Source organism: Sphingobacterium sp. UBA2480 (assembly GCF_002341965.1).
GTDB lineage: Bacteria > Bacteroidota > Bacteroidia > Sphingobacteriales > Sphingobacteriaceae > Sphingobacterium > Sphingobacterium multivorum.
Genome location: NZ_DDPA01000008.1, coordinates 346,029 through 403,699, shown reverse-complemented (window position 1 = coordinate 403,699; position 57,671 = coordinate 346,029). Strand labels below are relative to the sequence as shown.

General features: G+C 37.5%; 51 protein-coding genes and 3 tRNA genes (1 of these 54 only partly in view). 27 read left to right on the top strand and 27 right to left on the bottom strand.

Annotation, left to right across the window (positions count from 1 at the left end; translation table 11 throughout):
* Positions 1-177 precede the first annotated feature (177 nt).
* The 4 genes from B3600_RS20525 to B3600_RS20510 all read left to right on the top strand — a co-directional run bounded on the left by B3600_RS20525 (position 178) and on the right by B3600_RS20510 (position 5,078).
* Positions 178-987 carry a hypothetical protein gene (locus B3600_RS20525; RefSeq protein ID WP_070562848.1) on the top strand — a complete coding sequence of 270 codons (810 nt, stop codon included), beginning with the start codon at positions 178-180 and terminating at the stop codon, positions 985-987.
* The gene (locus tag B3600_RS20520; RefSeq protein WP_070562758.1) at positions 987-1,751 is read left to right on the top strand and encodes a methyltransferase domain-containing protein; all 765 of its coding nucleotides are present in this window, start codon (positions 987-989) and stop codon (positions 1,749-1,751) included. The genes B3600_RS20525 and B3600_RS20520 overlap by 1 nt, the downstream gene beginning before the upstream one ends.
* A 9-nt stretch (positions 1,752-1,760) precedes the next feature.
* Complete coding sequence (locus tag B3600_RS20515; RefSeq protein ID WP_070562755.1) at positions 1,761-3,911, top strand: sensor histidine kinase; 2,151 nt, start codon at positions 1,761-1,763, stop codon at positions 3,909-3,911.
* Between the two features lie 81 nt (positions 3,912-3,992).
* Positions 3,993-5,078: a hybrid sensor histidine kinase/response regulator gene (locus B3600_RS20510; RefSeq protein WP_286754239.1), complete on the top strand. Its 1,086-nt coding sequence runs from the start codon at positions 3,993-3,995 to the stop codon at positions 5,076-5,078.
* Between the two features lie 99 nt (positions 5,079-5,177).
* Here the strand turns inward: B3600_RS20510 and B3600_RS20505 are convergent, their stop codons facing one another.
* Both B3600_RS20505 and B3600_RS20500 read right to left on the bottom strand, forming a co-directional pair.
* Positions 5,178-5,642 (bottom strand): response regulator, encoded by a 465-nt coding sequence (locus B3600_RS20505; protein WP_046673283.1) that lies wholly within the window; start codon positions 5,640-5,642, stop codon positions 5,178-5,180.
* Between the two features lie 244 nt (positions 5,643-5,886).
* Positions 5,887-5,959: transfer RNA gene (locus tag B3600_RS20500), tRNA-Lys, on the bottom strand.
* A gap of 221 nt (positions 5,960-6,180) precedes the next feature.
* Between B3600_RS20500 and B3600_RS20495 the strand changes: the two genes are divergently transcribed.
* The 7 genes from B3600_RS20495 (at position 6,181) to B3600_RS20465 (ending at position 14,040) form a co-directional block, all read left to right on the top strand.
* Positions 6,181-7,314, top strand: coding sequence for a tyrosine-type recombinase/integrase (locus tag B3600_RS20495; protein WP_286754238.1), 1,134 nt, complete (start codon positions 6,181-6,183; stop codon positions 7,312-7,314).
* A gap of 172 nt (positions 7,315-7,486) precedes the next feature.
* A complete protein-coding gene (locus B3600_RS20490) occupies positions 7,487-8,479 on the top strand; it encodes a hypothetical protein (protein WP_286754237.1) in 993 nt (330 codons plus the stop codon).
* A gap of 151 nt (positions 8,480-8,630) precedes the next feature.
* The gene (locus B3600_RS20485) at positions 8,631-9,023 is read left to right on the top strand and encodes a hypothetical protein (protein WP_286754236.1); all 393 of its coding nucleotides are present in this window, start codon (positions 8,631-8,633) and stop codon (positions 9,021-9,023) included.
* A 121-nt stretch (positions 9,024-9,144) separates the two neighbouring features.
* Positions 9,145-10,965 carry a hypothetical protein gene (locus B3600_RS20480; RefSeq protein ID WP_286754235.1) on the top strand — a complete coding sequence of 607 codons (1,821 nt, stop codon included), beginning with the start codon at positions 9,145-9,147 and terminating at the stop codon, positions 10,963-10,965.
* A gap of 533 nt (positions 10,966-11,498) precedes the next feature.
* Positions 11,499-11,960: a JAB domain-containing protein gene (locus B3600_RS20475; protein WP_286754234.1), complete on the top strand. Its 462-nt coding sequence runs from the start codon at positions 11,499-11,501 to the stop codon at positions 11,958-11,960.
* Positions 11,961-12,559: 599 nt separating this feature from the next.
* Entirely contained in the window at positions 12,560-13,318 is a 759-nt protein-coding gene (locus B3600_RS20470) for a DUF4595 domain-containing protein (RefSeq protein WP_286754233.1), read from the top strand.
* A 110-nt stretch (positions 13,319-13,428) separates the two neighbouring features.
* Positions 13,429-14,040: a hypothetical protein gene (locus B3600_RS20465; RefSeq protein WP_286754232.1), complete on the top strand. Its 612-nt coding sequence runs from the start codon at positions 13,429-13,431 to the stop codon at positions 14,038-14,040.
* Positions 14,041-14,133: 93 nt separating this feature from the next.
* Here B3600_RS20465 and B3600_RS20460 read toward each other — a convergent pair whose 3' ends face one another.
* Positions 14,134-15,345, bottom strand: a complete 1,212-nt coding sequence (locus B3600_RS20460) for a DUF4062 domain-containing protein (protein ID WP_286754231.1) — start codon at positions 15,343-15,345, stop codon at positions 14,134-14,136.
* Positions 15,346-15,786: 441 nt separating this feature from the next.
* Here B3600_RS20460 and B3600_RS20455 point away from each other — a divergent pair, with 441 nt between their 5' ends.
* A complete protein-coding gene (locus B3600_RS20455; RefSeq protein ID WP_286754230.1) occupies positions 15,787-16,023 on the top strand; it encodes a hypothetical protein in 237 nt (78 codons plus the stop codon).
* Positions 16,024-16,579: 556 nt separating this feature from the next.
* Here the strand turns inward: B3600_RS20455 and B3600_RS20450 are convergent.
* Together B3600_RS20450 and B3600_RS20445 are read right to left on the bottom strand one after the other, a co-directional pair.
* A complete protein-coding gene (locus B3600_RS20450; RefSeq protein WP_139144916.1) occupies positions 16,580-17,314 on the bottom strand; it encodes a carboxypeptidase-like regulatory domain-containing protein in 735 nt (244 codons plus the stop codon).
* Between the two features lie 298 nt (positions 17,315-17,612).
* Complete coding sequence (locus tag B3600_RS20445) at positions 17,613-20,816, bottom strand: S41 family peptidase (RefSeq protein ID WP_286754228.1); 3,204 nt, start codon at positions 20,814-20,816, stop codon at positions 17,613-17,615.
* A gap of 538 nt (positions 20,817-21,354) precedes the next feature.
* Between B3600_RS20445 and B3600_RS20440 the strand changes: the two genes are divergently transcribed.
* Positions 21,355-22,542 (top strand): MFS transporter, encoded by a 1,188-nt coding sequence (locus B3600_RS20440; RefSeq protein WP_286754227.1) that lies wholly within the window; start codon positions 21,355-21,357, stop codon positions 22,540-22,542.
* A gap of 30 nt (positions 22,543-22,572) precedes the next feature.
* Here B3600_RS20440 and B3600_RS20435 read toward each other — a convergent pair whose 3' ends face one another.
* The 3 genes from B3600_RS20435 to B3600_RS20425 form a co-directional block, all read right to left on the bottom strand.
* Positions 22,573-23,247, bottom strand: a complete 675-nt coding sequence (locus B3600_RS20435; RefSeq protein ID WP_286754226.1) for a phosphatase PAP2 family protein — start codon at positions 23,245-23,247, stop codon at positions 22,573-22,575.
* 172 nt (positions 23,248-23,419) lie between these two features.
* Positions 23,420-23,491: transfer RNA gene (locus B3600_RS20430), tRNA-Arg, on the bottom strand.
* A 233-nt stretch (positions 23,492-23,724) separates the two neighbouring features.
* Positions 23,725-23,808 (bottom strand) — tRNA-Tyr (locus tag B3600_RS20425).
* Between the two features lie 288 nt (positions 23,809-24,096).
* Here B3600_RS20425 and B3600_RS20420 point away from each other — a divergent pair.
* The 6 genes from B3600_RS20420 (at position 24,097) to B3600_RS20395 (ending at position 30,503) form a co-directional block, all read left to right on the top strand.
* On the top strand, positions 24,097-24,729 hold the full coding sequence (locus tag B3600_RS20420) for a peroxiredoxin (RefSeq protein ID WP_286754224.1): 633 nt from the start codon (positions 24,097-24,099) through the stop codon (positions 24,727-24,729).
* A gap of 84 nt (positions 24,730-24,813) precedes the next feature.
* On the top strand, positions 24,814-25,128 hold the full coding sequence (locus B3600_RS20415) for a thioredoxin family protein (RefSeq protein ID WP_046673204.1): 315 nt from the start codon (positions 24,814-24,816) through the stop codon (positions 25,126-25,128).
* Entirely contained in the window at positions 25,109-25,363 is a 255-nt protein-coding gene (locus B3600_RS20410) for a DUF6952 family protein (RefSeq protein WP_046673203.1), read from the top strand. Before B3600_RS20415 ends, B3600_RS20410 begins: the two co-directional genes overlap by 20 nt.
* A 659-nt stretch (positions 25,364-26,022) precedes the next feature.
* The gene (locus tag B3600_RS20405; protein WP_286754223.1) at positions 26,023-28,476 is read left to right on the top strand and encodes a PIG-L family deacetylase; all 2,454 of its coding nucleotides are present in this window, start codon (positions 26,023-26,025) and stop codon (positions 28,474-28,476) included.
* A gap of 7 nt (positions 28,477-28,483) precedes the next feature.
* On the top strand, positions 28,484-28,693 hold the full coding sequence (locus tag B3600_RS20400) for a hypothetical protein (protein ID WP_046673201.1): 210 nt from the start codon (positions 28,484-28,486) through the stop codon (positions 28,691-28,693).
* Positions 28,694-28,787: 94 nt separating this feature from the next.
* Positions 28,788-30,503 (top strand): sodium:solute symporter, encoded by a 1,716-nt coding sequence (locus B3600_RS20395; protein WP_286754221.1) that lies wholly within the window; start codon positions 28,788-28,790, stop codon positions 30,501-30,503.
* Positions 30,504-30,525: 22 nt separating this feature from the next.
* Here B3600_RS20395 and B3600_RS20390 read toward each other — a convergent pair whose 3' ends face one another.
* The 8 genes from B3600_RS20390 to B3600_RS20355 form a co-directional block, all read right to left on the bottom strand.
* Positions 30,526-31,380, bottom strand: a complete 855-nt coding sequence (locus B3600_RS20390; RefSeq protein WP_232475646.1) for an N-acetylmuramoyl-L-alanine amidase — start codon at positions 31,378-31,380, stop codon at positions 30,526-30,528.
* 11 nt (positions 31,381-31,391) lie between these two features.
* Positions 31,392-32,429, bottom strand: coding sequence for a DUF3078 domain-containing protein (locus tag B3600_RS20385; RefSeq protein ID WP_286754220.1), 1,038 nt, complete (start codon positions 32,427-32,429; stop codon positions 31,392-31,394).
* A gap of 22 nt (positions 32,430-32,451) precedes the next feature.
* A complete protein-coding gene (locus B3600_RS20380) occupies positions 32,452-33,204 on the bottom strand; it encodes a hypothetical protein (protein WP_232475647.1) in 753 nt (250 codons plus the stop codon).
* A 70-nt stretch (positions 33,205-33,274) separates the two neighbouring features.
* Positions 33,275-34,108 (bottom strand): glucosaminidase domain-containing protein, encoded by an 834-nt coding sequence (locus tag B3600_RS20375; protein WP_286754219.1) that lies wholly within the window; start codon positions 34,106-34,108, stop codon positions 33,275-33,277.
* Between the two features lie 15 nt (positions 34,109-34,123).
* A complete protein-coding gene (locus tag B3600_RS20370; RefSeq protein WP_046673195.1) occupies positions 34,124-34,648 on the bottom strand; it encodes a glucosaminidase domain-containing protein in 525 nt (174 codons plus the stop codon).
* A gap of 22 nt (positions 34,649-34,670) precedes the next feature.
* Entirely contained in the window at positions 34,671-35,306 is a 636-nt protein-coding gene (locus tag B3600_RS20365; protein WP_075994564.1) for an O-methyltransferase, read from the bottom strand.
* A gap of 241 nt (positions 35,307-35,547) precedes the next feature.
* Positions 35,548-36,177 (bottom strand): GTP cyclohydrolase I FolE, encoded by a 630-nt coding sequence (gene folE / locus B3600_RS20360; RefSeq protein ID WP_046673193.1) that lies wholly within the window; start codon positions 36,175-36,177, stop codon positions 35,548-35,550.
* Positions 36,178-36,205: 28 nt separating this feature from the next.
* Entirely contained in the window at positions 36,206-36,619 is a 414-nt protein-coding gene (locus B3600_RS20355) for a 6-pyruvoyl trahydropterin synthase family protein (RefSeq protein WP_070562714.1), read from the bottom strand.
* Positions 36,620-37,219: 600 nt separating this feature from the next.
* Here B3600_RS20355 and mqnB point away from each other — a divergent pair.
* The 3 genes from mqnB (at position 37,220) to B3600_RS20340 (ending at position 39,840) form a co-directional block, all read left to right on the top strand.
* A complete protein-coding gene (mqnB, locus tag B3600_RS20350) occupies positions 37,220-37,861 on the top strand; it encodes a futalosine hydrolase (protein ID WP_286754218.1) in 642 nt (213 codons plus the stop codon).
* A 123-nt stretch (positions 37,862-37,984) separates the two neighbouring features.
* The gene (locus B3600_RS20345; protein WP_046673190.1) at positions 37,985-38,971 is read left to right on the top strand and encodes a pyruvate dehydrogenase complex E1 component subunit beta; all 987 of its coding nucleotides are present in this window, start codon (positions 37,985-37,987) and stop codon (positions 38,969-38,971) included.
* Between the two features lie 113 nt (positions 38,972-39,084).
* Positions 39,085-39,840: a DUF6263 family protein gene (locus B3600_RS20340; RefSeq protein WP_070562709.1), complete on the top strand. Its 756-nt coding sequence runs from the start codon at positions 39,085-39,087 to the stop codon at positions 39,838-39,840.
* A gap of 59 nt (positions 39,841-39,899) precedes the next feature.
* Here the strand turns inward: B3600_RS20340 and gcvH are convergent, their stop codons facing one another.
* On the bottom strand, positions 39,900-40,280 hold the full coding sequence (gene gcvH / locus B3600_RS20335; protein ID WP_286754217.1) for a glycine cleavage system protein GcvH: 381 nt from the start codon (positions 40,278-40,280) through the stop codon (positions 39,900-39,902).
* A 100-nt stretch (positions 40,281-40,380) separates the two neighbouring features.
* Between gcvH and B3600_RS20330 the strand changes: the two genes are divergently transcribed.
* Positions 40,381-41,577, top strand: a complete 1,197-nt coding sequence (locus B3600_RS20330) for an anhydro-N-acetylmuramic acid kinase (RefSeq protein ID WP_286754216.1) — start codon at positions 40,381-40,383, stop codon at positions 41,575-41,577.
* On the opposite strand, the gene B3600_RS20325 is transcribed toward B3600_RS20330, so the two are convergent.
* The 10 genes from B3600_RS20325 to B3600_RS20280 all read right to left on the bottom strand — a co-directional run bounded on the left by B3600_RS20325 (position 41,578) and on the right by B3600_RS20280 (position 51,887).
* Positions 41,578-42,249, bottom strand: a complete 672-nt coding sequence (locus B3600_RS20325) for a DUF2461 domain-containing protein (RefSeq protein ID WP_115046098.1) — start codon at positions 42,247-42,249, stop codon at positions 41,578-41,580.
* 7 nt (positions 42,250-42,256) lie between these two features.
* Positions 42,257-43,057: a phosphatidate cytidylyltransferase gene (locus B3600_RS20320; protein WP_286754215.1), complete on the bottom strand. Its 801-nt coding sequence runs from the start codon at positions 43,055-43,057 to the stop codon at positions 42,257-42,259.
* Between the two features lie 3 nt (positions 43,058-43,060).
* Positions 43,061-43,270, bottom strand: a complete 210-nt coding sequence (locus tag B3600_RS20315; RefSeq protein ID WP_070562697.1) for a DUF2007 domain-containing protein — start codon at positions 43,268-43,270, stop codon at positions 43,061-43,063.
* Complete coding sequence (locus B3600_RS20310; protein ID WP_286754214.1) at positions 43,245-44,168, bottom strand: CPBP family intramembrane glutamic endopeptidase; 924 nt, start codon at positions 44,166-44,168, stop codon at positions 43,245-43,247. The genes B3600_RS20315 and B3600_RS20310 overlap by 26 nt, the downstream gene beginning before the upstream one ends.
* Positions 44,169-44,406: 238 nt before the next feature.
* Positions 44,407-47,724, bottom strand: coding sequence for a S41 family peptidase (locus tag B3600_RS20305; protein WP_286754213.1), 3,318 nt, complete (start codon positions 47,722-47,724; stop codon positions 44,407-44,409).
* Positions 47,725-47,866: 142 nt separating this feature from the next.
* Entirely contained in the window at positions 47,867-48,619 is a 753-nt protein-coding gene (locus tag B3600_RS20300; protein ID WP_070562689.1) for a zinc ribbon domain-containing protein, read from the bottom strand.
* The gene (locus B3600_RS20295; protein WP_286754212.1) at positions 48,619-49,719 is read right to left on the bottom strand and encodes a Nif3-like dinuclear metal center hexameric protein; all 1,101 of its coding nucleotides are present in this window, start codon (positions 49,717-49,719) and stop codon (positions 48,619-48,621) included. Before B3600_RS20295 ends, B3600_RS20300 begins: the two co-directional genes overlap by 1 nt.
* A complete protein-coding gene (locus B3600_RS20290) occupies positions 49,709-50,194 on the bottom strand; it encodes a hypothetical protein (RefSeq protein ID WP_201639951.1) in 486 nt (161 codons plus the stop codon). The genes B3600_RS20295 and B3600_RS20290 overlap by 11 nt, the downstream gene beginning before the upstream one ends.
* Positions 50,195-50,216: 22 nt before the next feature.
* A complete protein-coding gene (locus B3600_RS20285) occupies positions 50,217-50,972 on the bottom strand; it encodes an alpha/beta hydrolase (protein WP_112375164.1) in 756 nt (251 codons plus the stop codon).
* A gap of 204 nt (positions 50,973-51,176) precedes the next feature.
* Positions 51,177-51,887, bottom strand: coding sequence for an SAM-dependent methyltransferase (locus tag B3600_RS20280; RefSeq protein WP_070562678.1), 711 nt, complete (start codon positions 51,885-51,887; stop codon positions 51,177-51,179).
* A gap of 149 nt (positions 51,888-52,036) precedes the next feature.
* Between B3600_RS20280 and apaG the strand changes: the two genes are divergently transcribed.
* The 4 genes from apaG to B3600_RS20260 all read left to right on the top strand — a co-directional run.
* Complete coding sequence (gene apaG / locus B3600_RS20275) at positions 52,037-52,423, top strand: Co2+/Mg2+ efflux protein ApaG (protein ID WP_046673176.1); 387 nt, start codon at positions 52,037-52,039, stop codon at positions 52,421-52,423.
* A 355-nt stretch (positions 52,424-52,778) separates the two neighbouring features.
* On the top strand, positions 52,779-54,644 hold the full coding sequence (locus B3600_RS20270) for an ABC-F family ATP-binding cassette domain-containing protein (protein ID WP_286735531.1): 1,866 nt from the start codon (positions 52,779-52,781) through the stop codon (positions 54,642-54,644).
* 93 nt (positions 54,645-54,737) lie between these two features.
* Positions 54,738-56,597 (top strand): tRNA uridine-5-carboxymethylaminomethyl(34) synthesis enzyme MnmG, encoded by a 1,860-nt coding sequence (gene mnmG / locus B3600_RS20265; RefSeq protein WP_286754211.1) that lies wholly within the window; start codon positions 54,738-54,740, stop codon positions 56,595-56,597.
* 78 nt (positions 56,598-56,675) lie between these two features.
* Positions 56,676-57,671, top strand: partial view of an Ig-like domain-containing protein gene (locus B3600_RS20260; RefSeq protein WP_286754210.1) — the 5' portion only. Its footprint extends 684 nt past the window's final position; the window shows 996 of its 1,680 coding nt (coding positions 1-996); it begins with the start codon at positions 56,676-56,678; the stop codon falls past the right edge of the window.

Here is a 57,671-nt window from a genome sequence, read left to right as displayed (position 1 = left end):
TTTTCGATGACATCAGTTAAAACGGGCTATTTTGGCTCGTCAAGGTGAAAAAGGAATCAAACAATTTTACCATCACATGGTGCAGGCGGTTGCATTACGGTATAATTTATTTGAAGAGTAAACACCTTTGCATTTAATTGATTAGTTTTGCGTTTAAACGATAAATCAAAGCATTCGGTGGCATTATTATTCAACGACGGGCGTCCAGTAGTAAGACTAAGAGCATTTCGGGCTATCGACGATCCCCAAACCTGTGAACGTTTCATAGAAGGACACGCGCATGTGTTAACTGCTATAGGCGTAAAGAAAGTAACTTCTTCCAAAAATGACTGGATGTACAATCCCGCATCATTCGTACTGATCGTAGAATCCCTTGATGGTGATAAAGTCTATGGTGGAGTACGTATACACGTATCTGGAGGGAGTGAACCACTTCCGATTGAACAGGCCACGGGAGCGATGGATGCCAAAATCTTAGACCTTGTTTATGATTATGCGCAACAGGGAACCGGTGAAGGTTGTGGGCTTTGGAATTCCCGGGAGATCGCTGGATATGGTATTGGCAGCATATTTTTGACGAGGGCTGGTGCCGCTATCAGCACACAGGTTGGCATTAAATCGCTCTTTGCTTTATGTGCTCCTTACACGGTGAAATTAGCAGAAAGTGTTGGCTACCGCATTGATACAAGTGTTGGAAATAATGGCACGTTCTATTATCCTAAGCTGGATCTGCTGGCTACGGTAATGATTATGCGTAATCTTGACACCTTGACCGAAGCCGATCAAGAAAACAAAGATGCAATTTTATCACTTCGGAATAATTCCAATATTGTCCGCATAGAAACTTTGCGGAATAAGGAAATTGAAATTCATTATCAAATCGATATTCCGAATCTCAATCAATGGGATTTAAATGAAATTATTAAAAACCTGAAACATACATCATTAGATCACAAACCAGATGATCGTAATTTAAATATCTTATAATGGACACTAAACATTATGGTGCCGGCTATTTAATGGATACCGGTGATTTTCTTAAACAATTAAAAATACATTCATATACTCCTTTTAATACGATTAAAGAGGGCGTTGTCGTCGATCTAGGTTGTGGCACTGGAATGGATGCCATCAATTTAGCTAATATGCTAGGCCATAACGTTCTTGTCGTTGGATTGGATCATGATAAGGCTTTAATCGAACATGCCAAAACAAGCAGTGTGGAGGTAAAGAACGTCGACTTTGTTCAGGGTGAAGTTAATCAACTTAGCTTTACAGATAATTCCATTGCTGGCATCAGAATGGAACGTGTTGTACAACATCTTCCGGAAGCACCGAAAATGTTTGCTGAGGTTCACCGTGTTTTGCGTGAAGGTCAACCCCTAGTCATCGTCGAGACGATCTGGAATAGCCTGACATTTTACAGCAAGCATGTGGGTATTGAGGCTAAGATATGCCATTATTTGACCGAAGAAAAAGTCAACAATGGCTGGGCTGGGAATAAATTAACTTCAGACCTATTGACTCAAGGCTTTAAACAAGTTCAATTGCAAACATTCTGTATGGTAGCCCGCTCGAAAGAAGAAGCCAACCGCTATCTTTTCTTAGATAAAATTCTTTTGGAGATGGTCGAAAAAGGGAAGTTGAGCACAGCTGAAATGGAGGAATTTCAAAACACATTGGACCAAGCTGATGAAGCGGGTTGTTTCCTTGTTTCTATGAATTTAGTTATTGCCGAAGCAAAAAAATAGCATATAGTGATGAAATGCTGGCTTAACTTGATCTTCTTATTTATTTTTACGTGCAGTTCAACTTGTTTTGGAGAGGTTATTATCGATCAACCGACGCAGCGTGTATTGATCGGATATGGTCTCGAGCGTTATATGGGGAAAGGAGAGCCTAACTTTGCGGATACTTCAGCTTCCTCCTTCCAGTCGTTAGAAAGCAAGGTACCCAATTTGGGCATATCACCCACTGACATCTGGTTCCGATTGCCTGTGACAAATAAGGGAAAAGAGAAACTTGAACTCTTGCTCGAAATTGCCTACCCTCTCTTGGATGAGGTCGAACTTTTTGTACCATCATCAAATGGGCATTATAAGTCGATCAAACTGGGCGAGCATCAATCTTTTTCGGCTAGAAAATATAAGGTTCCTAATTACGCATTCGACATCCAATTACCCGGATATGAGAAAACGATCTTTTTTCTTCGTGTAAAAAGTACGGAACAGATTATTCTCCCGATCTATTTAAGTAATGAGCGCAGTTTCTTAAAAGAGATGAATGACGACAGTTTGATAAGCGGGATCTATATTGGTATTGTCGGGATTATGGCGATATACAATTTATTCCTGTTTTTTTCAGTTCGTGAAAGGGGCTATCTGTATTATGTCCTTTATGTTCTTTGTGCAGGAATAACACAAATGGGCATTAAAGGTTATAGTTTTCAGTATCTGTGGCCAAATTGGACATATTTTGCAACAAAAGGTCCTATTATCTTCGGATGTTTATCAGGCTTATGCGCCCTGCTTTTTGCAGATTCATTTCTTCAATTACCGAAAAATGCTCCTCGGTCAAGACGTGTGATTACTGCTTTTATCATCCTTTTTGTCGTTGGTAGCCTTCTTACACTGCTCAACCTTACACAACCAGCGTTCATGGTTATGCAGCTAACAACAGGAGCAGGCTCTTTATTTGTCCTTTACTTATCCTATCGGGTAATGATAAATGGCTATAAACCAGCTAAATATTTTGTTTACGGTTGGACAATTTTACTATTAGGTTCTGTCGTCTTTTTATTGAAAGATTATGGCATTTTAAAATATAACGATTTTACGAGTAACGCCGTACAAATTGCATCTGTTGTGGAGATGGCCTTATTGTCCTTCGGTCTAGCTTATAGTATCAATATCTTAAAAGAAGAAAAAGAAGCATCACAAGTCAGGGAATTAGCGATCTCATTAGAAAACGAAAAGTTGATACGCGAGCAAAATATCGTATTGGAACAAAAAGTAGATGAGCGGACACGTGAATTAACAGAATCTAATGAGTCTCTACAAACCACTCTTACCCACTTGAAGGAAACACAATCTCAACTTGTCGAAGCCGAAAAGATGGCCTCTCTTGGTCAACTGACTGCGGGGGTTGCGCACGAGATCAACAATCCAATCAACTTTGTTACATCCAATGTCGCTCCATTAAAGCGTGATATCAAGATGATCTGGGAAACGCTGGAGGAGGTAGAACGTATAGCTTTTAAAGAGGGGATATCCGAAACGGAAAAGCAATTGCAGATCAAAAAATTCAAGGAGGACCTGGATATTGATTATCTGAAAACAGAGGTAGATTTTCTATTAAAAGGGATGCATGATGGGGCCCATAGGACCGCCGAAATAGTAAAGAGTTTGCGGATCTTCTCGCGCGTAGACGAGGATACATTAAAATTTGCAGATCTAAACGAGGGGTTGGAGTCAACAATGGTTATCCTCAATAGTTTATTAAATAACACGATTGAAGTTGATAAGATCTATGGTGATATGCCAAAGGTCGAATGTCATGCCGGCAAACTCAATCAGGTCTTTTTGAATATTGTGACAAATGCTATTTACGCCGTGAATAAGAAGTTTAATCACGATGTTGGTGGTAAAATATGGATTGAGACCGGAGTTCACGCGGATAATACCTCCGTCTTTATCAAAATCGCAGACAATGGTATAGGTATTCCAAAAGAAATTCATGAACGGATATTCGAACCATTTTTTACAACAAAAGACGTTGGCGAAGGTACTGGTTTGGGAATGTCCATAGCCTATAATACCATTGCGAAACATCATGGTAAAATTATCGTAGATTCAGAAGTGGGACAGGGTACAAGCTTTACACTCCTCATTCCAATTCAACAAAACAATTAATACCACTATAAACTTAAAATAGTTCAATTAACTATTATTTTTTCATATCTTTTGTAAGGGATAAAACCATATAATAAAATTATGCAGAGGGAGCTTGAAATATTATATATCGATGACGAAGTAAACAATTTGGTTAGCTTTAAAGCGAACTTTAGATACGATTACGCTATCCATACAGCATCCAATACGAGTGAGGCCGAAACGATCCTTCATGCTCATCCTGATATCCGTATTATCTTCTGTGACCAACGTATGCCGGATGAGATGGGCATCGATTTTTTGCACCGCATTAAAAAAGATTTTCCAAAACCAATCCGTATTCTTTTAACGGCTTATGCCAATATGGAAACTGTAATTGATGCAGTTAATAAGGGCCATATTTTTAGGTTTGTCCGAAAACCCTGGATGAATGAAGAAATCGTTTCCGCAATAGAAGAAGCTAATAAGTTTTATGTTGCAAACTCCATGCTAGAGGTTAAGAATCAAGAGCTACAAAAAGCTTATGATGAATTAGATAAGTTCGCTTATAGCGTTAGCCATGATCTTCGTGATCCATTGACCGGGGTTCTTTCTGCGGTGAAACTTGGATTAGAGTTTGACAGCATAGATCGTATCCATGAGTTGTTATCACTGATGGATAGTTCCTTGGTCAGCTTAGATGCTTATATTGACAGTCTGCGCGACTATTATCTTTTACGAAGAGGAGAACTCATGTTGTCAGCGATAAATTTCGAAGAGCTCTTTGGCAACATACGCCAGTTTTACAGCATGTATACGCAAAATAAGGATGTGGCTTTTGAAATTTCAGTGGATCAAAAAGAAATCTTTAGCGGAGACAAAGCACTTCTAGAACTGATTTTGCATAATCTTCTTTCTAATGCTTTTAAATATCAACGTAAAGGGCAGGAAAACCAGTACGTCAAACTCTCTGTATCCGTATCAGAACGTAAAGCTAAAATTATGGTGAGTGACAACGGAATAGGCATATCTCCAGAGTATGTTGAAGATATCTTTAAATTATTCTTTAGAGCCAGTGATCAAGCGAAAGGCATGGGATTTGGGCTCTATAATGTTCAGAATGCACTCTTAAAACTACAAGGGAAAATCGAAGTACAATCACAACCCAATCAGGGTACAACCTTTACCGTCGTCATACCGAGCAAATAATCCTTTCACTTTCGGCAATCCGATGCGATGGCAGCGAAGAGCATCACAAAGCAAACAGACATTTTAAATAAAAGTTGACTTTCCTAAAATTATAATCCTTTAGGAAAGTAGCTTTTGCCGAAGCAAAAACTCCAACTGATCATTTGAAGTCTCAAGTTGAGAATTAGTCTCCACAATTTTTTGGCGCTCAGCATAGACATCATAAGCGCGTTGAATCGTTTGATCGAGCTCCTCTTCACTCCAAGGCTTATTGAGGTAATGAAAGATTTTTCCTTTATTGACCGCATCAACGACAGCTGCCATGTCCGTATATCCTGTCAAAAGGATACGCATTGGGGCTGCATTGATCTTAATAATCTCTTCCAAAAACTCTACACCGGTCATTTCCGGCATACGTTGATCAGTAATGATAATATGTATCTGGTTGTTTTTGACAATATCGATTGCATCGGCACCACTAATTGCCGTAAACACTTTATACTTTAGTCGAAATGTCGCTTTAAAAGAAAACAGATTGTTTTCTTCGTCGTCAACGTACAATATCGAAATCTTCTTGTCTTCCATAAGCTTATCGTCTGAAATACAAATTTACGTAATAAATTCGCTGAATTAATAACAGATTAAAGAGTTTTATGTTTTCCTAGCAGAAATAATACGGGATAGCTGATAAAAATAATGGATTCGTTATCCGATGATTATAACATTCAACATTAGAAAAAAGATTTAAAGTTAATAGCTGCCTAGGGAAAATAATCCAACTTGTATTGAAAAAAGCCATCCTACATTTGTAAAACGGCTTTTTTGAAAGTGACCCCGCTGAGGCTCGAACTCAGGACCCACAGATTAAGAGTCTGTTGCTCTACCAACTGAGCTACGAAGTCATTCGATAATCCAAATGTAAGATTCACCAAAGAGAAAGTCAAGTGGAAAAGAATATTTTTTTGACTTTTATGACATTCAAGCAAGATTTTAGCGTTTTATCAAACCTAAAAGAAGCTTCGAATCACCCCATTTGTTACAGCATTATTATAACATTTATTTATTCATACAATAAAGCGTAATAGATAACACCTATTGCGAGAACGGTGCGAGAACAGCACTAATGATAAATACACAAATCACAATATCAAATCACAATGATTTAAAGAAACGTTCGTATATCTATATAAAAATAGGGGACAAAAAATATAAAGAATACACTGGTGTAAAATTGGGCTTGGATATACAGCCGAACTCTTGCTTAACAGTAAAAGACAGGATCGAAAAATTAAAGGTTCTAGAGTATGAATTTAAAAAGGCTATAGAGTTCGGGAAATACCCTTTAGACAAATCCCTAACAAAGATCAAAACCATAGAGAACACCACCTTAAGAGAGTTGTTAGAAATGGCTATTGACAATAAGAAGAAGGCAAATTTGTCAACCAAATATGTCCACCATCTAGAGAAGCTAACCAATAAATTAAAAGCATTTCTAACAAGCGAAGAATTAAATGGGAATATAAACGACTTACAACGGTCGAGAATTCAAGAATTCATGAATCAATTTAATTCAAGTGCTTCCAACTATATGATTTCAAGGCGTCATATTAAGGCTGTATTTGGAGAAATAGATAAAGACTTTGAATTCAACACTTCAATTGTTAATAGGACAGACCGAAGAAAGGCAACCCCTAAGCTTCATAAAATTTATTCAGAAGATCAATTGCCAAAAGTCCTAGAGTTCTTAAAGAGAAATCATACAGATCTATATCTATGTTGTTTAATCAGTTATGGGTGTTTACTACGTCCTCACAATGAAATTAGATTGCTCAAACGTCACCATTTCAAAAATAACATTACAGAAATACACCTGTCGGGTAATGAGAACAAAGGGAAAAAGATTAGAATAGTCCCAATACCAAATTATGTTAGGGTTTTATTGATAACACGATTAGAAAATCTATCTCACGATGATAACCTCTTTACAAGGATGCCTGATGCCAATAATCCATACTATTTTAGTACCGCTTGGACTAGAATGTTCAAATTAATGGAAAAAGAAGGAATCATCGAGAAGAACCAAACGATCTACTCATTCCGTCACACAGCTTCCGTAAACGTCTACAAGAAAACAAAAGATCTTCACATACTCCAACAACTGTTGGGGCATTCCGATATGATTGTAACGCTTAAATATCTTCGGGGCTTAGGTGTTCATAATGCGGATGAGCTAAAGCATGTAATGCCTGAACTCTAGTATTTGAGACAGTCTTATCAGGCTGTCTCTTTTTGCATATAGACGATCGCTCTGAGTTATAATATGCTATTTTTGCTTAAAATTGAAGTAAAAATTAGCAAAAATATAGGACATGATAATTGTTAGGCTTAAGCCTAGATTCGATTGTGTCTTCTTGTAATCATCGTATAATATGCTCGAAATAACCGAAATTCAAAGACACTTGAACATTGATAAGGAACTCTTATTAAAGCATTGCCCACAGTTAAAAAATATATTGATTAACGAGGTGATAACTTGTTTGGACTATAAGAATTTGAATACCAACGAGCAGTATAGATTTAATAATTTCGAGCCATTTGACGAAATCCTCCAACAAAAAATAGACACGTTATTTTACATGGTGTTCCTCAAGGCACAACATGAATATAGAGATTCGTTCCTCTTTGGAATGACTGATATCGTCCCTAAAGAGGATTTTAATGATAATGAGAAGTCACTCCTTAAGAATAAGATCTTCTTCTTAAAGCATGCAAAACAATTTCATCTTCGTTTATTAGCTTTGATGCAATGGAGGAATACCGAGCTGAAAGATGTTTCAGTCACTTTAACCAAGAAACGTAATTTTGGAGATGAAATTCCCGATATCCATATCGAAAATTACGCTCTTGAAAGAGGTATTATTGACAATGAAATTTATAGAACAATAGACCTTTACCTAAATAGTCCATATGCAAATGCACAGTATTATGGAGGGAAAATTGATAATATCAAAGTCGAATCCATTCATGAACGAATATTAGTACTCGATGATGCTATCAACTATAACGAGGCTTTTTTAGCAACCTTAAAAAACATATCTTCTGATATAAATAATAAGAAAAAAAGTAAGTCAACCACCGAGAGACGTAAAACAGATAGGTCATTCAACGCTTTTAGAGGTGAAAGTGCCACTTTAGTTTTCAATGGCTACATTTATAAATGTGTCCAAGAATTCTTCGATGTGGAACAACTGACTTTTGCTAACAGTACAAGAAAAAGCGAAGACAATCTTAGATATAGGAAATTAGTTACATACGAAATCCTTGCTAGGTTAGGACTAATTAGTACAGCGATATTAAATAACCACGATACAATTGCAAAGAAAGAGACATACATTTCAACTCTTCCATTTTGGAACTTTTAAAATAATCTCACTTGTCATCAAATAATAACTGACTCTCAGAAGCAAAAGGTCAGCTATGTATCCCTGTATCAGATTTATATACAGATATTTGCAATAGATAAACGAGGAGGTGCACAGAACCAAATCAATTAACAATTTTAAAATATCTTATATGAGTAAATTAAAAGAATTAAAGAGCAAGACAACAAAGGAAGAGAAGAAAACTTTCACCACGAATGATTTCTTTAACGAGGATCAATCTTTTGCCAACAAGCAGAAATTCGAACAGGAATTTGTTAGGTTATCAGGTTATGACCGAGACAAACTTGAAATCTTCTTTGATCAATTAAGCAGCGGCTTAAAGTTAAATGTGTCAATCGCACCGAATTATAACGAGGAAAAAAAAATTGGATACTACCATGTAAGTGCACAGTCTGCTAAGCTAAATCGTGGCTATAAGTTACCTGACATTGAAGGAGTAACCAAATTGATTAACATCTATGAATTGAATACACATAAAATAGATCTTAATCTCGAAGATGTCTATGACGCTTCTTTAAGCTAAACTTCTCACGAAGCCAAGGGAGGGCCCCCTTTGGATCATCATTCAAGTCCATTTTTATCAATCATTTTTTTAACCCTGACATGGGTAATGGAATTCCTATGTCCAAACTTTAATAATATATATGAACAAAAGATTCGTTATAATCTACAAAAGCCAATTTCTTAAAGATATTATTGGAAGCATTCCATCAAATTGTATTCTATTTAAAACGTTAACCGGCATTGGTGCCACACATCTTGAAATTATAACACCTAGGCACTCTATCATTATAGAGCCGAACGTACCCGTGATCAAAGGCAAAAAGAAATCACACAAAGGCAAGATATTAGGGGTATACGAAGGTATCTATCTTCCACAGATCATAAACTACTTGAAAGACCCAAAGGTGAAATATAAGAAGATTATGACTACGCCCGAATCCTTTCACAAAGTAACGGAAGCGATAGCAGGAGTTGGCATGGATATGCATAAAGAGTTCTTTTTGCTGTTCGATGAGTGTGATCGCACGAGCAAAGATATTGACTTTCGTAAAGACATCATTCTTCCTATGGAAGACTTCTTTAAATTCGAAATGAAAGCTTTTGTATCAGCAACAGCGACTATTCCGAGTGACCCTCGGTTTCAGAAGCAAAGTTTCGAGATATTGGAGATATTGCCTGATTTCGATTATGCCAAACAACTCAACTTAATTCAGACAAACAACCCCTTTGCTGCTTTAAAAAAATCTTTGCACGATAATATCATCGTCAATGAAAATGAACAGATTTTTATCTTCTTGAACAGCACAGTTGGTATAGTCTCGGTCATCGAACAGCTAGGTATTCAAACGCAATCAGCAATATTTTGTTCTAGCAACAGCGCAGACAAAGTAAAAAGTAATGGTGGTGTTTCAGTGCATTATGATATTGACGAGAGTGAATTTAGAAAATACAACTTCCTAACCAGTAGATTTTACTCGGCAGTAGATATCTACGTGGATGAAAAACCTCATGTAATTTTACTTACCGATCTTAATATCGCAGAACACACTATGATCGATCCATATTCGGATCTCATACAGATTGCTGGAAGATTTCGTGGTATCGAACTTGCATCGCTAACATACATTACGAATCACGATTCGGAGCTACATTACAGAACTCCGAACGAGGCTAAAGCGTATTTGAAGGGTTGCGCCGAAACTTATAAAACTATTCAATCCCTGCGCGATGTAAGTACCAATGAAGGAGCGAAAGAAACTCTGACGGAGGCTTTAGAAAGAATATCGTATGCAAGGTTTTTAAACGATAGCGGTCGTATTAATTACTTTATGGTTGATAACTATCTTCAAAAAGAAGAACTGAAAGCCAACTTCACTGACCCCGAGTTATTGAGAAACTCTTTAAATTCAGAGCAGTTACGCAAACAATTTTTATTAAACCATAGAGATTATATATTCAATATATCAAGTTTTTATCCGACTGTAAATGGCGTAAAAAATTACATCGACATTGTACGAGACATTGCTGATAGATTACAAAACATTTATAGTGCTAAACAGGATGTTTTTGCTATAGCCTTTTCGGAAGATGAGCTTTACCGATTGAAATCAAAACATCCTGAGATCATCGAAGCATATCACAAAATCGGAATAGAAGAGCTTGGCAAAATAGCGTACTCCAAAAAACATATCGTCGATGCGATAGCGAAGCATGATAAAGAAAGAGATGGAGCGAGCAACTTTGACTTTTTAGATGAATTACATACTATATTCAGCATTAATGAATTCTATTCAGGTAAAATGATAGGTGCCACGTTCAAAAGTTTGGTGGAGAAGTATAACCTGCCCTACAAGAATAAGAAGAAATATTTGACGGATTTTCAACGATTTTTCAAACTTAGTAATCGGACCTCAAGAAATAAGGTGAAAGGCTTTGTGATAGTGGAGAAGATTTTTAATTAAAACAGCATCTCGTCGAGAGTATGTTCTCCGTCCATGATAAAATCTAGGTTAATATCTACTTTTATTGTGGATGGAGCTTCTTGACTATTGAATTTCTCACGTACTAGATCGTGTCAAGGCACTCCAAAATTCCACATCTTCACAGATGTTCAACTGGCCTAAAAAACTCAATCCACACTCCTTTATATAGCTTTTAATCCATCATCGTGCTTCCTACAGAAGCCCTTTTAGATATTGTGGTATATCAAATGTAATACACATTTACCAATTAATCAGCCCCTTACTTTTAAATGGCTTAAGTTGTGAAAACTTATTAAGCCAAAATCCAAGTTAAGACAACTTCTTTGCTTTCAATGATTTCCGGTTGACATTTTAGCATATAATACGTCCAAAATTTTTAATATATAATTTTTTACACGACAGGCTTCTGATAGCCCCCATGTCTATATATTTAGGAGCGCACAACCTATATATCAATAATCCCCCTCAGCCTTTCCTGAGTAAGTTCATTTATTTATCAAACCTCTAAGCTCATGGAAAATCTTAACAAAAACTTAAACGTATCGGAGATTAAAGTCCAATATTTACCCGATTTTAAGCTCTCGGAGCGACCAATTATTACTAAATCAACAGATGCCTATAAAATCCTTTTATCGCAATGGGACACAGGAATAATGCAGTTTTTGGAGGAATTCAAAGTCATCCTCCTAAACAATGCCAATCATGTTTTGGGTGTTGCTGATATAGCAATGGGAGGGAAAGACGCTGTTATGGTCGATATGCGAGTAATCTTTTCAATTGCGCTTACAGCATCCGCGTCCAAAATCATCCTAGCACACAACCATCCCTCAGGTACACTAAATCCAAGCTCCGCTGACCGTCTCCTTACCAATAAAGCATTGGAAGCTGGCAATGTTCTGGATATTGAAGTGTGCGATCATATTATCGTTACTCCGCATTCATACCACTCAATGAGAGATAATGGAGATTTCTAACCTTTTAAAATATATTCATGAAAACTGAAAAATCATTTGGGTCAACATTGCTGTCTATCATTGGATGGATATTAGCCACTATAGCGTTCGTTGTCGCTATGCAGATCGTTATAAAAGTAATCAGCGCAATACTGTCATTTATCTTTATCGTTATGCTGGCAGTTTTTACAATTGGTTTTATAGTACTGACAATAAACGCAGTATTAAGGCGATCGTAATCAACATATAATATAATCCATAGCACCATCGCATGAAACTATTGCTATTTCCGCTTGGTGATATGGATTCTTTGGTTTTACTGGATTAATAACGGTATATTAGATATATTTGCAAAAACATAACTGTATAGAGAGATAAAAATAGACATATAAAAGATATAGAGCGTTAGCTTAAAGTTCTCTTTTGGAGGAAACGTGAGAAATTTCTAAAACACAACGAGAACGGACAAAGTTAATGCCCATGCGAGAGCGTGGGCTTTACTTGTTCGTTGTGTGGGCCTTCTCACGTGCCTCTCCAATTGAATTAAGTTGAAGTCCCACGCTTTTGTATTATTAACCAACCGAATAGGGACAAATCGGTTCCAAACCATATTAGATTTTATGAAAAGATTATTACTTGGTGCAATATTCCCATTGGCGCTGGTATCTTGCTCAAAAAATGAGACTCCTGAACAGAAGGAGTCCAAATGTCTCCTAACTGAAATAAACTATTCAGGAGATCCATCTAAAACAACGTTCGAGTACGATAAGAATGGCAAAATTACAGCTGTAACCAAAACTTATGGAGGAACAGACCCTTCTACTCATCGTTACATATATACCTATTCTAACAATAGTATAAATGTCGAGGATATATGGAACGGCAAACCATCTGATGTTTTTGTATACACGTTAAGTAATGGCAGAATTACAAAGAAAAGTGGTGATCGATATGAGGATATATTCACATATGATTCTAATGGCTTTCTTTCCGCAATAAAAAGCGAAGACCACAGTATATCTATTCAATATGAGAATGGTAATATCTCCAAAATGGAAGTCAATTTTTACGCCTCGTTTCAAAAATTTATTCCTGAATACAACGTAAAAGAGTCTCGTATACCTTTCTCCGAAACTGTATGTTCTGCATTCGAACGTTTTGGACCAGTTGGTTACATTGAAGATGCTGTTTTATATGAACAGGGCTTTTTCGGCTCGAAAGGTAAAAATGAAATCGTTAGTGTAAAACACTCGTATGGTGATAATTCTCCCATTACAACCTTTAATTACTCGTATATAAAAGATAATAGCGGGAAAGTGACAAGTATAAAGAACGGTGGGTCAATGGCAACATATTCCTACGAATGTTCAACAAATTAGCTTATTCAATTTAAATCAATTTATAAGTGTATCATTTAAATGGTTACAATCCCACACTTATATCCTACAACGTCTGCTTAGGGGTTAACAGACATCAATAATATTTTTTAATGATTACCTTACTATCAAATGTATCATTCGGTGATGCCCTAAGTAATTTAGACTTCAAAGAATTCTATACACTTACATATTGGGGATTAGCTATAGTCGCAGTAATTATCATCTTGATCATAATATCGGGAGAAAACAATCACGAGGCAATAGTTCCTGTAATTATATTCACGGTTATTGTTGTGGGAGCTGTGGAAATATATCACTCCAGTTATAGGTTGGAAAAACGTATAAAAGAAAATGAGGCTCAGGAATTTAGGAAGAAACAACGCAATATAGATGAAAAGCGCAGGCAAGAAGGATGTACCTTTGAATATGCGAAGAAAAAAGCTGATGCATTTATGGAGTCTACGGGCTTTATGATAGTGCAATCTATGAAACCCTTATATCTTGCTCTCCCCGCTGATACGAGAAATGAAGCCTCTTGTTCAGCAGAATTCAATTATATCGTCAAAGTTCCACAACAAAATTATCAGACAGGAAACTATGAGATGAGCCAAAGACTTTATATCGTACACTTGGAATTAGAGAAATTTCAATTCTCGTATGAGTTTTTGTCTGCGACAATAGAAGATCAGATTACCAAGAAGAAAGAGAACTTACTTAATTAAGAGACTCAAATTTGAACCTACATTTACCTAACAATCCCACTCACTTGAAACATGAAGGGTTTCGTGAGTGGGATTTATTTGAAATAGTTAATGTTATTTAATATTCAATTTCAATTCTATTTCAGACATAAATTCAATTGTCAATTTATACGAACTACTTAATTTTAAAACTAAATCATCAAGTTGTTTCTCGAGAACTTTTGATGCATGATTTATATTGGATTGAATTTTTGGAAGACTTCTTATTGTATCGCGAAAGCCTTTCATTCCCTCAATACCCTTGGGTATATTTTCTTTTAAAATTATCGAAGATTCATATATTTCCAGCAGGTTTTTAGAATATTCTTCATCATCGAAAATAGTATAAGTATTTATAAATTTTAGTCCAGTTTTAATTGCAGATTCAAAATTCTCATAAAAACTATCAGTGTCGAGTTTAAGTTTTTTAACATAGTCTAGCAATATCTTAGAAACCATCTTAAACTGAGAAAGATACTGATGAGGATTCGCATTTCCTGATTGATTCAGAAAAGTTATTTCAACAGTTCTTTCATCGAGTTGTGTTGCAACATCTTTAGTTGATAATTCAATACTTGTTAACGCTGTATTAGAAGACCACATAAGCGCTTGAAAATCAAACATGTAATCAAAAAAACCAAAATCATCTTCATCGATTATAACTTCATCTTCATCGATTATAACTTTATCTTTGGATTCTGTATTTGTAATCTGTAAAGAACTATTTGAATGATTAATTTCATTTGTTTTGATCTTACCTAAGCCCGCAATTCTTTTAGGGATGTGTAATCTCAATTGGTTACCCAATTCTTCTATGCTTGAAAAAGTGCTATAAAATACTCCAGCTTCTGATAGGGATTTTTTAAAATCGTTAACTTTTATTAGTTGTACTGGATCTATGTCGCTAATATTTTGAACACCTTCATTTTTGAAATAAACCAATATTTGAACATTCTCTCCATTCTTAAATCGTTCAACCGCTCGATTAAATTCTTCTTCTGTCCCAGACATAGCTACCGGGGTTGGTGTACCGAATTTTTTCCATAATAGTCCAACAAAAATATCATAATCATCTCCAATATCATTATTAATAATATCTTGGGTATATTCATTAGTAATTCCTGGAGCTGAATGTGTTTCCCATTTCTTAAGCTCTAAATGGATATCATTAGAGTTTCCGAAGCTTAAATTTATTTCTTTAATAAATTTATCGATTTCATTTCGTTCGTATTCTACGTCACTCGGAGACGCCAAGAAAATAGAATATTTTGTAATAGTTTTTGCCATAAATTTTTAAATAGGTTATATCGCATTCCGTTACGGAGTCACTGACATAAAGATATGCCAAACCAAGTTAAAAACGAAATCGGACTGCATCCAAATTCGTTTTTAATGCTTCGCAGTTCGTCATACTTGATGCCTTAGTAATTCCTACACTTCATAAAAGCACCTAAACCTTTTTAATAAGTGCCATGCACCTATTAAAAATCTTCAAGCTTTTAGAGTTTGGCTCGCCTGCTGATCACTCAGGCTCCGATGTTGTCACTATTTTAGATGAATTACGCTCGAACCACCCCAATCAAAAATACCGCCAACAGTCTACGTATACTCCGTATATATCGCTGAATCATGCTAGCGCATTTCTCTTCAGCGACCTTCGTTCAACTCGCAGGACGGCGAGCGAATAATTTCACAACTTTACCATTTAAAATATAGATAATCAAACACATGGAAAACCATAAACAACTAATAGAACTACAAAATCAAATTGAACAATTAAAGAACCACTTAATCAGTATATCACATATGCTTTCACAATCGAATAAGCAAATAGCAGATATACACAAAGCGTTATTCAATAACGTTGCTATAACGAGAGAAGAACGGAAGGAGCAAATTAAAGAATACATGAAAGCTTGCTTAATAATGGGCAATGTTGCTAAACAAAATAAGCGGAAACAGTAACCATTTAAAAGAATGGTTGCAGAAACCTAACAAGACAATTTAAAACTTATAACATTAAAAATTATGATGGATTAAGACACAATAATTACTTGGTTTAAACCTTGAAATATCATGTCCTAAAAATATCAACTATGCAGAATTCGTATATAGCTAAAAACCTCCTTAACTTTATACAAAGAGGAAGGAGGATATATCATGTAAACTAGCGAGAACAGTTGCGAGAACAGAAGCCTGTTTAAGGCTAAAAAACGAGGTTAATTAACAATATTTTTAAACTACTGTTCTAGCAATGATTTTATCTAAATGCTTTAAAATGAATATGTTAAACGGAATAAGCAAGGCTTTAAATCGTTGATTAAGAGTCTGTTGCTCTACCAACTGAGCTACGGAGTCATTCGATAATCCAAATGTAAGGTTCACCGTAGAAAAAGTCAAGTGGAAAAGAATATTTTTTTGACTTTTATGACATTCAAGCGAGATTTTTGGCAGCTGTCCCATAAGAAAAACAGACTCAAATATGTCATTTAAACAAATTATTCTTTCGCTCCATAACGTCTTATTTCCTTGCCACAGCAATCTTTCCCATAATCATTGGCTTAACTTCCATTTTTATTGGTTTATCCAGTTGTATTTTACTCCCCTTTTTGATTGAAATCACAACCGTTTTATAGCCTAACATCTGTGCACGGAGCTCCTGATCTACCCGAAACAGAGATTGCGGTACCCAAAGTTGAAAATCTCCATTTTCATCCACTTGCGTACGGTAATTTCCCAAGGACACCTCTGTTCCCATCATACTTACATCGCTTCCAGCACAAACTACTTTACCTTTTATGCTTACTTTTGTGCTATCGGGGCTTCCTTTTAATGTTGAATTATCATTTGTTGATGAGCTAACCTGCCCCTGCTGCTTTATCTGATCATTTTCTGTTTTTGTTTGGACAACGACAACTTCTCCAGTCAATTTGTTTTGTGCTTGAGCAGCATGAAAGCTCAAGGATCCAACCAACAAGAGGCCCGCAGCGATCCCCGGCCATCTTCCTTGCCAAATAGGGTTTTTAGAAAAAGAAAAAGGGACATCCAATTCACGCATCAACTGATCTTCATAAAATCGACCACATAGCCCTTTACCGGCTTTTTTTATTTGATCTACAATTTCCTGATCATCCATCTGTGAAAAATCTACAACCATCTTCTCACATTGACCACAAAAACGCCCTTGTTCTTGTGGCGTCATCTTATCCCACTCTGCAGAGCAAGAGTCCTTCACTTGTAATATAATCTTTTCCATGTTGTCTCCTTTTTTTATATTTTGAGAAGGGATGCAGGAAAATCGACTATTGCATAATGAAACAGCAAAAAAATCACTAAACACTGATAAACAGGCAATTAATAACACACCTTAAAATTATATGTTGACTTTTTAGGGAAAGGGTGGCCCGAATGAAGTACATCATACGCTGAAGGGCGATATAGCAGAAATCGGAAGATCAGGTTCATAAAAATGCCCCCAGAAAGTGTCTAACTTTTTGGGGGCACTGCAACTTTGGACAGTTTATTTAAAGTAAGTAATGTTAGCGCTAACTTCTTTATTTTATACTGTCAAGAATTTCTTTTATAGCTCTTTCCAACTGCGGATCTTTATTTTCCATCCGATCTTGTACGGTATTTTTTACAAGAATATCTGGGGCAACTCCAGTTTGTTCGAGATCCTGACCATCAAGCGTATAACATCCCCAAGACGGAAGTCGATAGTTTGATCCGTCGACTAAGCCTTTAGCAGAAGTAAAAATAATCCAGCGATAGGTCTCATTACCGATGATTTTGCCCAACTTAAGTGCTTTAAAGCCCGCTGCAGTCATTTCAGCATCACTCAGCGATTGCTCATTAATCAATAAAACAATAGGCTTGGCAGATGGTGCAAAATTACTTTGTGGCGCACGTTTACCACCTCGGTATTGCCACTGTAAGTAAGGGCGTTGTGACAGGAATCTTAAAACCTCATCGTGTACATTTCCGCCTGTATTATAACGCAAATCTAAAATAATCCCTTGTTTGCTATTCTCCTGTTCGGCCATGTCGATCAAGAACCGCTGTAACTCAGTATCCGACATATTTTTCATATGTGAATAGGCTATCTTATTGCTACTCAACTGATCAACTCGACTTCGGTTATCTCTAATCCATTGGTCGTAGAGGAGATCTCTAAACACGGCGCTTGATACCGGACGAATGTTTGTCTGAATTTCCTTGCCATTACGATTCAAGGTCAATTGAATTTCTTCTTCCAGTGAAGGCCAAGTAAAATAACTATCGCGGTCTGCCTGCGTATTCAATTTTGTTCCGTTAATCGCGATGAGGATATCACCCGCATGAATATCAGCTTCTTTCTTTGCCGCGGGGCCATTCGGAACAATATAGCTGATCTTGTAAGGATTGCTGGAATCATAGGTCACACCGATTTCATTCGTTACAAAACCAAACGGCTTACGTTCTTCCTGTCCCATTGAACTGAAACCCAGATGCGACGAATTGAGCTCGCCCAACATATCATTTAAGAGGATGCGCAAATCTGTCCTATCGTTGATACCTGGAAGATACTTTTCATATTTCTTTTTTATCGCAACCCAATCCACTCCATGGAAGTTGCTATCGTAGTAATTTTCCTCTAGATTGGCCCATGTTTCATAAAACATTTGATTGAACTCTTTCTCGAGATCCCGATTGAATTTAAAACTCATTGTAACCGCATCAAGCTTATTCAAGTCAAGATTGTATTTCTGAATCGTTCCTCGGGTCAATACGAAGTATTTTCCCACCGACTCTACAAAATTCTCCATGCCTCCGTCAGCGACTTTTTCGGTTTTGGCCGGTGCAAACAACTCATATACGGTACGATAAGTACTATATTTTCCTTCATGATTGGATGAATAGAACAGATAGGATTTATCCCCCTTTTGTATCACCAAAGGATTAGATTGTGTTCCAAATGCAGGACTCACTTGCTCAATTCGATCACGCAGTCCTTCTAAATCCAATTGAACCAAACCAGCTTTCTTGGGTTCGGCTACCGGTATTGCGGTTGGCTTGCCCTTATCGACATCATTTTTCTTTTTATCCTTAGCGCCAGCTTCCTTCTTAGCTGTACCAGTTTTATTTACTGTTGTATCTTTCTTTTCGGGTGTTACAAATAATTCATCAAACTTTGCACTACGGTAAGGTTGGTCAAAGTTGGTCAATGCCATTCGGAAAATGCTGGAGTTTTGCATACCGGTAGGATAAGAAGGCTTAGTCCTATTACTCGCAAAATAAATATATTTACCATCAGGAGACCAATATGGTGCTGCTTCTGTAACTCCTGTATTTGTCAAATTAGTCGTTTGCTCATTTTTCAGGTTATACACAAAGATATCCTGTTCAAAATTGCGCATAGCTGTGAATAAAAGATAGTTTCCATCAGGGGAGAATGAGGGCGAAGAATTTTGAAATGCCCAGATTTCATCTTTAACCACTGTTTGGCTCTTCAAACTTGTCAAATCCAATATACGTACTTCATCACGACCACTGAGGTACACAGCTTTTGTCCTATCTGCATTGCATGTAATATCACGGTTGTTACGCAGATCTTGTGTCAATTGCTTTACCTCACCTTTACCGTCTGCTGTGCGTGAAAACCAGTTCTGGTAGCCTTGATACGTTTGGCTATAGAGTAATGTTTTACTGTCTTTAAGCCATTTAACCTCCATGACACGTTCTCCCTGACCGGGCATCTGACGAACAAACTTTCCTTCAATATCCGAAACGAACAATTCGCCACGTGATACAAATGCCATTTTCTTTCCGTCCGGAGAAACGTCGAAATTACTGATGTTACCTGAAATGTTAAACTCTTTCAGCTTTCCTAGCACCTGATTGCGGTTAAGTGCGATGTTGGGCTGTACGGTTTTCTTTCCATTGACATCATAAATATAAAGCTGATAGCCCTTTTCAAATGCCACTTTAGTACCGTCTGCCGCGACAAACGGACGTTTGATTGATTCTTGGAAAGAAGTCAATTGAGTTTTCGACTTTCCCGTTAGTTGATAAAGGTTGTACTCACCATTGCTTTCATCGGACACATAGAATATGTTTCCTTTTTGGTCCACAGTGGGCCAAAAATCCTTACCGATATAATCTGTATACTGTTGAAATGCCTTTGTTTTGGGATTATAAGACTTGATATCTGGATTGAAAGCACCTTTATATCGCTTGCGGTTCGCCGAGCTATAGCCTTCCCAGCTGTCATTGAATAACAATTCTCCCGAAGGAGTTGGCACCACGTTACTGATATAATTAAAGACATGTGGAAATAACCTTGTCGCCGTACCTCCATCCAAAGCAACTTGATAAGCGCTCATTCTATTGTAACGCGATGATGTGAAATAAAGCGATTTGCTATCCCAGCTCCAGCTGTCCACTTCGTCCGAAGCATCATGCGATGTCAGCTGCCTTATATCTCCACCCGCCAAGGGCATTACATAGACATCCATATTACCGTTTTGATTGGCGGAAAAAGCCAACCATTTTCCATCTGGGGAAATTCTTGGATTGATCTCATTTCCTTCCATTCCTGTTAACCGTACCGCAACACCACCTTGACTTCCAACTTTCCAAAGGTCACCTTCGTAGCTGAAAACCATTTCCTTTCCATCGGGACTTAAAGTCGGATGGGATAAAAACGTGGGTTGTTGGGCAATAACACAGGTTGTTCCAGCATAGGCTAGAACTGTACTTAAAATTAGTTTCTTTATCATGTTATCTAGGAGGCTAATAATTGTTTGCCAATACAAAGGTAGAATAGGTATTGAACAAACCACCATGAAATAGCGAAGAATTTTATATTTTTATTCCTTCACTACATCAGCATTTAATTGTTGACTTTCTCCCGTTATTTCACTGCTATTATTTTCTAATGATATGGAAGCCCAAACCTCTTCTATTTTGACTACCACATCGAATATCTTCTTAAATTAAAGTATGCATACAAATTAACTGAAACAAATGTGTCTATTTTCGGTTCCTATACAAGGAATGATTACGTATAATATATGATATTGAATAAATAGGTTTAACCGAATTCAAAAAGCACATCGTATTATTTTCTTACCGGAAGATTGAGGCAGAAGATAATTGTCAAAACTAGCGCATATAATTATCGTCGCGTCGATATGCTATTTAAATATAGGCATATTTCGTATCCTTATTGCAACCTAAACATTCAAATATTTTTTGAATCATTATATTTTTTAATGGGATACTTATCCTTAACTTTGCACCCTCAAATCAGAAACTATGGACGCAACGTTAACTCACTCAGAAGAAGATCTTTATAAGAAACGAAATCGCATAAGAATTGCGGTATCGCTTTTCTTTTTTTGCCAAGGTATCGCGTTTGCATCTTGGGCAAGCCGCATCCCCGTTATCAAAGCTCATCTCAACTTAAGTGAGGGTCAATTGGGGACAATTTTATTAATGCTTCCAGTCGGACAACTTGCAACGATGGCTCTTTCAGGAAAATTGGTTACAAAATATGGAAGTGCTAGCGTTTTGCGTATCGTACCCATCGCTTACACCTTGGTCTTGTGCTCCATCCCCTTTGCGCAGAATGCCTGGCAGTTAGGAGGCATACTATTTCTATTTGGTGTAACCGGTAATATGTGTAATATATCTGTTAATACACAGGGTGTCGCAACGGAGCAGGTTTTCAAAAAATCAATAATGACTTCCTTTCATGGAGCCTGGAGTATCGCTGGTTTCACAGGAGCACTAGTAGGCTTGTTAACGATGAATTTTGGACTGAACACCTTTTACCATTTTTTAATCATATTAGTCATTGTCACAGCGAATACACTAATCAACCAAAAGTATTTGGTTCCTGGCAAATCTCCTCAAAAGGAAAAGCGCAGTTTTTTCTCTAAACCAGAAGGTGGCTTACTTCAGCTCGGCATCATCGGCTTTTTCAGCATGGCAACTGAGGGGGCAATGTTCGACTGGAGTGGGGTGTATTTCAAGGAGATCGTTCAGGCGCCAGAGAAATTTGTTGTCGTTGGCTACGCTTCATTTATGATCATGATGGCTACTGGGCGCTTTGTTGGTGATGCTGTCATTCGGAAATTGGGCCGAAAAAGGACCCTGCAGTACAGTGGCCTACTGATGTTCATCGGGATGATGACATCGGTTATTTTTCCCGAATTTATCATCTGTACCCTAGCTTTTATGTTGGTCGGTATCGGTGTAGCTTGCAATGTCCCCTCCATCTACAGTATTGCCGGACAGAACAAAAATGTGCCCTCTGGAGTGGCTTTGGCCATGGTTTCAAGCATTAGCTACTTGGGCTTTTTAATGGGACCACCTTTAATTGGGTATATTGCTGAAGCCTTTAGCCTACGCTATTCCTATGGTGTTTTTGCCTGTTTCGGACTGTTGATGTTTATAATGGTTGGACGATTATCTTTATTCAAAGACACAAGCCAAACCTAATCGAACGATGGAAGTATCTTCTTACTGAATTTAAAGTTTGACCTGAAGAAATCTCGTGCTAAATGACATGCGTTTATTTTTCAAGACATAAGACATGGCAAGTAAATAAAAACAAGCCGTACCGCTTCCTAAAATTGATCCAAACCAAACATCTTCTACGAAATGCTGCCCCAAATACACCCGAGAGTAAGCTGTTAATGCAGCGAGAATAAATACAGTTATACCAAAAGCTTTATTTTTTGAGAGAATAGCTAACGTAGCCGCCAGCGCAAAGGCCGAAGTTGTATGTCCGGAAGGAAAGGAGTTAAAGTGCGCTACACGCAACCAAGAAACAACATGGAATGTAGGATCTCCATGAAATACGCTTGCCGGTCTATCGGCATCGAAAAGGTTTTTCAGTATACAGCAGATCAGCCCCGAGAAAATATATGTCCCCAGGATAGCTCGGGCAAAATTCCATTGCTGCGTACAGCAATAGGCAATAAAAACACCTATAACAAAAAGACCGTCTCCAAAATAAGTCTGTATTGTAAAAAGAATATCAGCCCAAAATGAATGTCGAGTATTCACAAAATGGAATGCATCTTCCTTCGGAATAAATATAACAACAGCTGTCATTAAGACTATCCAAATGCTAAAGCAAGCAAAAAAAGCAGGGTTAGCTGCATATACCTTTCTAAATTGGTATAATAAAAATTTTCCCATTCAATTTATATTATCGGATTACAGGCCAAAAGTAAAATTGCTGTAAATAATTATCCGAAAATAATCATTCCATTAAAAATTTACAATTCTATTACCTATTTATTTTGATAAGAAAAGGAAAAGTTTTATTGAATAAACAAAAAAAGCGATGGAAATCCATCGCCTTTCTCAGTAGCCCCGAGCAGAATCGAACTGCTATCAAATGTTTAGGAAACATCTATTCTATCCGTTGAACTACGGGGCCCTTTCAGAAGCCAAACTTAGGCTTATTTTATATATAAGTCAATAGCTAGTCTAAAATCCTGTTATATTTTTTTAAAAAAGAGAGGTAGCCACTATATAGACTCATTATACCAAAGCGATTAACATTGACCATAGCCAAAATATATATCAAAATCGTTTCACGTACGAGGGAATAGTCACGATCAACCGCAAATTTAGAACCTGTAAAATAGACTGGATTTAGAAAAGAAAAAATGGTGGAGGGAGAAGGATTCGAACCTTCGAAGCCGAAGCAACGGATTTACAGTCCGTCCCATTTGACCGCTCTGGAACCCCTCCAGCATTGTGCTGTTCTAGAATTAAACGTCGCAAAAGTAGCTTTTGATTTGCAAAACTGCAATAATTTTTGGGTATAAATCTGTAACTAGCGCAGTATGAATTCATTTATTTTCAAGCAACATATAAATGGTCTGTTAATCATCAGATCAACCTATAATTATTATAATAAAAACTTATTGTTATAATCTAGTCATAATAGATTTTGACGATAGTGTATTGGTAAAATCAATTCGCTTTTTGGATCGAGTTGCTGTATCTTTGTGTCAACAAAAAAAAGAAAGATATATTATGAGTTTCACAGGTAAAAGTTTTCCAAGCATTACAGTAGATGCAATTGATTATTTAGGCGACAATTTACAGATCAACATTTTTGAAAAAGCAGTTAAAGAAGGTAAAAAAGTGCTTTTATTTTGGTATCCAAAAGATTTCACTTTCGTATGTCCTACTGAATTACACGCTTTTCAAGAAGCAGCTGCTGAGTTTGAAAAACGCAATACAGTCTTAATCGGCGCTTCTTGCGATACAAATGAAGTACACTTTGCTTGGTTAAACACAGCAAAAGATAACGGTGGAATTGAAGGTGTTGAATATCCTCTTTTGGCAGACACCAACCGCAACTTATCAAGTATATTGGGAATCTTAGATGTTCAAGAAGTTGAACACCCTGAATACGGAACATTGGCACAAGGTTCTGCGGTTACTTATAGAGCAACATATTTGATCGACGAAACTGGCCGTGTATTCCATGAATCAGTAAACGACATGCCTTTGGGCCGTAACGTTAAAGAATACTTACGTTTGATCGATGCTTACGCTCACGTACAGAAATTTGGCGAAGTGTGTCCTGCAAACTGGGAAGAAGGTAAAGATGCAATGAACGCAGATAGAAAAGGTGTAGCTGAGTATTTAGCTAAACACTAACAATACAAGACCACAGTGTCTTTTCGACAGGAGCTTTTCCCGGCTCCTGTTGATTTCTCCAACAATCACCTTAAAAATAAAATCATGTTACAAGAATTAGAAAACGATAATTTACAAGAAATTGTAAACAATAACGATATTGTAATGGTTCAGTACTCCGCAACTTGGTGTGGTAACTGTAAAATCATGAAACCGAAATTCAAAAAATTGGCTGGCGAAAATGATAGCGTACCTTTTGTTATTGCTGATGCAGAAAAATTTCCTGAATCCCGCAAACTAGCAAATGTCAATAATCTACCCACTTTCGCTGCTTTTAAAAACGGTAAATTAGTCAATCAGGTACAAACAAATAAGTTAGACGCATTAGTAGAATTATTCAATGAAACTACCAGTAATTAAGCATTTGACAGAGTTCATCGAGCAGAATGATGTAGATTATGTCTTGGAAACAATCGAGACACTGGAAGCTTTAACCGAAGCTCCTTTGAAAGATGAAGAACTTGACGTTCTTGGTGAATTGATTTCAAACCTATACGGAGCTGTAGAGGTAGATAAATTAATTAAAGAAGGTAACTCCAAAAAAGACGCGTTAAATATGTTTATGAAGCGTGTTCTAGGCGCCATTGATAAATAGTGTTTGGTCCCAAAAACATTCGTGTGAAACTTTCTTTAAAGGTTGCTCCTGTCGTTTTTGAGCATTTGAAACATAGAAACTAAAATCGATTGAAATTTGTCAAACAAATATACAATTGGCTTTAGACCAATACAGATTTTTTTGAAGATAGCGGAAAACCTATCTTACCTTAAATATCGCTGTATTGCAGCATCTTAAACGCATGACGCCGCTATATTATATGTTTTCCAAAAGCTAAAATGTTGACAAAATTTAGCAATGTGGAAAACTAATTAAGGTAATCTGACAGAACTAAATATTTTCTACATATATTTACTTATGTTAAAGGTTGCCACTTGGAGCGAAGCGACAAAATAACTATTCTCTAAAAATTCGTTTCAGGAAAAAATATTTTAATTGTTAAACGGAAATTCCAGCTTGATTGGGATTTCCGTTTTTTATTTATGCCTATATTTTACCATTTAGTGATCTATCCCTCTACCTCGTCACTCAAACTAGCTTCCTTTTATGGCCCTAAGTTTAATTCGCCTAATATCCATAAGTCAAAGCAATATACCAACGTCACAAGTGGGCTAATTAAAGACTGTCAATTAAAAAGACACGCAATAAAATTACAATCTCCAACAATCCGTTGTTCATCAAAATTTTTATCTTTAAACATGCGAAGACCTTTTCTCTCTGTTATCATTATTTTGGCTGGCATCTTGTCAACTTCAATCGTTAAAGCACAGAATCCACAGTGGAACGCTGCTGAAATTAAACTTCATCTAGAAAAACTGAACGTGCTGGGGTCGGTACTCTATTTTGCAGCACATCCCGATGATGAAAATACCCGGCTAATAGCTTGGCTAGCGCAGGAAAAAAAATATAAAACAGGCTATTTATCCCTAACTCGAGGTGATGGGGGACAAAACCTTATCGGAACAGAACAAGGTATTGAACTTGGATTGATTCGAACGCAGGAATTACTGGCAGCTCGAAAAATCGATAAGGGTGAGCAATTTTTTTCATCAGCATACGATTTTGGATTCTCGAAGACTCCAGAGGAAACTTTCGAATTCTGGGATAAACAGCGTGTTCTCCGCGAAGCCGTATGGATTATCCGCAAATTTAGGCCCGATGTCATCATCACGCGTTTTCCTCCCGATTCAAGGGGTGGCCATGGTCATCATCAAGCCTCGGCCATTCTAGCACATGAAGCCTTTAAAGCTGCTGCTGATCCGAATATATTCCCAGAGCAACTTCAATTTGTACGCCCCTGGAAAGCTAAACGCCTCCTTTGGAACACAGCTAATTTCGGAGGTCAGAACAATACCCGTGAAGATCAGTTAAAAATAGATATCGGGGATTACAATGCTCTTCTCGGAGCCTCTTATGGTGAAATTGCCGCACACAGCCGTTCATCACACAAAAGCCAAGGCTTTGGTTCGGCTAGCCAACGCGGCTCATCAATCGAATACTTTGAATATGTAGATGGCGTACCTGCAGAAAATACACTCTTGGATGCTGTTGACACCTCATGGAAAAGAATGCAAAACAGCAGTAAAGTCCAGTCATCCATTGATCGCATCAACCAAATATATCAAATTGATAAGCCAGAATTAATCATTGACGAATTGATCCAATTGTACAAAACATTGGATCAAATTGATGACGAATACTGGAAGTCTGAAAAGAAAAAAGAGGTTGAAAAACTGATTCTTGCCTGCGGTGGAATTTGGTTCGAAAGTATCGCCAAAAATCCATCTTATGCCTTGGAAGATCAGATCAAAGTAGAACATGCCATTATTGTTCGGCGTCCAAATGTAACCGTTGAGCTGACCCAAATAAATGGAACTAGCATTCATGAAACACTACAAATAAACAAGCTTCACAGAGACTCTGTTCTTATACATGCCGACAGGACGACACAACCATACTGGTTGATCGAACCACATGGGAAAGGTAAATTTAATGTCAGCGATTTCAACCTAACCGGCTACCCCGAAAACCCCTACGCTCCAGAGGTATCATTTCAGCTACGGATCAATGGTGAAAATATCACACTCAGTCAGCCCATAAAATATAAATATACCGATCCTGTACGAGGTGAAATCTACGATCCCATTGTGATCGTCCCACAGTTGACGGCTAAAAGTTCCAGCCCTTTGGCACTTACACAAAATGCCCACACTGTCAAAGTGAATCTGACTTTTCAGAAAAACGGACAAGCAAACACAACCACGTTTAACGTCAGACCGAATGTACCTAAAGGCTGGGAAATTTCACCGGCATCTTTTGACCTATCTTTTGACAAAGGCGAACGTACAATTTCCAAAGAGATCAGCATAAAACCATCAGATGCTTCTAAATCTTCCATTGATACCCTAGGGTTCCTCTTAGCAAACAAAGAACGTTTGAAAGAGATAAAATCCATTGATTACAATCATGTACCTAATATTGTTTATTTCCCAGATGTCGCTATAAAAATAAGCAATGTCAACCTGATCAACGACGTAAAGAAAGTGGCATACATCCATGGGGCAGGGGATCTAATTCCGGAGTCGCTGGCGGCCATTGGTATTAAAGTCGATGTTTTAAGTAACGAACAGGCATTAAAAGCAGATCTCTCTAGCTACGATGCTGTAATCTTGGGTGTACGAATATTCAACGTCAACAAGCAAATTGCACAGCTCCAAAACAGACTACTTGCGTATGTGAACATGGGTGGAACGGTCCTGGAACAGTACAATGTAAACAATGGACTGTTCTCAAAAAACTTTGGTCCTTTTCCTTTTAGCGTCGGCAGAAGCCGTGTAACAGACGAACTTGCAACGGTACATTTCGATAAAAATGACCCGATTTTCAATTACCCGAACAAGATCAGCGAAGCTGACTTCGAACACTGGGTGCAGGAGCGGGGACTCTACTTTGCGGAAGATATCGATAAAAAGTACCGCACCCCGATCACCATGCAAGATCCCGGCGAACCGTTACATAATGGCTCATTACTCATTGCTCAATATGGAAAAGGTAAATTTGTTTATACATCTTTGTCTTTTTTCAGACAATTACCTGCCGGAATTCCCGGAGCTTACAGATTATTTGTAAATTTGTTATCAAAATCAAAATAATATTATAATGGAAAATCAGATTGACAACAACTGCACTTCAATAGATGCTGGCAAAGCAAAAGGAATTATTCTTTTAGTTGCTGTAGTATTTGGTGCATTAATTGGATTCACTGCAAACGAGACATTTCTAAGCATCTTCGGTGGTGCTATTGTCGGATTGATTATCGCTGCTATTTTTAATAGCGTTATCTATCCCCAAAAGCCTTCAGATAGATAAGAAAGATGAATAGCTGGAAGCGTATCTACTGGTTGGTCGTCATCTGGCTATTTGTATTCATCCTTTTTCTGTACATTTTCACGAACCACTATTCATGAGTACAGCAGATTGGGTCGTTTTATTTCTGACACTCTTAGTTATTGTCCTATATGGCGTTTATAAGAGTAGGGGTATAAAAAATATTGATGGATATCTTCTAGGTAATCGTTCTTTACCTTGGTATCACGTCGGATTATCGGTAATGGCGACGCAAGCGAGCGCCATTACTTTTTTGTCCGCCCCTGGGCTGGCCTATTCTTCTGGAATGAGTTTTGTCCAATTCTACTTTGGTCTTCCGTTGGCCATGATTGTGCTCTGCATTACATTTGTCCCTATTTTTCATAAGCTAAAAGTATTTACAGCGTACGAATTTCTAGAAAAACGTTTTGACGTCAAAACCAGAGGGCTCACTGCCATTCTTTTTCTGATACAACGGGGTATATCAACGGGTATTACCATCTTTGCACCAGCTTTAATTATATCGACCATCCTTCATATCGATCTAACATGGACCACGTTGGCCATAGGAAGTTTTGTTGTTATCTATACGACCTATGGAGGAACCAAAGCCGTATCTCATACACAGTTGCTTCAAATGAGCATTATCTTTGGATCATTACTCGTAGCAGGGATATTAGTTATCCATCTGTTGCCAGAGTCTATTGGATTATCAAAAGCACTTCATATTGCAGGAAAATCAGGAAAAACCAATGCATTGGATTTTACTTTTGATCTCAATAATAACTATACGCTTTGGACAGGACTAATCGGTGGTTTTTTCCTACAGCTTTCCTACTTCGGGACCGACCAAAGTCAAGTAGGTCGTTATTTGACAGGGGCTTCGATCAAAGAAAGTCGCATGGGATTAATTATGAATGGTCTATTGAAAATCCCTATGCAATTTGCTATCCTGTTGATTGGAGTTCTGGTATTTGCCTATTATCAATTCCATCAGCCGCCCATTTTTTTTAATCAAGTCGAGATCAAGAAGCTCAAAGAAAGCAAATATGCTCCTGACTACCAGCTTCTCGAACAAAAGCATAGCGAGCTATTTAAAACACGTGAATCTGTTGTTCAGCAGCTTAATACAGCATTGGATCACGACGATGAAAAAAGAATTGCTAATTATCGATCCTCACTGGGTCAACTTAATGGAAAAATGCAAGCGGTAAAAGAAGAGACCTTGGACTTAATCAAAAAGAACAACCCCACAGCAGAAACGAACGACAATAATTATGTCTTTCTTTCTTTTGTGACAAGCGTCTTCCCAAAGGGTCTAATTGGGCTACTCATAGCGGTCATTTTCCTCGCATCGATGGGGTCTACGGCAAGTGCTATAAACTCATTGGCCTCAACAACGACCATTGATATCTACAAAAGATTTATTAACCGCAATTCATCTGAAAAACAAGACCTTTTATGGTCGCGTTTATTTACATTGATCTGGGGTATATTTACTGTTATTGTTGCTTTGTATGCTAACCGATTGGGCAATCTCCTCGAAGCGGTCAATATCTTGGGCTCACTATTCTATGGTACTATCCTAGGGATTTTTATCGTCGCCTTCTACATGAAGAAAATTCAAGGCAAAGCTGTTTTTCTTGCAGCCATTCTTTCCGAAATTATCGTGATAGCAGTATGGACGATGAATAAGATTCCTTTTCTTTGGCTAAATCTTATTGGCTGCCTAGCTGTCATGTTAATCGCCTATATCGTACAACTGGGGGTGAAAGCACCTCGTCCTATAGAGGACAAAAGGGATCTTGAATAAAAAAAAGCCTGATTGCTCAGGCTCAGTATTTTTTATAGATATTGTACAATACACTCTTATCATATATGGTCAATTCGGGGGTTGTATCCCGAACGACAAATTTTCGTTTAAAGGCAACGATAGCGGCTTTTAGATTGGACGTATCATAACCAATAATTTTAAGCGCGTCTATCGCATTAAAGCTATCAGGAGGGGCCACAAGCTGTCCTTCATCATACCATATTCCAAAACCCCGTTCTGCAAGCTTTTTCCACGGAAAAAAAACGCTTGGATCATTCTTGCGTGATGGAGCGATATCAGCATGGCCAATAAAATTATTTGCTGGAATTAAATAACGCGATTTCAAGGTATCAAGCACAGTCATCAATGAATTAATTTGTGCCTCAGGAAAAGGCTCCCTACCATTATTATCCAATTCTATACCAATAGAACAGGAGTTCATGTCGACAATAGAACCCCATTTTGCCACCCCTGCATGCCAAGACCGAACATAATCGTTCAACATTTGTATAATCTCCCCATTCCGGCCAATGACATAATGTGAACTCACTTTAGTTCTTGGAATCTGAAAGGTTTTGATTGTCTGCCCAATACTATCTTGTGCTGTATGATGAATAATGACATAGTTAGGTTTACGAACATCATAATGTATGGCTTCCTCTTGGCGCCAATAAGGATGGTTTCCAGACTTCTGTAAAAAAACAACCTTTCTTTCCTCCGGTGTCAATAAATTGGTATCTGGCTTAGCTTCGACCTTTTCTTCCACAACCAATGCAGAAGCAAATGACGCAACTAGCGGCTTTGCAACCACCGGCTGTATCTTCGACTTGCAGCTTGCCAAAGACAGCAGTGAACAAAGCAATATCCCTATTGACACAGGCCTAAACATTATTTTGGTAAACTATAGACTATACCCATCGCCAACGACTGGCTCAACTGCACTCTTGAAATGACATCTGGATCGTAGATCATGATACCATTTAAGTTCACGTTGATGACTCTCGTGACTTTTGCCGTTACAGTTACATCCAAACGGTGTGTAGGGTTGGAAAGTTTCTCGTAGTCAGCAAAAAGGTTATAACGAGCCTTTACATTCAGTTTATCTGTGAAGTTTTTGTCCAGGTTACCCGTTAGCTGAAATGCCAGTGCATTGGCAAAAGAGCGGTCTTCCTTTACACCAAATCGTTCACCAGTACCCGCACTTGGATTGTTAGGATCTCTATAATATCCATATTTCTCAAAGAAACCTTCTCCAGAACGAGGCTTAACACGCTCATCCAAGATAAAAGTTTGACGTGCAGTACCCGTACCAAAACGCAAGGAAAATTCGTTACTAGGCTTATACTCAAGACCGAAAGATTCTGTCAGATAAGCTGGTGCCATAAAAGCATTCTCAATATAATCAATTGTATCTCTGCCGTTAACCGTTTTATATTTATAACCCGCATCAAATTGCGACTCAAATGTCACCGACGTAAACAATGCCCAATTGGCAGACAATTTATAAGAAAGCTTATTATCCCAAAATATACGGTCATTATTCTTCTTCGCAATATTATTGGTATTCTTTATCTTTCCATAACGTAAATCAACTTCGGTCACAAAATTGAAATTGTCCTTCGTATAATCCGATTTATGATTCGCATTCAATCCTACAGCAATAGAACCAACACCACCACCTTTCCAATTATCATTAAATGACGCCTGGTTTAAATTTATCCCGAATTTTGTCCAATGTTTCCAATAGTCTACTTCCAGGTCTAGTTTTGGAACTATAGGACGAATCGTTTTAATATTTAACGGTTGTTCTTTCTGTACAGAAATTACGGTATCTGGTTTTGCTCGAAGATCTTTCAGATCCTGTGCTTTTAAGCTGGTAATAGAAAGGCAAAGCAGAGCCATGCCGACAAAATTGAATAACTTCATTCTGAAAACGTCTATTTTTTGTTTACGGTACTAATTTATAATTAATTGTTGGAAAAGGCTCAATAAAATATTGCGAAGGGTTCAATTGATACCGTGAATAACAATCTTTGATATAATTCACCAATTCATAATCACTCGCTGAGAGAATAAAGAAATAGGAGGGTCTAAATATCCTTCTAAATCGTTCAGCTTCTTCGCTATTTAATCCTGTAATCTTACTGATAAGCTCTTTCGTAAATTTGTAATCGATCACATTTTCCTTATAATCGTTTTCAATGGTTTTAGTTAGTCGACGTGCTCTTTTAGCCTCCTTGCTAAATAAACTATAAATTGAATTGATGCTTAATCCAGCCCCATTTGGGCCAACAGAAAATACGTCTCCATAACCCGCAAGACGATACGCTTTCTCATAATCCTCTTTTGCTTTTTTCAGAATTTCCTCTGGTGTCTTGCGTGCAAAAACCTGAACTTCATCAATATAAAACGATTCACGTACCAAATGAAACAGCAACAATCCGCGGTTATCCACCTGAAGAGTATCTGAAAAATAGCCTTTACATATCGCAACAATATGATCTCCTAGTTGTGCATTAAAGACAAATTCTCCTTTAATAGTATTATAATTGACCTCGCCAGTACGTAAGTTGGCCAGCCTTACATTTCCAATACGTTGTTTGGTATTTTTATCAAAAACGATACCCTCGACTTTTTTATCTTGGCAAAAAAGTGGAGAGGTAAAGCCCACAAGGGCAATAAGTAGAAAAATATATCGCAATAGTATCACTTTCGTAAAACTACTATATCGCTGTACAAAAGCGAAATATTTAACATCTTTTAAAGCGTAACTATTTAGATATAACCAATAGCTGCCCTAAAGATAGCGCATCATCGGTAAGACCGTTTAGGGATTTGATCTGATCAACGGATACATTGTACAGCTTACTGAGCGAATATAACGTATCCTGCGCTTTAACCTCATGAATACGCATAGCTACCGGGCTCTTGATTTCTTCTGTCTTTACGACGGTAGGAGGGGTTTCTTGTACATTCTGCACGATCTCGACCTGAACAGTCTCTTCACGTACAACCTTTTCACGTGGCGATTCACCGCGATCGTATTGATCAAGATGATATCTTTCGATCATTTCGATCAGCAATTCAGGATAACGCGGATTGGTGGCGTATCCAGCCGCTTTCAAGCCTTTGGCCCAGCCTTTATAGTCGTTCTTATTCAACTTAAAGAGTGCCGCATATCGCGGTCGTAACAGAAACTCTGAGTGATCCCGAAAAGATTGTTCGGGATTTTCATAAACACGAAAGCAGTCATTGATATTATCATCGGGACGAGTCACGGATTTTCCCCTCCAAACTCCGCCACATTTAATACCGAAATGATTATTAGCCTCACGCGCAAGATAACTGTTACCATTACCGGATTCCAGTAAAGCCTGAGCAAGTTTAATACTCGCAGGAATACCATATTTATTCATTTCTGCAACGGCCACATCTTTGTAATGAGCAATATAGTCGTTGCCAGCCATGGTCGGTCGTCCCACAGAAGAGGATGAAGAAGTTTTTGAATTTGAGCCAGATTTAGTGGAGGATATTGTGCCTCTCCGGCTTGAACATGATGTAATCAACATCATGAATACAAACATGCCATAAAAAAACTTCTTCATGCAATACTATCGCGCTTATTTTTTTGTTGACGAGAATCTATTTTGCTTAGCATCATTATCAAACATATCCAAATGATATTGTCTAATAGTAGCGAGTACTTTTGCTGTCCAACCTTTACTCGTAGAGTAACCCGAACGAGCAATCGCTTTTACCCAAGCTTCGTATTTTTCACCAGGATGTTTTTCAAAAAGACTCTGAGTAGTCTTTTTTCTTTTTACTATTCCTACAAAATCATCATACGAGTCCATTACAGACCGATAACCTTTGTAAGCTGACCGAATAACGGTACTGTTATTTTTTCCTTTGACACCAAAATGGTTATTCAAATTTTTTGCTACCCTGCTACCACCATTTCCGCTTTCATGCATAGCGATGGCTAAGATAACCGATGCTGGAACACCGTGTTCCTCCATCATTTCTTTTGCTATTGGACTGTACTTATCGACATATGCCGCATTACTTTGAGCTGAAACTTTTGTTAATCCAAAAGTTCCCAAAGCTAGTAACAGTACAAAGCTTTTTAATTGTTTTAAATTCATGAAGAATGTTTTAGTTCACAAATTACTTCTTGCGTAAAGCAAAAAGTCCGTCTCGAATCGGTAATATTACCTTTTCTACGCGCTTGTCCTGAGCTAAACGTGCATTCAAATCAATGATCTGCTTTGTTTGGTTGTCTGGTTTTGAATCTAACACCTTACCTTTCCATAAGACATTGTCAATCAAAATAAGTCCCCCAGACGGAACTTGATTTATTATCGTTTCGAAATAATATAAATTTCTCTTTTTGTCCGCGTCGATAAATACCAGATCAAATGTTTCATCTAATGTAGGTAGTATTACCGCTGCATCTCCAATATGATAGTTGATTTTATCAGCAAATGCCGATTCATCAAAATAACCTTGGACGCGTTCTTGTTGCTCTGCATTAATATCGATAGTATGTAATATCCCATCTTCCTGCAGCCCTTCTGCGAGACACAACGTTGCGTATCCCGTAAATGTTCCTATCTCCAAGATACGTTTCGGAGCAACCAATTTACTCAATAAAGAAAGAACTCTTCCCTGGTAGTGTCCAGATAACATATGGGGCATTGTTTCCTTCAAATATGTCTCCCGATTTACCCTTTTCAGTAACGAATTTTCCTCGTCTGTAGTATGTTCCAAATAGGACTCTAAATCGTCGGCAACAATTTCCATAACCACAAAGGTACCAAAAAACATTTTTATGATAAAAACTTTTTTTTACAAAAAGCTGAATACCAGCGAAATACAATTATCCTTTTGTAAAGAGCATTTTTCGGAAATCGCGTCAGATGCATAAAAAAGCCATATTGCCATTTTTTGATTTTCTATTTTGTTTCCAAATTTCATCAAAAAAAAGTCCCCCTAAAAGATGATCTTTTAGGGGGACTTTTTTTATTATTAAACAACAAATATACTAAGCAAGATCAGCAGTGATCAAGCGTAAAAATTCGGATCTTGTCACATCATTTTGGAATGCTCCAGTAAATGCAGAGGTAGTTGTTACGGAATTCTGTTTCTGAACTCCACGCATCGCCATACACATGTGCTTGCATTCCATAACCACAGCTACTCCACGAGCGCCTAAAGTTTCTTGAATACAATCTCTGATCTCATTGGTGAGACGTTCCTGAACCTGCAGACGACGCGCAAAAATATCAACGACACGTGGTATCTTGCTTAAACCTACAATATGGCCATTTGGAATATATGCAATATGGGCTTTACCAAAGAAAGGCAACATATGGTGCTCACAAAGAGAATATACTTCAATATCCTTAACGACGACCATTTGACTATAGTCTTCCTCAAACATAGCACCACGTAATACCTCCGCAGCATCGATATCATAGCCATGTGTCAGAAATTGCAGTGCCTTTGCAACACGTTCTGGTGTTTTCACTAAACCTTCGCGTTTTGGATCTTCCCCCAGACATTCCAATATATCTGTATAATGAGCAGCGATGCGATCTACCTTTTCAGTATTGTATTTGTCGATCTTAATATATCCATCCAACTCTTCGTTGTCAAATGAGTGTTGACTCATAGTTTCTACTATTTAAATGTATTAAAGATTAATCGCCAAAATATTCGACGTAATTATTTTCTGTTTCATGCAAACGGACACTATGCAAGATCACACCCTGTTCATCAAATAACGGTTTTAAGATCTTAAATATTTCGATTGCGATATTTTCCGTAGAAGCCATGACTCCTTTCATAAAATCAACATCTAAATTGAAATTACGGTGATCGACTTTGTCTATGATACTACGATTGATTATTTCTTTCATGATCTTTAAATCGATCAAAAAACCAGTCTCCGGGTTGACTTTTCCTTTAACTGTTACATAAAGATCATAATTATGTCCATGCCAATTTGGATTGGAGCAAAGACCAAATACCTGTTCATTCTGCTCCTTACTCCAGTCTTCACGATAGAGCTTGTGCGCAGCACAGAAACGTTCACGACGAGTTATAAATACCATAATGATACAAAGATAAGGCTTTAAGTGCAATTAAAACATCTCAATTTAAGGAATGCCGTCAGAATATAGTAATATAATGAAGTGCTTTCTCTTTTGTTGAACAAACAGGCAAAAATCTAAGCACTTTATCATTACCCATAACCCGCTTTCAAGAATAATCTGATATCAAATTTTGTAGCGGAGTGTAAATACTCCCAGCTTAAAAAGAACAACAATGAATGCTGATTTTTAAGGCCATTTTCTTTTACCTTTAGTTAGGGTTTACTTAGGGTTTACTTAGGGTTTAGTTAGGGTTAGTTTAGGTTTTATATAGCTTTTACCTAAAGTAACCCTAACTAAAATCTAAACTAAGGCTATATAAAATCTAAACTAATTCAAGCGATTATATCCATCGATTAGCATTGTTTCCAATAGCATCGGGACAAAAACTAAACAGTTCGTACAGCATTATAAAAGAGGAGATCATAGCAAAAAGCAGTTAGCCCTATTAACATCAAGCTCGGGTTTCTAAGCAGGACGCATTGCAAGCATGATATTTTTATGCTAAAAGAGATGCGCTTGCAAGATAATTTGTAATTTTCAATCCAAAACGAGCTCGTCATGCAAATATTAATTATTGCGGCTACTTCATTTGAATTGCAGCCTTTTCTGGAAGTGGTATCAAATTACGATCAATGCGATACCCTAGTAACTGGTGTAGGCATGGTCGCCACAGGCTTTGAGCTGGGAAGAATGCTACACGAAAAAAAATATGATCTCCTTATTAATGTCGGGATAGGAGGATGTTTGGATCGTACTATTGAAATAGGCTCGGTTATTCAGGTCGTTTCAGAGTCATTTGTTGAACTAGGTGCGGAAGACGGTCATAATTTTATTCCAATAGATCAATTGGGCTATGGAAGGCCTACATTTACCTCGTCTTTACTGAATGACAAGGAGCTTAGGCTTCCTTTTCTAAAACATGGGGAAGGAATTACCGTAAACAAAGTCCATGGTAGCACAGAAAGTATCGAAAAAATTAAAAAACTGCATCCTAATAGCCTTGTTGAAAGTATGGAAGGAGCTGCGGTTTTCTATGCAGCCGATAAAATGACAATTCCCGTGATTGAGATTCGCGGTATTTCAAATTACGTGGAAAGAAGGAACCGTGCCACGTGGAACATTCCGTTAGCGATAATGAATAGTAATAAGGCACTTATAAAAACATTAGAATATCTGAACAACTTATATTCAAAAATTTAATACAAAAGTCATTTACTTATTAAAAAATGACATAAAACTATAGAATTAGCGGGTTCAAATCTTCAAAATATCAATTTTAAATAGTAGATTTGTAATCTAAAAATTGACACTATTTTACAACTGATGAGAGAAATACAATTCAGAGAAGCACTTCGTGAAGCAATGAACGAAGAAATGCGTAAAGACGACAAAATATTTTTATTAGGAGAAGAAGTTGCTGAGTATAACGGAGCTTACAAAGTAAGTCAGGGTATGCTTGATGAATTCGGTGCAAAGCGTATCATTGATACACCTATTGCCGAACTTGGTTTTGCTGGTATTGCTGTTGGTGCTGCAATGAATGGTTTGAAGCCAATTGTTGAATTCATGACATTCAACTTCTCACTTGTTGCAATTGACCAAGTAATTAATGCAGCAGCTAAAATTCACTCAATGAGCGGCGGGCAGTTCTCCATTCCAATGGTCTTCCGTGGCCCTACAGGAAATGCTGGTCAACTTGCAGCCCAACACTCTCAAAACTTCGAGAACTGGTTTGCAAACACACCTGGTTTAAAAGTTGTGGTGCCTTCTAATCCATATGAAGCTAAAGGTTTATTGAAATCAGCTATTATTGATCCAGATCCTGTTATCTTTATGGAATCTGAGGTAATGTATGGTGATAAAGGGCAAGTTCCTGAAGAAGAATATTACTTGGAAATCGGAAAAGCTAATATTATCCAAGAAGGTACGGATGTAACAGTTGTATCTTTTGGTAAAATGCTCCCTCGCGTTGTCATTCCTGCAGTTGAAGAATTGAAAAAAGAAGGTATCAGCGTTGAATTAATCGACTTGCGTTCGGTACGTCCTATCGATTACCCTACAATCATCGCGTCTGTTAAGAAAACAAACCGTTTGGTAATCGTGGAAGAAGCATGGCCACTAGCGTCTATTTCTACCGACTTAGCATTCAATGTACAACGTAATGCATTTGATTACTTAGATGCCCCAGTTATCCGCGTAAATTGTGCAGATGTACCTCTTCCTTATGCTCCAACATTGATCGAAGCTGCTTTACCTAGCGTTGAGAAAGTTGTTAAAGCTGTGAAAGAAGTATCTTATATCAAGAAGTAATACGAATTACATCCTTAAAAAAAATTAAAATCCCTTTTACACAGTAAAAGGGATTTTTTTTTATATTTTAAACTGGCCAATTGTTGCTTACTAAAAAAATTAAAATTCCATATATGAAAAAATTAAGAATTGCCTCTTTAATGGCTGTATTTGCATTTCTCGTGATATCTGCTTCCGCACAAAAGAAATACACATTACGTGTAAATCCCGATTCAGGGAAAAAAATATCACAAAATCTTGTGATGACCATGGATATTGACGCTGCTGGCCAAAAAATGGTGACAGACCTTAATATGGGCTTTGATATCACCAATACGACGAAAAAAGACAACATATTTGCGTTCGATCTTAAATATACCGGAATCAACATGAAAATGAATATGGCAGGAATGGATATGACTTACGACTCTAAAAACCCCGAGGCCAATGAATTTTCTAAACAGATGCATGCTACGTTAGGCAAGTTGCTCGAAAATAGCATTAGCTTTAATGTTGATCAACTTGGCAAATCTTCCGATATCAAGTTGCCTGAGGGCATTAACATGCCATTTGATAAAAGTATGTTCGAAAATATAACTACAGTATTGCCTGAACAGCCGATTAAAATAGGTGATTCTTGGACTTCCAAAACTGAATCAGATGATTCAGGCATTTCAGTAGAAAACAAAATGACTTTAATAGAAGCAAATGAGCTAGGCTATAAAGTAAATGTTGAAGGAAAAATGTTCGGTCCGGATGCAAATCAGGTAGGCAACGTGCAGGGCTTCTATGTCTTGGATAAAAAGACCTGCCTTACCACGAGTACAGAAATGACAAGTGCCGTGGATATGCCTGAAGCAAAAATAAAGACCACCTTAAAAACCCAATAAACGACGAAAAATAAAATAGGGGCCTTTTGGCCCCTATTTTATTTTTTTATATATCAAATTTATGCGTTGATCTCTTCTTTGTACTGATCAGCAGATAACAAAGCGTCAACATCAGCAGCGTTGTTCAACTTAATACGAACAATCCAGCCTTCACCATAAGGATCAGAATTGACCAATTCAGGAGATGCATCAATAGCTTCATTCACCGATAAAATCGTAGCTGCTACAGGTAAAAACAAATCAGAAACTGTTTTTACGGCTTCAATTGTACCGAAAACTTCATTAGCGGCTACTTCTTCACCTACAGTGTTTATGTCAACAAAAACGATGTCACCCAATTCACGTTGAGCGAAATCGGTAATCCCTACAACTGCTTCATCACCTTCAACACGAATCCATTCGTGATCTTTGGTGTATTTCAATTCTGCTGGAAAATTCATTGTATTTAATTTTTTGATTTTTAATGCCGTGAAGTTACAAAATATCTTTAATTGTCAAAAATGATATTCATCATAACATTTTTGTGTTTATTTTTAAGCTATGAATCCTCAAATCGAAAGACTTTACCAAATTTCACAAAAGAAAGAACGTCGTATTATTGGCCTGATGTCCGGAACATCCCTGGATGGTCTTGATATCGCCGTGTGCCGCATAGAAAATGCAGGTAAAACAACGAAAATACAGCTCGAGAATTTTACTACAATGGTTTATGAGGATGATTTTAGAGAGCGGGTGCGTGAAGTTTTTGCAAAACGAAATATCGACCAGCAATTATTTTCGGGACTCCATGCTTATATTGGAGTCACGCATGCCAAATTAATCAACACAGCATTGCAACAATGGAATCTATCAAGCAGTGAGATTGATTGTATAGCCAGCCATGGGCAAACCGTATACCATGCTCCTCAATCGTTGACCAAAGACCGCAACTGGCCCAACAGCACTTTACAGATTGGAGATGGAGATCATATCGCGGTAGATACAGGTATCATAACCCTATCTGACTTTAGGCAAAAACATATTGCTGCAGGAGGAGAAGGGGCACCTTTGGCAGCCTATGGCGACTACCTTCTTTTCTCGCATGCAACAGAAAATCGATTCTTATTGAATATTGGCGGTATTTCTAATTTCACATTTATCCCAAGCCATCAAACAAAGTCGAAAGCTTATGCGACAGATCTCGGTCCAGGCAATACAATGATGAACCAATACATGAAGGTAAATTTTGATCAGGAAATGGATAAAGATGCCTATATGGCTAAAAAGGGCCAAGTAAATGATGCGCTATTGAATCAATTATTAACGGAGGAGTTTCTAACGCTGCCCTTTCCAAAAACCACTGGGCCGGAACTATTTAATCTCGCTTATCTCGCAAGGGCACAGGATTGTTCGAAAACAAGCCATATTCCACATGAGGATGTTATGGCGACCCTCAATCGCTTTGCTGCTCATGCGATGGTCAATGGCATTCGCAAGCAGTCAGAAGGGCTATCCGATGTAGCGGTGTACATTAGTGGTGGTGGACTACACAATCCATTGCTGTTCGATTACATCAAAAGGAGCCTACCTACTTGTAACGTTGAAAGTTTTGCAACATTGGGTATCAACCCAGATGCAAAAGAGGCCGTTCTCTTTGCGCTATTAGCAAATGAGACTTTGGTAGGCAACAAATCCAATGTAGCGCAAATTAAAGACTCTCCCGCTGTCTGTATGGGCAAAATCAGCTTGCCTGAATAATTATTCTGTATCGATGGCTTCTTGTAAAAACTCTTTAAAAGGAAGCATACTTTTATAGGAAGCCACGATATTATCCAGCGCATTTTTTGCAGATAACTCCTTTGTAGTTAAAGATCTATCCAACACAAAACTTTTCAATTTGATAAAGTCAATAAACGGATTATCTTCACTATAGCCGGCCGGTGCACGTTTCAGTAAATCTTCTTTGAAAAGCGTAATATTACTGCCAGTCAATACTGTTTTTAAAATTTCATCCAATTTATCACCACTGTAATCAATTTCTTGTCTTATTGCCTCTAAATGTTGCTTTTCAGGACGCCAATACCCACAGGCGATAAATGAATTTTCCGCTCCAATATGAATATAGTACTCTGGTCCCTGCAACTTTCTTCCATCAACAGAAATTCCTGCCCCAAACCAACTTTTATAAGGAGTTTTATCATTTGAAAAGCGTGTATCCCGGTAAATGCGAAACAAACATTTACTTGCTTGAATGGAAGTATTAATTTTAGGGTCAAACTCGCTCAATGCAGCAATTAAATCTGTCAAAAAATTTCTCACATCAGCCAATGCAGCTTCATATTTAGCTCTGTTATCGGCAAACCACTCCCGAGAATTATTGGCTTTCAATTCCGTTAAAAAATCAAATGTAGATTTTTGAATGTGACTCATAATACAATCAATTGATTAAAATTAAGAAAACATAGACCATAGGTGCCGCTAATAACAACCCATCAAATCTATCTAAAAAACCACCATGTCCAGGCAATATATTTCCGGAATCTTTTACGTGCAAACTACGCTTTAACATAGACTCTACTAAATCCCCCAATGTTCCAACAATACTGATAATTGCCGCAATACTTACCCATTGCCAAAGTGGAAGATAACCAAAATATTTTTCCAGATTTACAGCAGCAACAATAGCCAAAATCAAGCCCCCAAAGAAACCTTCCCATGTTTTCTTTGGTGAGATCCGTTCGAATAATTTACGTTTTCCAAAGCTTCGTCCAGCGAGATATGCCCCGGTATCGTTTGTCCACAATAAGATCAAAAAACCTAAGGGCAGTACATAGTTAAAAGTACCTTGCAGAAACCCTAATTTGGAAAATAGGAAGAAAGGCAATGTAACATAAGCTATACCCAAAAAAGTATAGGCAATATCATTGAAAGGAAAAGTTCTCTTCTGAAAAAGTGAAATAATATAAGTCGCACTTATAAATGGGATAATCAGTGCTAAAAATTTTACCGCAAGCAGGTCCATCGAAACTAATAAGCCCAAAACAAATAAGAGTAAGGCCAGTGTTATGCCTATCCACTTATTTGGGGCGCGTTCTTCGGATGAAACTATTCCATAGAATTCATAAAGACACCATGTACTGAGCAGTGTAAAAAAAATGGAATAGACATAAGCGCCCAAAAGAGTGGCAGCTATCATGACAGCCACAAAGATTACTCCCGTTATTGCTCTTGTTTTCATTTCTTAAAGCCCTCTTTCTGCTTCCTCAATTAATGTTTCGGCCAGATCAATAGATCCTTCACTGACATAGAGTTCAATTTTCCCAAATAAATAAGAAGAATCTTGTTTATTCATTGCGACAGTAGGAATACCATTTTCTTCCAGCATTTGCTTGACTATCTCGGCTTGAATCGCATTTGTATATGTTTTAATTTTTTTCCAATCGTTCTCCATTATTTTCTTTTTGCGTTGATCTATAAAATAAGAATACAAAAATAAGAGTAAAAATGAAGCCTACAAGATATATCCACCAAGATTGCAATTCAAATGCATTGAATTCATCATAACTCTTACCCTCTCTTACGTAATAAAATGCCCCGATTGTGGCTCCGGCATTGTTGACAAAGTGTCCAAAAATGGGCAGTACGATGTTCTTGCTCCATACATAAAGATAGCCAAAAAAAGCGCCCAATAACATGCGGGGAACAAAACCAAAAAATTGCAGATGTATCGCACTGAAAATAATGGCAACAAGCCATATAACCACATGCTGATTGCTCAACCATCTTCCCATTATTTTTTGCAAAACACCGCGGAACAACAATTCTTCACCTATGGCCGGAATCAAAGCCAGTATAACAATATTATACAAAAAGCCGGATACACTCGACTCCATAATAATAACCTTGATTAAATCGGCCGATTCCTTTTCACTACGCTCCATCCAACGCTGCAAAGATTGCATATTATCGGGCAATTGTAAGGATTCATTCCAATGACCGATCAGACTCATCAAAGGCATAAAAGAAAGCATTGCTAAAAATATATAGCCAAATTGCATTCCGCTAGGCCAATTTTTCAATTTAAAATAGGCTATACCATATCCTTCGCGTGTATTCATCAGATAAGCTGGCACAACAAAAGATCCCAAGCTACTCATTAACAACATAAATCGCATATCATTGGCAGATCCATTCAATATAGACTCCAAGGAGAAGACCTGCCCTGTAAATGAATAATAACTTGCAATAATCAGAATGGCAATAATCTGCGAAAGAATGGAAAAACCAATAACCATTAAGATCAAACGTAATAAAGATTGAAACGGATGGGGTGTTTTTTCAGGAAACATATCTAGTAAATATCAGTTAAAGATAACAATAAAAGCAAGATTTATTAAAATTGTCATGTCCAATCAAATTTTAGCATCTGATTTGTATTGGCCTAATGAAAACGAATGATATGATCTAATTACGATAAAAACTACACGAGATATATTCAATCATCTCGGATATGGATGCAGTTACATACAAACTATATGATCAAAAAAGGGCTTTGAATCTCTTCAAAGCCCTTAGATTTATACTCTTTTAATTCACCCGAATAGGATCGGCTGGTTTTTGTAAATTTTTGTAAGGATATGTTTTCATTTCTTCCAACAATATCTTCACCGTTCTTTCAAGTTGAGGATCACGACCCTCCAAAAGATCTTTAGGCAATTGTTCGATAAATACATCAGGAGCCACACCTTCATTTTCAATAATCCAATTTCCTTTGAGGTCATATACACCGAAGTTTGGCGAAGTAATACGGCCGCCATCCAATAAAGGAGGATAGCCACTTATGCCAACCAAAATCCCCATTGTCGTACGACCAACCAATTTACCCAGCCCTTTAAAACGGAACATATAAGGCATCATATCGCCACCTGAACCTGCATTTTCATTAATGATCATGGCTTTAGGTCCATAAATACCATTTCCTGGTGTAGTAAATCCTTTTCCATCACGAATTCCCCAGCCAGCAATCAGTTCACGGGACAAAAGATCAATGACATAATCGGCCACCCAGCCACCACCATTGTTTCTTTCATCCATCAGAAGAGCCTTTTTATCCATCTGAGCGAAATAATAACGATTGAAATAGGTATAACCTTCAGCACCGGTATTTGGCATGTAAACATAAGCTATTTGCCCATTACTCAATTCATTTACTTTCTTACGGTTCCTTTCAACCCATTCCATGCTCCGCAAATTCATCTCGTCGCTAAACGAGATCGGTTTAACGATTACTTCACGAGCGCCGACCAATGAAGGTTTTGAATTGACCTTCAACGTAACTTGTTTACCAACAGTATTGTCAAATAAACTATAGATATCCTTATCTTCAGTCAATTCAGCACCATTAACAGCAACAATATAGTCTTCTTCTTTGATGTTTAATCCCGGTTCAGCCAATGGGGCTTTGAACGATGGATTCCATTCAAGACGCGTAAACAATTTAGCAATCTGATAGTAACCATTCTTTAACGTATAATCTGCTCCCAACACACCAACTGAAACCGACGGCGTGGAAGGTTGATCTCCAGGATAGATATAATTGTGTCCCACGACCATTTCTCCCATCATTTCATTCAATAAATAACCAAGATCAGAACGATGGTTTACAAAAGGCAGGAATTTTTCATATTTGGTTTTCATCGCTTTCCAGTCAGCACCATGCATGTTTTCAACATAAAAATAGTCTTTTTGCATTGACCAAACTTCATTGAATACCTGTTTCCATTCGGCAGCGGGATCCACCAATTGCTGAATTCCGCCTAGCTTAACTTCGCCGGCAGTAGGAGAGGCTACTTTTTGCCCAGCTGTTACAATATTGAATCCATTTCCCGTTTGATATAACATCTTCTTACCATCGGCGCTAATAACAAAACTACGGGCATTTTCCACTAAGGTTTTGTTTTCGAGATCCTTAAAATCATATGCTCCGATTGTTCCCCCACGTTGGTAAGTCAATTGATTTGGCACTAAACCATTCAAATTCCAATAAGGTCCAGCAGGTAAAGGGAGGGCAACTATTCTGTTTTCTATACGATCGAAGTCAACTTGAATAGATTTATCAATGGGCTTACTTGCCACTGCCTCTTCCTTTTTATCCTTTTTAGGTGATTTTTTATCGTTTTCTTTTACACGATCTTTTTTATCACCATCTCCTTCTTCCTTTTTATCCACCTTATCCTCACGGATTTGTTCCTCATCACTATCATTCTTAAAGAATGATGGTGTTTTACTGGATAAAATAAAGCCATATACGGCATAATCAACATTACGCTGCACCGCGGACATATGTAAGCCAGAATTTGTCAACCCTGTATTTGTACTCGCTGTAAAAAATAGATATTTACCATCCTGGGAAAAAGCTGTACTACGCGCAGAGCTCATACCATCCGTAATTTGCTGAGTTTTCTTTGTATCCAAGTTATACATAAACACAGCGGGTACCCCATTTTCCAATGTACGTATAAAAGATATCCATTTTGAATCAGGAGACCAGCTTGGTTGGAAATGATTGGATACACGGCCAGTTTGACCGCTCAATTTATCGTCTGCAACTTTAACAATGGCCTTTGAAGCGATATCAATATAAAACAGATTAAGATGTGAATCATTGTAAAACAACTTCTTGGAATCCGGTGACCATGTTGGTTCGAAATAGAAGTTCGTTTCTCCTAAGTTAAAGTACAGGGGTTTATCTTTTCCAAATTGATCCATCAGCACCAACTGATAAGATCCATTTTTGTCTGAAATATAAGAAATCCATTTTCCATTTGGAGACCAATCCGGAAAACGCTCATGAGAACCCGGAGAATTAGATAAATTTCGGGCTTCACCTTTCTCCTTAGGTACCGTAAATATCTCTCCCCGCGCCTCTAATAATGCCCGTTGGCCTGTTGGCGATAGGGTAGCATAACGTATATCGTCCTTAATGTCTTTATAATACGGTCTTTTATACATTACATCTGTATTCACCGTAATATGCAAAGGAGAGACTTTATTATCGCCCAGATTTAGTGTATTTAATACGCCAGCATATTCAAAGATCAACTCAGTCCCATTTCCATTCAGCGAACGCACATCGTAATCTTTAAAATCCGTTAGCTTTTCTACCTTTTTGGATTTGGTATCATAACTATAGATGTTAACAATTTTATCACGATCGGAAAGGAAGTAGATCTTATTTCCCAACCACAATGGTTTAACATCATTACTTTTAACCTGCGGAATAGCTTCTATTTCTTTGGTTTTCGTATCGAAGATCCAAATTGTCGGCATACCACCACCCCGATAACGTTTAAAGGCAACTCGATCTCTTTCAGTAGGATCAGTGTTCTTGATATAAGCCCAGTAACGACCATCAGCAGAAGGGCTTCCCTGAGTCGCCTCAGGCATAATAAGCGCCTTGTCCATTCCTGACATTTGAATATTGGAACTGTATAATCGTGGACTTAAAGCATAGGTGAAATCACGAGATGTCGTATAATATACTTCATCATTATTGAGCCATCCCCGCAATACATCCGAAGAAGGGTGATAAGTGATCCGTTTGGGCTCACCACCCGTTACAGGGATTACATATACGTCTGTATTTCCGTCATAATTTCCTGTGAATGCAACTTTCTTGCCATCTGGAGAAAACATTGGATTCTGTTCCACTCCAGGATTTGTTGTAAGGCGTCTCGGATTAGCTCCGTTTTTTTCGGCAATCCAAATATCTCCACCATAGACAAAAGCAATATTGTTGGCGCTAATACTTGGATTTCGAAGCAATAGGGTTTCTTGCGCTTTTGTTTGCAGAAAGGATGTACCGAGCAAAAAGGCAGCAAATAACTTGAAATGAGTTTTATTCATAAACGTTTAAAGGTTAAATTTACCACACACAAAACTACACTTTTGTAAGCGGACCTAGTTAGTATATCAACAAAGTTGCATAAAAAATATGACAAAAAAAAAGTCCTGCTTTCCAGCAGGACCTTCCTTTATCTATTGAGGATTAGAAACCGTACTCTTGTTCGATTTCTAACACAATTCCTTCATCAACCAAAACGCGACCACAGTGTTCACAAATGATGATTTTCTTACGTTGACGTATTTCTGATTGCATTTGAGCAGGAATCTTATTATGACATCCTGAACAGCTATCACGATCGATCGAAACAACAGCAAGTCCGTTTTTAAACGAGTTACGCAAACGGTAGTATACCTTTACCAAACGTTCTTCGATATTCGCTTCAGCCTCAGCAGCTTTTGCTAACAATGCATCTTCTTCTTTTTGAGTTTCAGAAGTAATTGTTTCCAATTCTTTCTTTTTTCCCTCAAGTTCGCTTTTGCTATACTCAAGATTTCCTACAGTAGTATCGTAGTTTTCTGTTTTGTTACGAATCTCAAATTCTGCTTCTTTGATTCGTTTCTCGCAAACCTGAATCTCAAGACCTTGGATTTCTATTTCTTTCGAAATAGCGTCGTACTCACGATTATTCTTTACCTCATTCAGCTGCGACTCATATTTTTTGATAGCAGCTTGGGCATCCTTAATCATGTTTTTACGCTTAACGATCGAATCTTCTAAATCGTCTAAGTCTATTCTGATCTTCTCAATACGAGTCTCTAAGCCCGCAATCTCATCTTCAAGATCTGCAACTTCCATAGGCAATTCACCACGAACTTGGCGAATTTTGTCTATTTTAGTATGTACGGCTTGTAACAGCCATAATGCTTTCAATTTTTGTTCTACGGTTTGTTCCATCAACTGTAGTATTTTATAGGATTTGTATCTATTTCTGTTGTTAAGGTTGCAAAGTTAGGAAATTTTTTCGTAATAATGTCGTACAATAATTCTTGCGTAAATTGTTCGCTCTCAAAATGTCCCGTATCTGCAATCACGATTTCACCTTCAGCATCAAAAAATTCATGATATTTATAGTCTGCTGTAACAAAAAAATCAGCACCAGAACGTTTGGCTGCACCGAGTAAAAATCCCCCCGAGCCACCACAGACCGCTACACGACTAACTTTTTTATCTAATAAGGCTGTATGACGAATGACATTCAACCTCAGTCTGTCCTTAAGATAAGCTAAAAATTCCAATTCAGCCATTGGTTCAGCCAAATTTCCAATCATTCCTGCACCGATTTCAGCAGCCGTATTTTGAATATCAAACAAATCATAAGCTACTTCCTCATAAGGATGAGCTTCATAGAGTGCCAAAAGTAACTTTCTTTCAATAGATTTCAGGTAGATAACCTCAATTCGTGTTTCCTCAACACGCTCTTGAACACCAATCTCCCCAAGGGTAGGATCGGCCCCTTCTAAAGGTCTAAAACTACCATAACCCGCCGCATTAAAACTACATTGATCATAGTGTTTTCCGATTTTACCTGCGCCCGCATCAAACAATGCCTGTCGGACATCTTCAACATGACTCCTAGGTACAAAAACGACCATTTTTCGCAATACATTTGTTTTAGATTCCAGTATAGCCTGATTTTCTAATCCCAATTTATCGGCAATTTTCGTATTCACTCCACCGGTAACATTATCTAGATTCGTATGAATGGCATATAATGCAACTTTATGTTCAATTGCTTTAATAACCGTACGCTCCACATAATTTTTCCCATTAAATTTTTTTAGCCCCCTAAATACAATGGGATGATGCGAAATAATTAAATTACACCCTTTATCAATGGCTTCTTTTACAACATCTTCTGTGCAGTCCAACGAAATGAGCACCTTTGTAATCTCTCTATTGGCGTCGCCCACAATAAGGCCAGCATTATCATAAGACTCTTGCAAATCTAAAGGAGCCAATTGCTCCAAATAGTCAATGACTTCTTTAATTTTCATGGTCTACAATTACCTCCTTTTCTCTAAATTTATTATGTTCCTCTAAAATTCTTCTATTCGCGTTAATTTCAAACCAGTAATTAGCCAATGTCACAAAATGCATAATGATCAGTACACCGGAAATAGAAAGTGGGAGCGGAATATTTGTCGCCAGGTAAATCCATGCATATAGCGATCCTTTCCTAAACGTAGGGTTTTCCTCCACAGCTATTTTTCGATCATAAAATTCATTGATCAAAGAATCCCTTAGACGCGAAGCAACCTGAAAATTCCAATAAATATTAACCAGCGGAATTGCAGCTAACCACGATTGGTTGGGCGTCATTAATCTATTTTCTTTGGCGACCAATTTTAATGTCTTTCGAATTGTATTTGCAAATAGAAGCCATACGATAATACGTATGGCAACAATACCCATAGCGGTATAAATTACTTCAGGCTTACTTAACTCTCTTATTAATTCCTCTTGCGTCATTGAACTATTTATTGCTTATTTATTATTCCTGTTCCAACAAATCTACTAATTCTTTCAACTTTTTTATTTGTGGATTATGATCTCCAACAAATTCGACTGTTTTAAAACCTATATTTTTTGCCTTCCTATAAAACGGGTAAAAATCATCATCCTCAATTGTTTTGCCATCCTCATAAGTCAAAATGTAAGTACTTGGAATTTTAAGTCGTTTCGGATTTTTTAAACTGATCTTGTCTGTCATTGTTCTTAACGGGTGGGGGACATCCCTAGGAAGCTTCTTAATGTCCTTCACCCAGAAAGGAAAAATATAACCATCCTTTTCTAATTTTAACAGTCCATTTGCTGCACTGGATTTACCCATTAAGTTCATTACAGATTGTTGATCCTCCGGTAGTATAGCATCCAAGTAAACCAATTTACGGATTCTATCCGGAAGACTATCTGCCACAGCCGTGATAATCATCCCACCATAACTATGTCCGACCAATATAATATCATGGAGATCCTCAAACAGGATCGTATTCACAACATCATCGACATGCGTTTGTAATCGGATAGAAGTATCTGCTAAATGATAACGCTCACCCAGGCCTGTTAGTGTGGGTCGGTACACCTCATTTCCCTTTTTAGCTAACTCAACCGCCGTATTTTTAAACTGCCAAGCACCACCCCAAGCTCCATGGACAATAACATATGTAGAAGACTGTGCAGCAAGATCTTTACTGAATCCAACTAATGAAAACAAAAACATAATAGACAATAATCTACAGTAATTCATCGTGTTATATATTAAATCATTCTAGACGGTTAACAAACTCTATTCAGCATTTATTCTGATACCCTGGTTTACATATTTATTAAAAAACAAAATGTAAGCACTCACTTACTTTATTAAAACATACTTCACTCATGTAAAAACAGCTTCTAATTTCATCATTAAACTTCATCAATGAAAATAGGGTAGGGGGGAGCTCTAAAAACATCATGCATAAAGTAAAAAAATAGTCGGCTTTTTATGATAATCATACGATCGTTTTCGCCACTCACCAACTGTCAAACTTTGTATATTTTCGTCGGCAGCTGTTACATTTGACGCAACACAGAGTAAGGTGGAAGGTTTACATATTTTTAGTAGATCGGCTAAAAGCTGATTATTTCTAAATGGAGTTTCAATAAAAATTTGCGTCTGCTTTTCACGTGCTGATTGCTGTTCGAGATTTTTAATCTCCTTAGCTCGATCAATTTTATCGATAGGCAAATAACCATGAAAGGCAAATTTCTGACCGCTAAATCCGGAAGCCATAAGTGCCAGTAGAATAGAGCTTGGTCCAACAAGAGGAACTACCTTAATACCCAATTGATGTGCCCGCGCTACAATAGAAGCACCAGGATCAGCAACACCAGGACATCCCGCCTCAGACATTAATCCAACACTTTTGCCTTGTTTCAAGCCTTCAAAAAAATCATTTATATTTCCCTTGTCCCGCACATGTTTTCCATAATCATGGATCGTTAATTCGCTCTGCGGAATCTTTAAACCTGCAAGTTTTAAAAACTTGCGCGCCGTTTTTTCGTTCTCTACAATATACTCGTCCAATGAATTGATTGTTTCCACTAAATACGGAGTAAATGACTGGAAAGCTGCGTCATCACTCAATGGAACAGGAATTAAATATAAGATACCATTTGCCATAATACAAACCTACTAATTAAGGTCCATTTGGTTATACTAATTTTAAACTTAGCATTATTTAACCTTTTAAAATGATTATAATTTAGATTTTTAAACTCATTATTAGTATTTTAGCGTAAATATTCATTGCAACAATAAACATCATTCAAATGATCACACAAATTACAGAAGGCGTAAAAATCTCGGTTGAAACCATCTATCAATCGGAGTATTCGAATCCGGACCGTGAACATTTCATGTTTGCTTATCATATCAGCATAGAAAATCTCAGCGATTACACGGTTCAATTGATAAGTCGCTATTGGAAAATTTTTGATGCAAAAGGAGACTATAGGGAGGTATCTGGAGAAGGAGTAGTAGGCGAACAACCTATTATAGAACCTGGTCAGACTCATCAATACACCTCAGGTTGCAATCTCAATAGCGAATTCGGATTCATGGAAGGATATTATAATATGATCCGAACACTGGACAACGGCAGCTTTCAAGTTGAAATACCACGTTTCAATCTGATAGCGGATTACGCATTGAATTAATTTTATCAGGGCAGTATCATTATTGCCAATTAATCAAATAACGAAGCTTTTTTCGCATCGAATAAGAAACTATTTCTTTATTTTTGCGAGCATTCCAAATGAACAAGCGAACCTTTGGGACTTCGAATTATCATTTTACCCAATGGCAAAGGCTAACATTTGATCGTATGCCACCCAATAGATTACATTAGTCAGCAATCAAAACGATTATTGATTCAATATATAAATAACTGACAATCAATAGAAATATGACTAAAATATTGATTATCAACACGATATAAACTACCAAGAGAAGAAACCTACTGGTAGTGTTTTGGCGTGTAAATTGACTGAATATAATTTAGGGTGATATAACGTGAGTATTTTAGCTACAGAACAAGTAAGCCATTCCTTCCATGATCGATGGCTTTTCAAAGATTTACATTTCGGTCTCCAAAAGGGAGAACGTGTGGCCTTGGTCGGAATCAATGGCACAGGTAAATCAACCTTACTCGCCATTTTAGCAGAGCGAATCTTACCAACCTCAGGAAAAGTTGTAAAAGAAAAAGGTATAAAAATTGGTTTCTTAGAACAGGATCCTGATTTCACAGGATTAAAATCAATCAACGATTTTATTTATAGTACAGACAACGATCAACAACGTCTTATCCGTGAGTACGAGGAGCTGTTATTGGAAACTGATATCGATCAGAAAAAATTAGAAGATCTTACAGAAAAAATAAGTTCATTGAATGCCTGGGAGTATGAGCATAATATTAAGACGATTCTTAATCGTTTAAACATTATGGATTTCCATCAAGATATCAAAAGTTTATCAGGGGGCCAACGAAAACGCCTTGCGCTAGCCAAGCTTTTGATAGACGAGCCGGATATTTATATATTAGATGAACCCACCAACCATTTGGATATAGAGACTATTGAATGGCTTGAAAAACTACTAACAACAGGTAGCAAAACCGTTCTTTTAGTAACGCACGATCGCTACTTCTTGGATAATATCTGTACGGAGATTCGAGAGCTGGATAGGGGCAATCTCTTTACCTATAAAGGTAACTATTCTTATTTTCTAGAAAAGAAGTCGGAACGCGAAACTATTGATGCGGTTATGGTTGAGAAAAGCAGAAACCTACTTCGCCGTGAATTGGAGTGGATGCGTCGTCAACCACAGGCACGTGGTACCAAATCCAAATCACGTATTGAAGCATACTATGACTTGGAAGAAAAATCTAAAGCAATTAAAGGAAACGACTCGGTACAACTCAGTGTGAAAGTAAGCAGGCAGGGCTCAAAAATACTCGAACTAGAACATGTTGCCAAACGTTATGGAGCAAAAGAAATCATACATGATTTTTCATACACCTTTAAAAAAGGTGATCGTATTGGTCTAGCGGGAAAAAATGGTACTGGAAAATCAACCTTTCTTAATTTAATCACGGGAGAAGAAAAACCTGATACAGGGTCTATAGCGGTAGGGGAAACCACAGTATATGGCTACTATAAACAGGGCGGATTGGAAGTAAATGAAAACGATCGAGTATTAGATGTTGTAAAAAATATAGCAGACTATATTGAAATGGCAAATGGCGAAGTAATCACGGCTTCACAGCTGCTAACCCACTTTTTATTTCCTCCTGAAAAACAATTTGGTTTCGTTAACAAATTAAGTGGGGGGGAGAAAAAAAGACTTCAATTAATGCGTGTTTTAATGAAGAATCCAAATTTTTTAATTCTGGATGAACCATCCAATGATTTGGACATTGATACATTAAACGTGCTGGAAGATTTTCTTGACAACTACAAAGGAGTACTCATATTAGTATCACACGACAGGTATCTATTAGATAAATTGACGGATCAACTTTTCATTTTTGAAGGAAAGGGGATCGTGCAGATATACAACGGAAATTATGCCGACTTTAAACTTGAACAGGAAGAAATCCAAAAATTAGAAAAGGAAAAACAAAAAAAGATAACCCAGGAACAGGTAAAGCCAATTGTAAAAGAGGAAAAGAAAAAACTCTCGTACAAGGAACAATTGGAATATAACAAACTAGAAGAAGAAATCGAAAAACTGGAAACACAAGTAGCGTTAAAAACGGAGGAACTAAACCAGGTAACAGATCATCTAAAACTTTCTTCCTTAGCGGAAGAAATTCAATCTATCCAAAAACAGATAGACGATAAATCCGAAAGATGGTTATATCTTGCTGATTTTATGTAAAATTTCATCAGAGGTTTCACGTGGAACACAAAGAAAACGTAAATTTACAAAGAAATAAAAACACCACGTTTCACGTGGAACAAGAATAGAAAAATGTTTAAAAAATATAATGTAATTGTCGTTGGTGCGGGGCATGCCGGATGTGAGGCAGCGGCGGCAGCAGCTAACTTAGGTTCGTCCACTTTACTCATCACAATGAATATGGGAGTAATAGCGCAAATGAGTTGTAACCCCGCTATCGGTGGAGTAGCCAAAGGACAGATAGTAAGAGAAATTGATGCTATGGGCGGATATACTGGTATCATAGCAGATAAATCAACCATTCAATTCCGAATGTTAAATCTTTCGAAAGGTCCTGCCATGTGGAGTCCGCGGACCCAAAATGACCGAATGCGGTTTGCAGAAGAATGGAGATTACAACTCGAGTCTCTTCCTAATTTAGATATGTGGCAAGATACCGTAAAAGAAGTTATCGTAAAAAACGGAAAAGCTTGCGGTGTCATCACTTCGATGGGAATAGAAATAGAATCGGACGCCGTGGTACTGACCAATGGAACTTTTCTAAATGGTGTAATTCACATTGGGGACAAGAAATTTGGAGGCGGTAGAACAGGAGAGAAGGCTGCCACAGGTTTAACCGAGCAACTTGTTTCCCTTGGTTTCGAATCCGGGAGAATGAAGACAGGAACGCCACCACGTATTGATGGAAGAAGCCTTAATTATGCGTTAATGGAAGAACAGTGGGGCGATGAAAAAAGAGGGCGGTTCTCCTATACAGATGTAGAGATACCAACTGAACAACGCTGTTGTTGGATTACCTATACAAACGATAAGGTCCACGAAATGCTACGCACTGGGTTTGAAAAATCACCCATGTTTACGGGACGTATCAAAGGATTGGGACCACGCTATTGCCCTTCAATAGAAGATAAAATAAATCGTTTTGCCGAGCGTGAAAGACATCAGATATTCGTGGAGCCCGAAAGCTTCAAAACAGTAGAAATTTATGTCAACGGATTCTCCACCTCATTGCCAGAAGACGTACAATTGAAAGCTTTGCAATTGATCCCAGGCTTTGAAAATGCGAAAATGTACCGCCCAGGTTATGCCATAGAGTACGACTACTTTCCACCAATGCAATTGGATCTAACCTTAGAAACCCAATTGGTGAAACATCTATTTTTCGCAGGACAGATCAATGGGACAACTGGCTATGAAGAGGCCGCTGCTCAAGGTTTCCTAGCCGGGATAAATGCGCATCAACGTATCAATGATGATAAGGAACTTATTCTAAAACGATCCGAATCTTATATAGGTGTATTGGTCGACGACCTCGTAACAAAAGGAACTGAAGAGCCGTACCGCATGTTTACATCAAGAGCAGAACACCGTCTACTTTTACGCCAAGATAATGCTGATATTCGCTTAACCCCCTTAGCTTACAAATTGGGATTGGTAGGAGAAGAAAGACTCAAAAAAGTGCAAGACAAAATTGATAACTCCAATAAAATAATTGAGTATCTCAAACAAAATTCGACCAATGTCGAAAAGATGAATACCGTATTAGCCGAAGTTGGCTCAAGCGCACTTCCACAAAAAACAAGGTTGAGTAATGTTCTTGCAAGACCACAAGTTGGTATCCAAGATATTCTGAAAGGAGACGAAGGCTTTGCACACTATGTCTCCCAATTCGATAATGATACCATCGAACAAGCAGAGATCAATCTCAAATATGAAAGCTATTTCGATAAAGAGATGGAAATTGTCAATCGCATGAAGAAGATGGAAGATAGAGAAATTAATCCTGATTTTGACTACAGCCTATTAACATCGCTATCAATTGAGGCAAGACAAAAGTTATCTAAAGTTAAACCACGTACACTGGGGCAAGCTTCAAGAATCTCAGGCGTTTCGCCCTCTGATATCACTGTATTGATGGTCCATATGAGTTAAACAACTGAAAGCCAAATACTTATACACTAAACATCACAAAGCTTAAAATAAGCGATTTAAGACAATATTCTATTTTTTATGACAACTTCTTTAAGAGAAAATAAAAGTGGTTCAGAAAGGCTAAAAAGTAGCTTAAAAACAAGATTACTTATTTTAAGCATGTTTATTATGCTTATTGGCTTGTCCATACAATGTGCGAGCATACAACAGCCCACGGGGGGGCCAAAAGATTCTATTCCTCCGAAGATACTATTGGAAAGCCCTACGAATTTTTCGAAGAATTTTACAGCTAAAAAAATAGTGATCACGTTTGACGAGTATATCAAGCTGGCAAATCAACAAAAGGAATTCAGTATTACGCCAGACATGGGAAGCAATCCAGAATTCAAGGTGAAGAAAAAAAATCTAGAAATTACCTTACCTGATTCCCTAGAAAAGAATACAACCTACAGCATATACTTCGGTAAAGGACTAGTTGATTATAACGCTGGAAATGCATTGGTCAATTATGCTTACGTATTCGCGACAGGAGATAAAATAGATTCACTCAGTATATCCGGTAATGTAAAAAGTGCTATAACGAAAGAGGTCCAAAAGGATGTTAAAGTCTTGTTGATCCCCATTAGCCAAGACTCGATTTTTGGTAAAAAGAAGGCGAATATATTCACGACAACGGATACTGCAGGTAACTATAAACTAAACAATCTAAGAGAGGGAACTTATCGCATTTACGCACTTCAAGAAAAAAATAACGATAGAATCTATAATGGTGCTGATGAAGAAATAGGTTTCCTAAAAGACTCTATCGTGCTAGAGCGAGACTTGAGCAATATCAACTTGGAGATCTTCAAAGGAATCCCAAAAAAGTTTAGAACCCAAGAGAAGAAATTTGAAAAAAATGGAAGTATACTTCTTGTTTTTAATAGAAGAGTCGACAAGCCCAAACTTGATATCCTAAATGACGAAGTAAACAACAAGGATAAAAAAGTACGTTTTTCAAAGACATCAGACTCGGCTACTTTGTTTATTCCAAATTTAAAAATAGACTCCCTAAAGCTTGTTCTGACAGAAAAT

Bases quoted from the DNA above. Each gene is read 5' to 3' on its own strand.
- B3600_RS20345 (WP_046673190.1), top strand. From the start codon at position 37,985: ATGAGAGAAATACAATTCAGAGAAGCACTTCGTGAAGCAATGAACGAA.
- B3600_RS20450 (WP_139144916.1), bottom strand. From the start codon at position 17,314: ATGGAAAAGATTATATTACAAGTGAAGGACTCTTGCTCTGCAGAGTGG.
- mqnB (WP_286754218.1), top strand. From the start codon at position 37,220: ATGCAAATATTAATTATTGCGGCTACTTCATTTGAATTGCAGCCTTTT.
- B3600_RS20460 (WP_286754231.1), bottom strand. From the start codon at position 15,345: ATGGCAAAAACTATTACAAAATATTCTATTTTCTTGGCGTCTCCGAGT.
- B3600_RS20445 (WP_286754228.1), bottom strand. From the start codon at position 20,816: ATGATAAAGAAACTAATTTTAAGTACAGTTCTAGCCTATGCTGGAACA.
- B3600_RS20330 (WP_286754216.1), top strand. From the start codon at position 40,381: ATGAATCCTCAAATCGAAAGACTTTACCAAATTTCACAAAAGAAAGAA.
- B3600_RS20305 (WP_286754213.1), bottom strand. From the start codon at position 47,724: ATGAATAAAACTCATTTCAAGTTATTTGCTGCCTTTTTGCTCGGTACA.
- B3600_RS20515 (WP_070562755.1), top strand. From the start codon at position 1,761: ATGAAATGCTGGCTTAACTTGATCTTCTTATTTATTTTTACGTGCAGT.
- B3600_RS20490 (WP_286754237.1), top strand. From the start codon at position 7,487: ATGCTCGAAATAACCGAAATTCAAAGACACTTGAACATTGATAAGGAA.
- apaG (WP_046673176.1), top strand. From the start codon at position 52,037: ATGATCACACAAATTACAGAAGGCGTAAAAATCTCGGTTGAAACCATC.
- B3600_RS20440 (WP_286754227.1), top strand. From the start codon at position 21,355: ATGGACGCAACGTTAACTCACTCAGAAGAAGATCTTTATAAGAAACGA.
- B3600_RS20340 (WP_070562709.1), top strand. From the start codon at position 39,085: ATGAAAAAATTAAGAATTGCCTCTTTAATGGCTGTATTTGCATTTCTC.
- B3600_RS20475 (WP_286754234.1), top strand. From the start codon at position 11,499: ATGGAAAATCTTAACAAAAACTTAAACGTATCGGAGATTAAAGTCCAA.
- B3600_RS20435 (WP_286754226.1), bottom strand. From the start codon at position 23,247: ATGGGAAAATTTTTATTATACCAATTTAGAAAGGTATATGCAGCTAAC.
- B3600_RS20455 (WP_286754230.1), top strand. From the start codon at position 15,787: ATGGAAAACCATAAACAACTAATAGAACTACAAAATCAAATTGAACAA.
- mnmG (WP_286754211.1), top strand. From the start codon at position 54,738: ATGTTTAAAAAATATAATGTAATTGTCGTTGGTGCGGGGCATGCCGGA.
- B3600_RS20285 (WP_112375164.1), bottom strand. From the start codon at position 50,972: ATGAATTACTGTAGATTATTGTCTATTATGTTTTTGTTTTCATTAGTT.
- folE (WP_046673193.1), bottom strand. From the start codon at position 36,177: ATGAGTCAACACTCATTTGACAACGAAGAGTTGGATGGATATATTAAG.
- B3600_RS20295 (WP_286754212.1), bottom strand. From the start codon at position 49,719: ATGAAAATTAAAGAAGTCATTGACTATTTGGAGCAATTGGCTCCTTTA.
- B3600_RS20325 (WP_115046098.1), bottom strand. From the start codon at position 42,249: ATGAGTCACATTCAAAAATCTACATTTGATTTTTTAACGGAATTGAAA.
- B3600_RS20470 (WP_286754233.1), top strand. From the start codon at position 12,560: ATGAAAAGATTATTACTTGGTGCAATATTCCCATTGGCGCTGGTATCT.
- B3600_RS20485 (WP_286754236.1), top strand. From the start codon at position 8,631: ATGAGTAAATTAAAAGAATTAAAGAGCAAGACAACAAAGGAAGAGAAG.
- B3600_RS20385 (WP_286754220.1), bottom strand. From the start codon at position 32,429: ATGAAGTTATTCAATTTTGTCGGCATGGCTCTGCTTTGCCTTTCTATT.
- B3600_RS20280 (WP_070562678.1), bottom strand. From the start codon at position 51,887: ATGGCAAATGGTATCTTATATTTAATTCCTGTTCCATTGAGTGATGAC.
- B3600_RS20420 (WP_286754224.1), top strand. From the start codon at position 24,097: ATGAGTTTCACAGGTAAAAGTTTTCCAAGCATTACAGTAGATGCAATT.
- B3600_RS20510 (WP_286754239.1), top strand. From the start codon at position 3,993: ATGCAGAGGGAGCTTGAAATATTATATATCGATGACGAAGTAAACAAT.
- B3600_RS20505 (WP_046673283.1), bottom strand. From the start codon at position 5,642: ATGGAAGACAAGAAGATTTCGATATTGTACGTTGACGACGAAGAAAAC.
- B3600_RS20405 (WP_286754223.1), top strand. From the start codon at position 26,023: ATGCGAAGACCTTTTCTCTCTGTTATCATTATTTTGGCTGGCATCTTG.
- B3600_RS20375 (WP_286754219.1), bottom strand. From the start codon at position 34,108: ATGAAGAAGTTTTTTTATGGCATGTTTGTATTCATGATGTTGATTACA.
- B3600_RS20520 (WP_070562758.1), top strand. From the start codon at position 987: ATGGACACTAAACATTATGGTGCCGGCTATTTAATGGATACCGGTGAT.
- B3600_RS20395 (WP_286754221.1), top strand. From the start codon at position 28,788: ATGAGTACAGCAGATTGGGTCGTTTTATTTCTGACACTCTTAGTTATT.
- B3600_RS20480 (WP_286754235.1), top strand. From the start codon at position 9,145: ATGAACAAAAGATTCGTTATAATCTACAAAAGCCAATTTCTTAAAGAT.
- B3600_RS20320 (WP_286754215.1), bottom strand. From the start codon at position 43,057: ATGAAAACAAGAGCAATAACGGGAGTAATCTTTGTGGCTGTCATGATA.
- B3600_RS20310 (WP_286754214.1), bottom strand. From the start codon at position 44,168: ATGTTTCCTGAAAAAACACCCCATCCGTTTCAATCTTTATTACGTTTG.
- B3600_RS20300 (WP_070562689.1), bottom strand. From the start codon at position 48,619: ATGGAACAAACCGTAGAACAAAAATTGAAAGCATTATGGCTGTTACAA.
- B3600_RS20290 (WP_201639951.1), bottom strand. From the start codon at position 50,194: ATGACGCAAGAGGAATTAATAAGAGAGTTAAGTAAGCCTGAAGTAATT.
- B3600_RS20410 (WP_046673203.1), top strand. From the start codon at position 25,109: ATGAAACTACCAGTAATTAAGCATTTGACAGAGTTCATCGAGCAGAAT.
- B3600_RS20465 (WP_286754232.1), top strand. From the start codon at position 13,429: ATGATTACCTTACTATCAAATGTATCATTCGGTGATGCCCTAAGTAAT.
- gcvH (WP_286754217.1), bottom strand. From the start codon at position 40,280: ATGAATTTTCCAGCAGAATTGAAATACACCAAAGATCACGAATGGATT.
- B3600_RS20400 (WP_046673201.1), top strand. From the start codon at position 28,484: ATGGAAAATCAGATTGACAACAACTGCACTTCAATAGATGCTGGCAAA.
- B3600_RS20370 (WP_046673195.1), bottom strand. From the start codon at position 34,648: ATGAATTTAAAACAATTAAAAAGCTTTGTACTGTTACTAGCTTTGGGA.
- B3600_RS20415 (WP_046673204.1), top strand. From the start codon at position 24,814: ATGTTACAAGAATTAGAAAACGATAATTTACAAGAAATTGTAAACAAT.
- B3600_RS20355 (WP_070562714.1), bottom strand. From the start codon at position 36,619: ATGGTATTTATAACTCGTCGTGAACGTTTCTGTGCTGCGCACAAGCTC.
- B3600_RS20315 (WP_070562697.1), bottom strand. From the start codon at position 43,270: ATGGAGAACGATTGGAAAAAAATTAAAACATATACAAATGCGATTCAA.
- B3600_RS20365 (WP_075994564.1), bottom strand. From the start codon at position 35,306: ATGGAAATTGTTGCCGACGATTTAGAGTCCTATTTGGAACATACTACA.
- B3600_RS20495 (WP_286754238.1), top strand. From the start codon at position 6,181: ATGATAAATACACAAATCACAATATCAAATCACAATGATTTAAAGAAA.